This is a genomic window from Neolewinella antarctica (genome assembly GCF_011927835.1).
Classification (GTDB): Bacteria; Bacteroidota; Bacteroidia; order Chitinophagales; family Saprospiraceae; genus Neolewinella; species Neolewinella antarctica.
Map to the genome: position 1 here is coordinate 230,685 of NZ_JAATJH010000005.1, position 57,671 is coordinate 288,355.

General features: G+C 55.9%; 37 protein-coding genes (2 of these 37 cut by a window edge). 17 read left to right on the forward strand and 20 right to left on the reverse strand.

Going from position 1 to position 57,671, the window contains the following annotated elements; genetic code table 11:
* A protein-coding gene (locus GGR27_RS15045; protein WP_168038766.1) for an SDR family oxidoreductase crosses the window boundary here: on the reverse strand, positions 1 to 65 show its 5' portion. 790 nt of this gene lie to the left of the window's left edge; the window shows 65 of its 855 coding nt (coding positions 1-65); the start codon lies at positions 63 to 65; its stop codon lies off the left edge, out of view.
* Between the two features lie 111 nt (positions 66 to 176).
* Between GGR27_RS15045 and GGR27_RS15050 the strand changes: the two genes are divergently transcribed.
* On the forward strand, positions 177 to 944 hold the full coding sequence (locus GGR27_RS15050; RefSeq protein ID WP_168038768.1) for a DUF4058 family protein: 768 nt from the start codon (positions 177 to 179) through the stop codon (positions 942 to 944).
* A gap of 142 nt (positions 945 to 1,086) precedes the next feature.
* Here the strand turns inward: GGR27_RS15050 and GGR27_RS15055 are convergent, their stop codons facing one another.
* On the reverse strand, positions 1,087 to 1,734 hold the full coding sequence (locus GGR27_RS15055) for a gluconate 2-dehydrogenase subunit 3 family protein (RefSeq protein ID WP_168038770.1): 648 nt from the start codon (positions 1,732 to 1,734) through the stop codon (positions 1,087 to 1,089).
* A 203-nt stretch (positions 1,735 to 1,937) separates the two neighbouring features.
* On the reverse strand, positions 1,938 to 3,665 hold the full coding sequence (locus tag GGR27_RS15060) for a GMC oxidoreductase (RefSeq protein WP_168038772.1): 1,728 nt from the start codon (positions 3,663 to 3,665) through the stop codon (positions 1,938 to 1,940).
* 365 nt (positions 3,666 to 4,030) lie between these two features.
* On the opposite strand from GGR27_RS15060, the gene GGR27_RS15065 reads away from it, so the two are divergent.
* From GGR27_RS15065 to GGR27_RS15075, 3 genes are all read left to right on the forward strand, one after another.
* Positions 4,031 to 7,093: a CotH kinase family protein gene (locus tag GGR27_RS15065; protein WP_168038774.1), complete on the forward strand. Its 3,063-nt coding sequence runs from the start codon at positions 4,031 to 4,033 to the stop codon at positions 7,091 to 7,093.
* Positions 7,094 to 7,725: 632 nt separating this feature from the next.
* Positions 7,726 to 10,308 carry a CotH kinase family protein gene (locus GGR27_RS15070; RefSeq protein WP_168038776.1) on the forward strand — a complete coding sequence of 861 codons (2,583 nt, stop codon included), beginning with the start codon at positions 7,726 to 7,728 and terminating at the stop codon, positions 10,306 to 10,308.
* Positions 10,309 to 10,417: 109 nt separating this feature from the next.
* The gene (locus tag GGR27_RS15075) at positions 10,418 to 12,910 is read left to right on the forward strand and encodes a CotH kinase family protein (RefSeq protein WP_168038778.1); all 2,493 of its coding nucleotides are present in this window, start codon (positions 10,418 to 10,420) and stop codon (positions 12,908 to 12,910) included.
* A 35-nt stretch (positions 12,911 to 12,945) separates the two neighbouring features.
* Here the strand turns inward: GGR27_RS15075 and GGR27_RS15080 are convergent, their stop codons facing one another.
* The 5 genes from GGR27_RS15080 to GGR27_RS15100 form a co-directional block, all read right to left on the reverse strand.
* A complete protein-coding gene (locus GGR27_RS15080) occupies positions 12,946 to 13,419 on the reverse strand; it encodes a GNAT family N-acetyltransferase (protein WP_168038780.1) in 474 nt (157 codons plus the stop codon).
* Between the two features lie 12 nt (positions 13,420 to 13,431).
* A complete protein-coding gene (locus tag GGR27_RS15085; RefSeq protein WP_168038782.1) occupies positions 13,432 to 15,870 on the reverse strand; it encodes a zinc-dependent metalloprotease in 2,439 nt (812 codons plus the stop codon).
* A 45-nt stretch (positions 15,871 to 15,915) separates the two neighbouring features.
* Positions 15,916 to 16,866 (reverse strand): class I SAM-dependent methyltransferase, encoded by a 951-nt coding sequence (locus GGR27_RS15090; RefSeq protein WP_168038784.1) that lies wholly within the window; start codon positions 16,864 to 16,866, stop codon positions 15,916 to 15,918.
* Positions 16,867 to 16,976: 110 nt separating this feature from the next.
* Complete coding sequence (locus tag GGR27_RS15095; protein ID WP_168038786.1) at positions 16,977 to 19,838, reverse strand: replicative DNA helicase; 2,862 nt, start codon at positions 19,836 to 19,838, stop codon at positions 16,977 to 16,979.
* A gap of 353 nt (positions 19,839 to 20,191) precedes the next feature.
* On the reverse strand, positions 20,192 to 20,875 hold the full coding sequence (locus tag GGR27_RS15100) for a polysaccharide deacetylase family protein (protein ID WP_168038788.1): 684 nt from the start codon (positions 20,873 to 20,875) through the stop codon (positions 20,192 to 20,194).
* 574 nt (positions 20,876 to 21,449) lie between these two features.
* On the opposite strand from GGR27_RS15100, the gene gltX reads away from it, so the two are divergent.
* A complete protein-coding gene (gltX, locus tag GGR27_RS15105) occupies positions 21,450 to 22,979 on the forward strand; it encodes a glutamate--tRNA ligase (protein WP_168038790.1) in 1,530 nt (509 codons plus the stop codon).
* A gap of 221 nt (positions 22,980 to 23,200) precedes the next feature.
* Here gltX and GGR27_RS15110 read toward each other — a convergent pair whose 3' ends face one another.
* From GGR27_RS15110 to GGR27_RS15145, 8 genes are all read right to left on the reverse strand, one after another.
* Positions 23,201 to 23,911 (reverse strand): SCO family protein, encoded by a 711-nt coding sequence (locus GGR27_RS15110; protein WP_168038792.1) that lies wholly within the window; start codon positions 23,909 to 23,911, stop codon positions 23,201 to 23,203.
* A 293-nt stretch (positions 23,912 to 24,204) separates the two neighbouring features.
* Positions 24,205 to 24,897, reverse strand: a complete 693-nt coding sequence (locus GGR27_RS15115) for an endonuclease III domain-containing protein (RefSeq protein WP_168038794.1) — start codon at positions 24,895 to 24,897, stop codon at positions 24,205 to 24,207.
* Between the two features lie 193 nt (positions 24,898 to 25,090).
* Positions 25,091 to 25,258 (reverse strand): hypothetical protein, encoded by a 168-nt coding sequence (locus tag GGR27_RS15120; protein WP_168038796.1) that lies wholly within the window; start codon positions 25,256 to 25,258, stop codon positions 25,091 to 25,093.
* Positions 25,259 to 25,306: 48 nt separating this feature from the next.
* Positions 25,307 to 26,137 (reverse strand): purine-nucleoside phosphorylase, encoded by an 831-nt coding sequence (locus GGR27_RS15125; protein ID WP_168038798.1) that lies wholly within the window; start codon positions 26,135 to 26,137, stop codon positions 25,307 to 25,309.
* Positions 26,138 to 26,369: 232 nt separating this feature from the next.
* Entirely contained in the window at positions 26,370 to 26,687 is a 318-nt protein-coding gene (locus GGR27_RS15130) for a thioredoxin family protein (RefSeq protein WP_168038800.1), read from the reverse strand.
* A gap of 46 nt (positions 26,688 to 26,733) precedes the next feature.
* Positions 26,734 to 28,656 (reverse strand): PD40 domain-containing protein, encoded by a 1,923-nt coding sequence (locus GGR27_RS15135; protein WP_168038802.1) that lies wholly within the window; start codon positions 28,654 to 28,656, stop codon positions 26,734 to 26,736.
* Between the two features lie 217 nt (positions 28,657 to 28,873).
* Entirely contained in the window at positions 28,874 to 30,190 is a 1,317-nt protein-coding gene (locus GGR27_RS15140; RefSeq protein WP_168038804.1) for a hydroxymethylglutaryl-CoA reductase, read from the reverse strand.
* A gap of 84 nt (positions 30,191 to 30,274) precedes the next feature.
* Positions 30,275 to 31,348 (reverse strand): beta/alpha barrel domain-containing protein, encoded by a 1,074-nt coding sequence (locus GGR27_RS15145; protein ID WP_168038806.1) that lies wholly within the window; start codon positions 31,346 to 31,348, stop codon positions 30,275 to 30,277.
* 569 nt (positions 31,349 to 31,917) lie between these two features.
* Between GGR27_RS15145 and GGR27_RS15150 the strand changes: the two genes are divergently transcribed.
* The 4 genes from GGR27_RS15150 to GGR27_RS15165 all read left to right on the forward strand — a co-directional run bounded on the left by GGR27_RS15150 (position 31,918) and on the right by GGR27_RS15165 (position 38,446).
* A complete protein-coding gene (locus GGR27_RS15150) occupies positions 31,918 to 35,241 on the forward strand; it encodes a glycosyl hydrolase (protein WP_262887745.1) in 3,324 nt (1,107 codons plus the stop codon).
* A 399-nt stretch (positions 35,242 to 35,640) separates the two neighbouring features.
* Complete coding sequence (locus GGR27_RS15155; RefSeq protein ID WP_168038810.1) at positions 35,641 to 36,540, forward strand: NAD-dependent epimerase/dehydratase family protein; 900 nt, start codon at positions 35,641 to 35,643, stop codon at positions 36,538 to 36,540.
* Positions 36,541 to 36,594: 54 nt separating this feature from the next.
* Positions 36,595 to 37,527, forward strand: a complete 933-nt coding sequence (locus GGR27_RS15160) for an alpha/beta hydrolase family protein (protein ID WP_168038812.1) — start codon at positions 36,595 to 36,597, stop codon at positions 37,525 to 37,527.
* A gap of 364 nt (positions 37,528 to 37,891) precedes the next feature.
* Positions 37,892 to 38,446 (forward strand): SPOR domain-containing protein, encoded by a 555-nt coding sequence (locus GGR27_RS15165; RefSeq protein WP_168038814.1) that lies wholly within the window; start codon positions 37,892 to 37,894, stop codon positions 38,444 to 38,446.
* A 186-nt stretch (positions 38,447 to 38,632) separates the two neighbouring features.
* On the opposite strand, the gene GGR27_RS15170 is transcribed toward GGR27_RS15165, so the two are convergent.
* From GGR27_RS15170 to GGR27_RS15180, 3 genes are all read right to left on the reverse strand, one after another.
* A complete protein-coding gene (locus GGR27_RS15170; protein WP_168038816.1) occupies positions 38,633 to 38,926 on the reverse strand; it encodes a rhodanese-like domain-containing protein in 294 nt (97 codons plus the stop codon).
* 47 nt (positions 38,927 to 38,973) lie between these two features.
* A complete protein-coding gene (locus tag GGR27_RS15175; protein WP_168038818.1) occupies positions 38,974 to 41,502 on the reverse strand; it encodes a T9SS type A sorting domain-containing protein in 2,529 nt (842 codons plus the stop codon).
* 255 nt (positions 41,503 to 41,757) lie between these two features.
* Positions 41,758 to 45,633 carry a PASTA domain-containing protein gene (locus tag GGR27_RS15180; protein ID WP_168038820.1) on the reverse strand — a complete coding sequence of 1,292 codons (3,876 nt, stop codon included), beginning with the start codon at positions 45,631 to 45,633 and terminating at the stop codon, positions 41,758 to 41,760.
* 392 nt (positions 45,634 to 46,025) lie between these two features.
* On the opposite strand from GGR27_RS15180, the gene GGR27_RS15185 reads away from it, so the two are divergent.
* The 5 genes from GGR27_RS15185 (at position 46,026) to GGR27_RS15205 (ending at position 51,805) form a co-directional block, all read left to right on the forward strand.
* Positions 46,026 to 47,270 carry an effector binding domain-containing protein gene (locus GGR27_RS15185; RefSeq protein ID WP_168038822.1) on the forward strand — a complete coding sequence of 415 codons (1,245 nt, stop codon included), beginning with the start codon at positions 46,026 to 46,028 and terminating at the stop codon, positions 47,268 to 47,270.
* Between the two features lie 244 nt (positions 47,271 to 47,514).
* Positions 47,515 to 49,110: a T9SS type A sorting domain-containing protein gene (locus tag GGR27_RS20480; RefSeq protein ID WP_168038824.1), complete on the forward strand. Its 1,596-nt coding sequence runs from the start codon at positions 47,515 to 47,517 to the stop codon at positions 49,108 to 49,110.
* 122 nt (positions 49,111 to 49,232) lie between these two features.
* Entirely contained in the window at positions 49,233 to 49,961 is a 729-nt protein-coding gene (locus GGR27_RS15195) for a hypothetical protein (protein WP_168038826.1), read from the forward strand.
* Positions 49,962 to 50,778: 817 nt separating this feature from the next.
* Positions 50,779 to 51,384: a DNA-3-methyladenine glycosylase family protein gene (locus tag GGR27_RS15200; RefSeq protein ID WP_168038828.1), complete on the forward strand. Its 606-nt coding sequence runs from the start codon at positions 50,779 to 50,781 to the stop codon at positions 51,382 to 51,384.
* Between the two features lie 58 nt (positions 51,385 to 51,442).
* Positions 51,443 to 51,805 (forward strand): hypothetical protein, encoded by a 363-nt coding sequence (locus tag GGR27_RS15205; RefSeq protein WP_168038830.1) that lies wholly within the window; start codon positions 51,443 to 51,445, stop codon positions 51,803 to 51,805.
* Between the two features lie 244 nt (positions 51,806 to 52,049).
* On the opposite strand, the gene GGR27_RS15210 is transcribed toward GGR27_RS15205, so the two are convergent.
* Complete coding sequence (locus tag GGR27_RS15210; RefSeq protein ID WP_168038832.1) at positions 52,050 to 53,885, reverse strand: S8 family peptidase; 1,836 nt, start codon at positions 53,883 to 53,885, stop codon at positions 52,050 to 52,052.
* Positions 53,886 to 53,979: 94 nt separating this feature from the next.
* Here GGR27_RS15210 and GGR27_RS15215 point away from each other — a divergent pair, with 94 nt between their 5' ends.
* From GGR27_RS15215 to GGR27_RS15225, 3 genes are all read left to right on the forward strand, one after another.
* Complete coding sequence (locus GGR27_RS15215; RefSeq protein WP_168038834.1) at positions 53,980 to 56,790, forward strand: CHAT domain-containing protein; 2,811 nt, start codon at positions 53,980 to 53,982, stop codon at positions 56,788 to 56,790.
* A 214-nt stretch (positions 56,791 to 57,004) separates the two neighbouring features.
* The gene (locus GGR27_RS15220; protein ID WP_168038836.1) at positions 57,005 to 57,550 is read left to right on the forward strand and encodes an RNA polymerase sigma factor; all 546 of its coding nucleotides are present in this window, start codon (positions 57,005 to 57,007) and stop codon (positions 57,548 to 57,550) included.
* A protein-coding gene (locus GGR27_RS15225) for a HEAT repeat domain-containing protein (RefSeq protein ID WP_168038838.1) crosses the window boundary here: on the forward strand, positions 57,547 to 57,671 show its start. The gene runs 694 nt beyond the window's last position; only the first 125 of its 819 coding nucleotides appear in the window; the start codon lies at positions 57,547 to 57,549; its stop codon lies off the right edge, out of view. The genes GGR27_RS15220 and GGR27_RS15225 overlap by 4 nt, the downstream gene beginning before the upstream one ends.

The window sequence follows — 57,671 nt, forward strand, 5'->3', positions numbered from 1 at the left end:
TGCTCTGCCGTAGCGCGCCCAATGCCGTCATTGGCTCCGGTGATGAGGATAGTTTTGTCCTTCATGGTTCGCAAGCTTGCTAACACTTACGACCGGCATTAGGGTTGAGTTAGCAAACCATTAAGGTTTGGCACGGCGTTTACCTGGCATTATCTTACGGGACAAATCGACCGATCATGAAAAGCCCCTTTCCCGGGATGGACCCGTTTATTGAAAGCTACAAGTGGTCTACTTTCCACGTGAATGCGATCACGCAAATTCAGCGCCAGCTCATTGAGCAACTTCCAGAGCGGTATTTGATCGAAGTAGAAGAGGGCGTTAACGCAAACGACATTATCCTCGGTACGCACAACCGCTACCGTCCGGATGCTTCGATCATCGAACAGGACCGCCTTTCAGCGTCGACCACTATTTACCCGTCTGCAAAATCCGTGACGCCACCCACCATATTTGTGGAAATGGACGACATAAAGCAGCGGACACTCACAATACGGGATAGTTATTCTCGCGAACTCGTCACGGCGATCGAAGTACTCTCTCCTTCAAACAAAAAGGGAGGAGGTCTGGACGACTACCGGTTCAAACGAGCGGAGTTCGTCCGAAATACGATCAATTTAGTTGAGTTGGACCTTCTTCGTGGAGGCGAGCCACCGTACCGAAAAAGCGACTGGCCTAAACGTCCTTATTGTATTCATACCGTACGCGCAATCGAGCGAACAATAAGTGTTTGGTCGGTTGGTCTGGAAGAACGCCTCCCCCGCGTCAGCGTTCCCTTACTACCGGAGGATCGAGACCTGGTGCTCGACCTTCAAACCATGTTTGATGAGATATACCGGTTCAGTAGTTATCCGCGGTCCATTACTTATGCGGTAGATCAGTTGAAACCGAATCCTACGGCAGCGGAGGTAGAAATTATCGAAAAGATTATCGATGCCATAAAGTAGTCTCGCTTAAGTTAATGGCAGATGTACTATTGCTGTACCGAACTCTGCTCTACTTTATAGTCGTTACTAAATTGGCCTCACGCTCAAGACCACACAGAATTAAACATCAGTTTAATTCAGTTTGGTAATACCGCCTACCGCCTCAATTAATCGCCCAAACCTTCCCCCCCGTCAACTCCTGCAAATCACCACAGGGAATATACTCCCCCGGCACGGGCAGGTACGCTAACAAGCCGGAATCCACCGCCACCTCGGGGGTGTTGAAGTAGCTACCGATGATCATCGACTTCAGGTTGAAATAGGCACTACGCGCCGATGGCCCGTCGCTATCCACCACCGTTTCCCGCGGCACGTCTTCGCCCGACATGGTCGTCTCCACGGGTTCCTGCTTGTAGTGGAGGTCCTGATCCTGGAGGTAGATCAAGGCTTTGTCCGATTCCAGCTTAGCGAAGCCACCGGGGTTGTCGGCGTCCATTTCGTCCATGAGCGCCCGCAAGCCCTCGGTAAACTTCTGCTGATCCTCTTTGCCGTAGACTTCTCCGACCATCTTGTCGATCATCTGCGGGACGCCCACCTCGACGGCCCCGGGGTATTCGTCCTTCGGCAACATTGCGTCGGCCACGTTGACGACGTAAGCGTACTGCGCCGCGTTGAGGAAACCGGGTTGGTACCCTTCCTCCAGCATCGCGTCGTCGCGCTTACAACCAGTTAGTAATACACTGGCCAAAGGCGCGCTGATGGCGGCTCCGGCGAAGTAGGTAGTATACTTTAGTATGTCTCTTCTGTTCATGTTTATTTTATTTTGCAGGGGATGGAGCGAGTAAGGAAGAAAGAGTAAGGACGTGGACTCGGTCGCTTCGCTTCCTCGGCTTGATTTGGTAGTTGCTCGCTACGCTCGGATGGGGTTTAAGTAATTGTGACCGGATTTGAAAAGCCATTACGTTCTTACCGGAGCCGTCCTTCCTCTTTATTCTCACCTCTATACTCTACTACTCAAATATTCATCTTCTTCAACTCCCCCACCGCGTGCTCCGCCGCCCGCGCCGTAAAGGCCATGTAAGTTAGGGAAGGGTTAACGCACGCCGCCGAGGTCATGAAGGCACCGTCCGTCATGTAGACGTTGGGAGCCGTCCAGAGCCGGTTGTGTTTGTCGACGACGGAGTTGCGCTTGGAGGAGCCCATCCGCGCCATGCCCATCTCGTGGATGCCGAGGCCGGGGAAGGAGTGGGCGTCATAAGTGCTGACGTTTTTAAAGCCGGCCGCTTCGAGCATTTCCGCCGCGTCGTTTTTCATCCGTTCCACCATCGCGTATTCGTTCTCCTTCCAGCTGGCGTCGAAGCTCAGGGTCGGCAGGCCATCCTTGTCGAGTGCGTCGCGGTTGATCGTCATCCGGTTGTCGGTGTAGGGGAGGGTTTCGGCGAAGGCCGTCATGCCGACGTGCCAGGGGCCGGGCTGCACGAGGGCTTGTTTTAGGCCCGGGCCGATTTTGGTGTCCATCTCGCGGACGGCGCGCATCCAGTTGCTCCGGTCGCCACCGCCCTGGTAACCCCAGCCGCGGACGAAGTCTTTCGACTGGCTCTTCCGGTCGCCCAGGTTCTGGTAGCGGGGGATGTAAAAGCCGTTTGGCTTACGGCCCTTATAGTACTTATCGCCGTACTCATCGAGCGTGCCGTTGGCACCGACGCGGAAGTGGTGGTCCATAATGTTACCACCCAACTCGCCGGAGGCGTCCATCGTCATTTCTTCCTCGTGCTCGGTGTTCATCACGATGTAGGCGGAAGGGATCGCGGAAGCACAGAGGAACACCACCTTGGCGTAGAATTCTAGTTCTTCCCCCGTTTCCGTATCCCGGGCGCGGACGCCTTTGGCCTTCCCAGCGTCCTTGTCCATGATGAGGCTGTAGACGGAAGAATTGGGCCGTAGGGTCAGGTTGCCCGTCGCCTCCGCCACGGGAATGGTCGAACTGACGGAGCTGAAGTAGCCACCGTAAGGACAACCCCGGATGCAGCGGTTGCGGTACTGGCAAGCGCCACGGGTGCCTTTGTGGACGTCTGGATTATAACTCGTCAGGTGGGCGACGCGGCCGGGCGTGACGTTCCAACCTAGGTTCTTCTCGACGCCTTTCTTGAAGTGGTCCTCGGCGCAATTCAGCGGCATGGCGGGCAAAAACTTACCGTCGGGCAACTGAGAAAGGCCGCGCAGCTCACCGGAGATGCCGGCGAAGGTTTCTACGTAGTCGTACCAGGGCGCGATGTCGTCGTAGCCGACGGGCCAGGGCGTGCCGTGGCCGTCGCGGGCGTTGGCCTCGAAGTCCATCTGGCTCCAGCGGTAGGAGTGACGGCCCCACATCAGGGAGCGGCCGCCGACGTGGTAGCCGCGCATCCAGTCAAAGCGGGCCTTCTCGTCGTCGTAGGGGTGCTCGTCGTCCTTGACGAACCACTTTTTGTGGGCCTGCCGCACGGTGTAGCCCGTCCGGTTCTGCTTGAAGTAGTGCTTATCGATTTCTTCCTGGGGTACTTTATTGTGGTGGGGCAGGTCCCAGTCGTCGAGGTTAGCGGTTTCGTAATCGACGCCGTGCTTGACCATCCGGCCTTTTTCGAGGACGAGCGTTTTGAGGCCCTTCTCGGTCAGTTCCTTAGCGGCCCAGCCGCCGGAAATGCCCGTGCCGACGACGATGGCGTCGTAAGTCACCTGGTCCGCTCCCTGAGAGTTAAATTTCATGTTGATAATCGATTTGATTCGCTTGGTGGCGTTTAGTTGGTCCGCCCGGCGGCACCGGATCGGACCGACGGGGAGGCCACGAGATTTAGGACGACAATTTACATAAATTGTTGTCGTGAGTAGCAACGCTCGGGAAAAGCGCGCGCGTTTTCGCCAATTCAAGCTTGTTATGTCACTTCCCGGCACCCGCCCCGCTAGCTACCGAAATGCCCAAAGGATTAACCGCTGAGTTAGAACATCCGTACGTACGCCACTGGGTTTCGGCCCACGCTTTATCTTTTAAAATGCGCGGCCGCCGGAGCCAGCAAGAAGCGTAAGAGCAGGGGGAACTACCCGAATTCCCTATCTTTATTTAGCCTTACCGCATGATTAACCCCATACCCTTGAAACCGCTTTATACTTTGTACACGAAGATTTTCCCACTACTCGTCTGTCTACTCACCCTGCCACTGACCGCCCAGGTCCGCCTGAACGAGGCCGTCAATTCTAACAGTCAGGTTAAGGACGAAGACGGCGATACGCCCGACTGGTTCGAAATTTATAACGCTGGCCCCGCCCTCGATCTCACCGGTTGGACGGTGAGTGACGATGAGGAGGAGCCGGATAAGTGGACAATTCCCAGCCTGACGATCCCCGCGGGTGGGTACCAAGTCATCTGGGCTTCCGGAAAAGACCGCGCCGTTGACTTCAGCTTCCGGAACTTGGTAAAACTAGGCGATGCCTGCCGCTACCTCGTCCCGAGCGGCCCGGTGCCGGAGGACTGGAACGCCCGCACTTTTGATGATGAGACTTGGACCGCGGGAACAACGCCCATCGGCTACGGGGACGGCCCCTACGGGTCGGAAGTCCCCGGCGGCACGAACGCCGCATTTCTCCGCTACGATTTTACCGTGGACGACTTGGCGGGGGTCGAAGAATTACTCCTGGACGTAGATTATGACGATGGCTTCGTCGCCTACCTCAACGGCCAGGAGATCGCGCGGGCAAACATGAATGGAAAGCGGCCCGACCGGGGCGCCACGGCCACCACCAGCTCCGAAGGCCGCATCGCACGGGGAGAGCGTACCGAAAGGTTTGTCTACGCGGATGTGCCGCGCGCGTTACGGCGGGGTAACAACGTGCTCGCTATTCAAGTCCATAACGTGTCCTACACATCTTCCGACCTGACCCTATCTGCTTTCCTGAGCGCCCGGTACGCCGGACAATCTACCGAAGGTGAGGCACCGCCGGAAGTCCTCTCTTTCGGGGCGTACGGTCCCCACGCTAACTTCAAAATTAGCTCCCGCGGGGAAACGCTGTATCTGTTCCGTAACAACGGCACCCTGGTGGACCAACTCAAGGTCGAAGGTATCCCCGCAAACGTGTCCGTGGGTATCCCACCCGGCGGCGGTGGCGCCCGCGCCTACGAACGAACAACACCGGGTGGCCCTAACACTACGACCGGTTACGTCGGCCGGGTAAATTCGGCGGTTACGTTCAACCCGCCGAGTGGCGTCTACGGCCAGACCACGCTTACGCTGAGCGGCGCGCCCGCGCGGGGCACCATACATTATTCATTAGACGCAACGGTGCCTACCGCCGCTTCGCCGGTTTACGACGGCCCAATCCGGATTGATAATAACACCGTAGTGCGCGCACGTATTTTCGAGGGGCAGAAGTTACCTTCCGCCGTTCGGACTGAATCTTACCTGATCGATCGTAGTCACGATATCGACGTCGTCTCTCTCGTTACCGACCCGGATGCGTTCTTCGACGAAAACCACGGCCTTTACGCGTGGGGTAACGGGGCCGATGATAACCCGCCTTATTACGGTGCCAATTATTGGCGGGACGAAGAAGTCCCCGGTCAGTTCAGCTTCTTCCCTACGGACGGGGGCGAAGGGATTACGCAGGACATCGGCATCAAAATCTTTGGCGGTTGGAGCAGGATCAACGCACAACGGTCCCTCTCAATTTTTGCGCGTGATCGCTACGGCGGCGATGACCTCGACTATCCGTTTTTCGAAAACCGTCCCTACGAAGCGTTTACCAGTTTGGTCCTGCGCAACTCCGGGGGCGACTGGATGCGGACGATGATCAGGGACGCTTCAATGACGGAGATCATGGACGGCTCCGGATTAGACGTACAGGCCCACCGCCCGGTAGCAACTTACATCAACGGAGATTACTGGGGCCTGTATAACCTACGGGAGAAAGTTAACGAAGACTTTCTGGCTTCCCGGCACGGTGTCAATCCGGATTCCGTAGACATTCTGGAGCGTTTCGGTACCGTCATCGAAGGGAATAATGAGGATTATTTGGCGATGATGGCATTCGTGCGGGGTAATGATCTGGCGAACGATGCTAACTACCAGCGCGTGGCGGGCGAGATGGACATCGATAATTACATCAAGTATCAAGCAGCTCAGATTTTTTACGGCAATACGGACTGGCCGGCCGGCAACATCAAGTACTGGAAAGCACAGCGGCCGGGGGCAAAGTGGCGGTGGATTCTTTTCGATACTGATTTTGGAATGGACATTTACGACAATAACCCGCCCAGTACCGACGGCATTGCGTTTGCGTTCGCCGCGGACGGCCCGGAGTACCCTAATTCGCCGGCGTCCACGGAGCTCGTACGTGGGCTGCTGGCTAATCGCGAATTTCAAAATCGCTTCATCAACCAGTTTGCCGACGAGTTAAACAGTCGTTTTCTTTACGACAGCATCGATTGCATCGTCACCAAAAATGAGAAGAGAATTGAACGGGAAATGCCACTGTCGTACCGCCGCTGGCAGTACCCGGAGCGACTCGGCGAGTACGTCGACCGAATGCGGTTTTATTACCGGGAGCGCCCCGCGTTCATTAAGCAGCACATCATGGACTACTTCAACCTGGGGGCCGTTCACCAAACGACCGTTCTGTTGGATGACCCCACGGAGGGTTACGTTCAATTGAATAGCCTGACGATCAGGGCGGAAAACTGGGCGGGTGACTACTTTGAAGAAATCCCCATCCGCCTCGAAGCCATCCCAAACGAAGGCTACGAATTTAGCCACTGGACGCTGGGCTCCGAAGCGATGACCGCTGAAATCATCGTCGACGTGCGGCAGCCGGCTACTTTTCGGCCGGTTTTTCGCAGGGAAACTACCGCCGTCGGGCCGGGGGGCGGCATGGACGACTTGCAAACGATCAAGGATCTCGTCTGTTTTCCTAACCCCGCCTCCCGGGTGGCCCACCTGGCTTTTACCGCTAAATGTGGCACCCGCGCCAGCGCCCGCTTATACGACGTGCGTGGATTACTGGTGAGGACTTTTGTGGACGGCTACATTCCCGCTGGCCCACAAAAGTTCAGCGCCGATGTTTCTCAACTTCCAGCTGGCGTTTATCAACTCCGAGTCATGGAGAACGGGGTGAAAAGCGGGACGATTGCCTGGGTTATTCATTGAGGAAAAACACGGAACTATATCCGGTGCTAGCGGGGCACAAACAAAGCAGGTAACAAATTAAGCCACGGCGCGGTCGCGGGTGCCGGGTTAGTGACGTCGGGAAGCAAAGAAGGGCGATCGGTAATAACTATCTTTACTTCGGCACCACCGAGTAAATATCCCGTACCCCTTCAACCCTTTCTCCGATCGTACCTACCAAGACCTGCTTCCTACTTCTCTGTCTAATTACTGCCTCCCTGACCGCCCAGGTCCGCCTGAACGAGGCCGTCAACTCCAACGGCCAACTTCAGGACGAAGACGGTGATACGCCCGATTGGTTCGAGCTCCACAACACCGGCGAACGACAAAACCTAGCGGGCTGGACGCTTTCCGACGACAGTGAGGAGCCCAAGAAATGGACGATCGGTAGCCTAGATCTCCCAACCGACGGCTACCAACTCATTTGGGCGTCGGGCAAGGATCGGAACGATGTTGCCGTCACCCGCACCCTCGTCGGCCCCGGCACGCCCGGATTTTATCTGGTCCCTAATCGCCCCGTCGCCACGGATTGGAACACGGTAGGTTTCGACGATGGTACCTGGACCGCGGGGACCACCAGTCTCGGCTTCGGCGACCCACCCTACGCCACCGTGGTGCCTACCGGGACGCGGTCCGTCTTCCTCCGCCAAACGTTTGACCTGACGGACCCAGCCACCGTACGGGAACTGCTCCTGGACGTGGACTACGACGACGGCTTCGTCGCCTACGTAAACGGCCGGGAAATCGCCCGCGCGAACCTCCGGGAAAGCCGCCCGGGTTACGACGCTACCGCGAGTAGTTCCAGCGAAGGACGGTTAGTCGATGGCGGCCAACCCGTCCGTTATGCCTACCGGGAGCTCAGTGAGTTGCTGCGTACGGGCGAAAACGTGCTGGCCATCCAGGTGCACAATCTATCTTCCCCGGCTACCGATCTGACCATCGCGGCGTTTCTCTCCGCCCGTTTTGCCGGCCCGGTCACGGACGGGACCGCGCCACCCGATCTGCTTGGCCTAGCCAGCGCTGGCCCCCACACGAACTTCAAACTTAACTCGGAGGGTGAAACCCTTTACCTTCACGACGATCGGGGAATTTTCGTAGATAGTTTGACGGTGGCGGGTATTCCGTCCGACGTTGCGGTCGGTATTCCCCCTTCCGGAGGGGAACCACTTCTGTACGAGGTGACGACCCCCGGTGCCCGAAATCCGGAAACGGGCTTCTCCGGTGCAGTGGGCGGCGACGTACTTTTTAGCCAGGCGGGTGGGCTGAGTACCGCCTTTGCACTCACCCTAAGCGGGGCGGGTGAAGGGGAGGAGATTCGCTACACCACCAACGCCACCTTACCGGTGGCTACTTCCGAACGCTACGACGAGCCGATTCAAATTACGCGCAATACCGTGATCCGGGCACGCATTTTCGGGCCGGGCAAGTTGCCTTCCGCCGTGCAAACGCAGACCTATTTGGTCGGTGTTGACCACGACATCGACGTCGTTACCCTCGTGACGGAGCCGGATAATTTTTTTGACGGCAAAACTGGCATCTACGTGCTCGGGGATGATTACGACGGCAAGTTCCCGTATTTTGATTCCAATATCTGGCAGGATAAAGAAGTACCGCTACACTTCAGTTTCATTCCCAAAGATGGTGGCGAAGTATTCTACCAGGACCTGGGCACCAAAGTATTTGGCGGTTACAGCCGCGCACGGTCCCAACGTTCCCTCTCGCTGTTCGCGCGCAGTCGCTACGGCGACGGGGATATGGACTACGCCTTTTTTCCCAACCGAAGCTACGACGAATACGAGAGCCTCGTCCTCCGCAATGGCGGCAACGACTGGCTCCGCTCGATGATCCGGGACGTCACCATGACCGGCCTGATGGACGGCTCCGGATTGGACGTGCAGGCCTTCCGGCCGGTCGCTACTTACCTGAACGGTAGGTACTGGGGTTTCTACAACCTGCGGGAAAAAGTCAACGAAGACTTCCTGGCCGCCCGCCACGGTGTGGACCCGGACGAAGTAGATATCTTGGAGTGGGACGGCGCCGTCGTGGAGGGGAGTAACCTGGACTACCTTGAATTAATCGACTTCGCATCCACTAATGACCTCAGCGAGGAAGCCAACTACCGGCGAGTGACCGATGAGATCGACGTGGATAACTACCTGTTGTACCAGGTCGCCCAGATTTACTACGCTAACCGCGACTGGCCAGGCAACAACGTCAAGTACTGGCGCGCGCAAACGCCCGGGGCCAAATGGCGGTGGATTCTCTTCGATACGGATTTCGGGGCGGCGCTGTTGAACAATACGGAGGCTAACAGCAACATGATCACCTTTACCCTGGCTACCTCCGGGACCGGCCGCGCTAACCCGCTCTGGTCTACGGTGTTGTTCAGAAACTTGATGGCCAACCGGACGTTTCGCGACCGCTTCATCAACCAAATGGCCGACGAAACGAACAGCCGCTTCCGCTACGCAAACGTCAATGAGTTGATCACCAATAACAAAGATTACATTAGTAAAGAAATACCGAAAGCCCTGCGCCGGTGGAACCAACGGAATAATTTTGCGCGCAGCACGAACGATATAAGGACGTTCTTCCGGGAGCGGCCGGGCAACGTGCAGCGACACGTCCGCGACTACTTCAACTTACGCGCTAACCACGCGGTGCGGGTGGTGATCGATGACACCGCGGAAGGTTACGTTGTGCTGAACAGTCTTACGCTGGAAGGGGCGGAATGGACGGGAGACTACTACGAAGGCGTCCCCATCAAGTTGACGGCCGTCGCACGGGCGGGCTACTCGTTCAGCCACTGGGAATTGGGCTCGGACGCCACGACGGCTACCATAACGGTGGACCTAAATTCATCCACTTCCTTCAGACCCATTTTCCGCTCCACGGCAACGTCGGTGGAGGCTACCCGGGGCTTGGCTAGCTTAGTTAATGTGACCGATTTTAGCTACTCACCCAACCCGGCTTCTGCGGTCGCACGCCTGGCTTTTACGACCCTACGCGGCACCCGCGTCCGCGCCCAACTCTTTGACGTACGCGGCGTATTGGTCACTACTTTCGTTGACCAAGAACTAGCGGCGGGTTCGCAAACGTTCAGTGCCGATGTTTCCCAACTTCCCGCCGGCGCGTATCAACTGCGCATCACGGAAAATGAGTCAAGAAGTGGCGTCGTTACTTGGGTACTTCAGTGAGAAGCATTCGCCGTTTCAAGGTGACGTTGAATTTTATTGCGCGGACGCCGGTGCCGGGTCGTTGGGGAAATAGCAAGGAAGAAATCCCGGTGGAAAACGCCCATCCATTATGCCATATTTTAAAAAGTTACCGAACGTGTACACCAGGATAATTTTACTGCTCGTCTGTTTATCCAATCTGGCGCTGAATGCCCAAATTAGGCTGAACGAGGCCGTCAACTCCAACAGCCAATTCGAAGACGAGGACGGTGACACGCCCGACTGGTTCGAGCTCCGTAACCTTGGTAGTGAGCAAAACTTGGCGGGCTGGACGCTCTCCGACGACGCTGATAAACCACAAAAGTGGACGATTACCGGCCTCGTAATCCCCGCCGGCGGCTACCAAATGATCTGGGCGTCGGGAAAGGACCTCGCCCTGCTCGAACTGACGGATTCTGCGCCGCACACCAATTTCAAGCTCAGTGCGGGCGGTGAAACGCTCTACCTCCACGACGACCGGGGCCGCTTCGTCGATAGCCTGGTGGTGGCTGGCGCCCCGGCGAATGTCTCCGTCGGTATCCCACCTTCCGGGGGGGAGCCAGTTCTTTACGGAGTAACCACCCCCGGTGCGCGTAATCCCGAAACGGGTTTTACCGGGGTGGTGGAAGGCGAAGTGAGCTTTAGTCAGGTAAACGGTGTGAGCGAGGCTTTTACGCTTACCCTCGGTGGGGATGACGGGGGGAAGGAAATCCGCTACACGACCGACGCTACCCTCCCGGTAGTAAACTCTCCGCGCTACACCGGGCCCATTCGGGTCGATACTAACGTCGTCGTCCGGGCGCGCCTCTTCGAACCCGGAAAACTGCCCTCCCCGCCGCAGACGCGTACTTATCTAGTTGACGTGGTTCACGACATCGACGTGGTTACTTTGGTGACGGAGCCGGATAATTTTTTCGATGGCAAGGACGGTATTTACGTCCTTGGTGATGGATACGTGGGGGATTTTCCCTTTCAGGGCTCCAACATTTGGCTGGATAAAGAGGTCCCCATCAATTTCACGCTGATTCCGGATGACGGTAGCGAGTTATTCAGCCAGGAGGTAGGGGCCAAAATATTTGGTGGCTACAACCGTGGGCGGTCGCAAAGATCCCTATCCCTCTTCGCCCGCAACCGCTACGGTGACGATGACATGGATTACGCGTTCTTTCCCAACCGAAGCTACCGAGAATACAAAAACCTCGTTCTGCGTAATTCCGGTAACGACTGGATGCGCACGATGCTCCGGGACGCTACGCTGACCGAACTGATGGATGGCTCTGGCCTGGACGTGCAGGCCTTCCGCCCCGTCGCCACTTACCTCAACGGGCACTACTGGGGTCTGTATAACCTCCGCGAAAAGGTCAACGAAGATTTTCTGTCCTCCCGTCACGGGGTCGATCCCGATAAAGTCGACCTGCTGGAAATATGGGGCAGGATAGTTGAAGGGAGTAACGAAAAATACTGGGAGCTGCTCGAATTCATCGATACTAATGACCTGCGAGAAGACGAGAATTATCGGCAGGTGTCCGAATTATTTGACGTAGATAACCTAATTAAGTTCCACCTGGCACAGATATACTTCAACAACCGCGACTGGTACAATAACGTGAAATTCTGGCGGGAGCAGGCACCCGGCGGCAAGTGGCGCTGGATTTTGTATGACACGGACCAGGGGGGCAGCCTCTCCGGCGGTGGTGGCGGGCCGCAAGTGGACGATTTGGGCTCCGCGATGAATGTTGACGGCCCCAACCCGGCCTGGGCAACGATACTGTTGCGCAAGCTGATGGTAAACCAAGTTTTTCGCGAACGTTTCATTAACCAGCTAGCCGACGAAATGAATAGCCGATTCTTGTTCGATAACGTAAATCGGCTCATCACTAAGAACGAGCAGCACATTGCCAACGAGATGATCCAGGCCGCCCGCCGGTGGCAGACCGAAGACAGGGTCAGGGGAAGCACGGAGCGGATGCGAAATTTCTTCAGGTTGCGGCCTGACTACGTGAAGCAGCACGTGCAAAATTACTTCGGTCTCCGCGCCGTCCACGAAGCCAAAATAATAATCGGTGACACGACGGAGGGCTACGTGCAACTAAATAGCCTCACGCTGGAAGAGCGGGAGTGGACGGGAGATTATTACGCGGGCGTCCCCATAAAACTGACGGCCATCGCGCGGCAAGGCTACGTGTTTAGCCACTGGGAGTTGGATGCAGACGCCACGACGGCGTCCATTACGGTAGACCTGGATTCAGATGCCGCCTTCAGACCAGTCTTCCGCTCCGCGGGAACTTCGGTTGGGGCCGCACGAGGGATGTCCGGATTAACGACCGTGCGGGATTTGACGTACTTCCCCAACCCGGCGTCATCGGTGGCCCGCCTTGCTTTTACCACCTTACGTGGCACCCGCGTCCGCGCCCAACTGTGCGACGTACGCGGCGTAGCGGTCAGGACTTTCGTGGATCAGGACCTACCGGCGGGGCGGAATACCTTCGAGGTCGACGTATCCCAACTTCCCGCCGGAACCTATCAACTGCAAATTACCGAAGACGAGGTCCGGAGTGGCGTGATTAGCTGGATAATCCAGTGATAATTACCGATTCACGGACCACACCGAAAAGGCGCTTACACTTCCGGAGTGGTGACGTCTTTCGCGTAACAGCAACTCTCTTCCACCCCGACGAAGGGACCGTAATTGTCAATACGCTCAAAACCAGCGCGCGCGTAAAATGCGACCGCGCCGGGCATCTCGTGACCCGTTTCTAGGATGATTCTCGATTTCCCTAACTCGGCGGCCCAGTGCTCGATCTCCGAGACAATGACGGAGCCCACCCGCCGGCCCCGCTGCGCAGGGGTGACGAACATCCGCTTCAACTCCACCGTGCCCGACCCGAATGCTTTGAAGGAACCACAGCCGATCGCCTCGTCGCCACGGTAGGCAATGACGACCTGCTTAATGTCTTCCAGGCCGTTGAACTGATCGAAGAATACCATTCGCTCGCCGTAAATGCCACGGAGATAGACGTCCAGCTGTTGGATTAGCCCCGGTAAACCAGGGTGAGCGGAATCAGTACGGAGGAGGGAAACGGGAGTTGCCAAACGAGATGTGCGTTAGTGTCCACAACCAATGGGCGAGCCGTCGGGTAAGTTCCCCGCCGGGGGCAATTTCAGCTCGCCGGGGTTGCGCAGGAATAATTTGATCCGATTGTCCAGGTAAGTGCGCTGCATTTCCTCGCCGTTCAGGCTTTTGGAAATGCGCCGCAGTTCGTTCATCGTGGCCGCCCGGACCATCTCCGCCGCCGTCGCGTCCGTCGCCACCCGCATCAGGTGTTCGACGTAGCGCCGTTGGACCATCGCGTTGAGCGCGGCGGCGTAGGGGCGTTCCGTTTTGTCGACGGGGTCGGCGTTGGTGGACGTCCAGATACGCTTCAGGTATTTCGGGAGAGTGGTAAATCCCATTTTGGGGTAAAGCGCGCGTTGCTCCGCCACCCGGTCGAGACGTTGGGGGTGGAGCATGAACATCAAGGTGTTGTCGGCGGCAAGCTCCGCCATGGCGAAGGGGTCTAACCCACCGCCGTTTTTGGTCTTAAAAAGCTCCCGGTCGCGGTCGTAGCCCATTGCCGGGGGCGGGATGGTGCGGTAGATCGTGGCGGGCAGGCGGAGGACGTCCGGGCTCAGGGTTCGCAGCAGCCCCTTAACCGCGCGGCGTTGCTCGTCGTCGTCCACGGGCTTCAGGCCGGCCGTTTCGTAGGCGCTGTTGGTTTCGTACTGGTAGTAGTAACCGGCTACGCTTTTGGCCACGGCTTCCACTTGGTAGCGGTGCATGAGGTAGACTGGGGTCAGTACTTTTTCCAGTTCCGAGATGGGTAGGTCGGGCGCGAGGTTGTCCGGGCCGAAGTTTTTTAGGGCGAAGGCGCGGAGTTCCAGCAGGCGGTCGAGTTCGTCAACGGCGTTGCCACCATTATCCCACAAGTGGGCCTGGGGGTTGCTACTGCCCGCGGGCCGCGCGTCGGCGTCGCTGAGGTAGAGCAGACTCAGCCGGTCATTTTCTTCGAGAATCTCGGCTAACTCCTCTTTTTCGCTAACGCCTTCCGTAAAGTCCTGGTAGCCGTAAAGGACCGTTCGGACGTCCCATTCGCCAATGCCGACGGCGTACGCCTCGCTCAAGTCGACCACGCCATTTTCCAGCGTCACGTAGGGGTGGGGATAATCCATCACCGAGGTCCGTTCGTTGACGGAGGCGGCGAAGTTGTGGGCCAGGCCGATCGTGTGGCCGACTTCGTGGGCGCTCAGTTGGCGCAGGCGGGCCAGGGCCATTTCTTCTAGGCGCGGGTCGGGTGTGCTACCCTCCGCGTAGGCGGGGATGAGCCCTTGCGCGAGCAGAAAATCCTGCCGCACGCGCAGCGAACCGAGGAGTACGTGGCCCTTGATGATCTCTCCCGTCCGTGGGTCGACGACGCTACTGCCGTAGCTCCAGCCCCGCGAACTGCGGTGTACCCAGTTGATGACGTTGTAGCGTACGTCGAGCGGGTCGGCGTCTTCCGGCAGCACTTCGACGCGGAAGGCGTTGCGGTAGCCGGCTTCTTCAAAAGCTTCGTTCCACCAGCGCGCGCCTTCGAGGAGGGCGGTTTTCACGGGTTCCGGCGCGCCCCGGTCGAGGTAATAAATAATGGGTTCGACGGGGTCACTCATCTCTAGCGTCGGGTCTTTCTTTTCCAGCCGGTGGCGGGTGATGAAGCGCTTGTGGAGGGGTTGGTCGATGGGCGTGGCGTAGTCGGCGTACATCATCGGGAAGTAGCCGCTGCGGGGGTCAAAGACGCGGGCTTGGTAGCCGTCGTCGGGTAGCTCCACGAAGCTGTGGTGCATTCGTAAACTAAAGCTGCCGGAAGTAGGCGTAACGCTGCGGAGTTGGCTGCCGGTCGCTTCGCCGGTGAAGGTGAGGGTCGCTTCGAATTCGCTATTTTGGGGGAAGTTTTTTGTCTTTGCCCGGTAGACGGCGCTGCGGTCGGCGTCGAGCTTAAAGGTGCCCTGTTTGCCTTTCTTCAGCCGGTCGATCACCCCGTGCGCGTCGCTGAGGAGCATTGGCGTCAGGTCGATCAGTGCCCGCCCGTCGCTCATCGCGGCGGCCTTGAAGCCGAAGAGTACGGACTGCGCGAAGGCGTCACGTACGCTGGCTACTTCATCCGGATTATCACTCACGGCGCGGTAGTCAAGATTGCGCTGGACGAGGAGAACTTTGGGGCCGACGCGCCGGAACTGCACGACGCGGCTGTCGCCAAGTTGGTTGCGGTCGAGGCCGATGTCGTTACTTCCCAGGCCGGCGGCGAGGCTGTTGACGTAGAGGAAATCCTCGTCGAAGTTTTTTACTTCCAGGTAGACTTTCCCTTCCTCATCGCTCCAGTAGAAGTCGAAATACCCTTCCATCTTCTCCAGGCTATCCGTGACTTCAGCGATGGATTTCATCTTCTTAGCGTCGGCCTTTTGGGCGCTGACGCCGGTGCAGAGGAAGATGGCTAGAAAGCCGAGTAACAGGGTACGGGGTAGGATCATTGCGCCAAGATAAGGAGCACGAAGTACACCGCAGGCAGTGCGGGGTTACGCTCCGATCAAAAGCCAGCACCGGTGCAAATTCCGCTTTCGGTAATCCGGTGGTAGCGTTTGCTTGGTAATCTCCTTGATGGAGGCCGCACCGCGCACCCGCGCTTCGTCTAGCTTAAACTTCCGGTAATTCGTGATGAAGTAGAGTTGTCCACCGGGTTTGAGCAGGTTCAGCGACCGGTTGAGGAGTTCGACGTGGTCGCGCTGGGTGTCGAGCGTGTCGCGCATCATCTTGGAATTCGAAAAGGTCGGCGGGTCGAGGATGATGACGTCGTAATTCGCGATGTCGTGCTTCTTGAGCCAGGGCACGGCGTCGGCACGGATGAACCGGTGGTTACCGGGCTCGATTTCGTTAAGGGCTAAGTTGCGCTCGCCCCACTCCAGGTAGGTGTTCGAGAGGTCTAAGCTATCCACCCGCTTGGCACCCGCGGCTGCGGCGTATACGGTGAACGAACAGGTGTAAGAAAATAGGTTAAGTACTACCGCGTCCTCGATTTCCTGCACCCGTTTGGCCACCATCATCCGTGTTTGCCGGTGGTCGGGGAAGAAGCCCGTGTCGAGGTAATCCGTCAGGTTGACGATAAAGCCAAGACCGTTCTCCACGACGGTAAACTCCCGCTGCGCTACGGACAGCTTTTCGTACTGGCTCGTACCCGATTGGCGTTGGCGAAGTTTAAAAAACACCTGGTCGCGCCCAACGTCGAGCACGTCCATGATCACGTCCCGGTAGGCCAGTTTCCGGTCCTGAAAATCATCCTCCGTCCATGTTTCCCCCCGCCGTTCGTACACCGCGACGTAAAGTTGATCCGCGTACCGGTCAATGGTGATGGGGAACTCGTCCAAGTCCGCATCGTAGATCCGGTAGGCTTCCAACTCCTGTCGGCGGGCCCACTTGTCGTAGTGGCGGGCCATTTTCTTTAGGCGGTTGGCGAAGGGGGTGTAGGGCATTTTTGGTCTGGGGTCTGGGGTCTAGGGTCTAGGGTCTGTAGTTCGCGGTATTGAATCTCAGAATCCGATGGTCCAGGACTATCATACTACCAGACTACCGAACTACCGTACTAAAAGGGTATGTCCTCATCCGTATTCATACGCGAAGGTATCGTCGTCGAGCCGTAGGGTTGTCCGCCGCTTTCGGATTGGATGGCGGTGTCGGGTAACAGGTCAAAATCCGGGTCGTCGAGGTCGGTGAAGCGGGCGAAGTCGCTGATGAAGCGCATGCGGAGGTCTTTGGCTTCGCCGTGGCGGTTTTTCCCGATGATGACGTTGGCAATGCCGGCGTTGGAGTTGCCCATTTCGTCTTCGTGGATGCCGTAGTATTCGGGGCGGTGGAGGAACATTACTATGTCGGCATCTTGTTCGATCGAGTTGTGGACGACGATGCCATTAGCAACGAAGTTGTGCGGGCCGGGAACGGTGAGGTCGTACACTTCTTCGTAAGCATCTTGACTAATAGAAACTATGGAGTCCCAGTAAATATCGCTTTGCGCTAACTTTTCTAACTCATTTGAACCCACGATGTCGGCTATTTTCTGCGCACGTTCTCTACCAATATTTGCTTTGTAGAGTGCAGTCCCACAGTAATTAGTGCCTAAGTTAGCCTGCATCTGTCGGGTAGTGATGCCACTTTGCTCCATTTGCGGGACGACGATAGAGCGCCACACGGATTTTGGGATAACGTCACGATTTGTGTTAGCGACTTTAGTGCTAAAGTGACTGATAATCTCTTCTAGCGCCTTCGTTTTATAATCGCCAACCGTTCCTACTTCCTGGCAGAATCGTAGCATATCGGTACGCCCCGTGATGAGGACGTGAAACTGATCACGTCCTTTCTCTTGTTGCGGTACGTTTTTTACCCGGGCATTTATGGATAAGCGGTTCAGTAAAGATTGCACATCGTACGCTAACCGACTGCTGCTACTGGCATAATATATTTTGGGATAACGGCTTCCTGGCGTCCCGCTATTGATGCAACCGTCGGTAGACCAAAGATGCCGTAAAAAGATACCTACGGCGTCTTCCTTTTGTTGAAAGACTTGGGTGGGAATAAATTTCTCGTGTGATCGCAATCCAAACACTCCAAGCGTAGTAAGCCATTCTGATATTACATTTCGGACTCCGTGGGTATGTTTTCTAGTAGAAGTGAAGTAAACTTGGTACCAGCCATTTCTGGACTGATCCTTTCCCTCGAATTTCATCCTCGGAGCGAGTTCTTTACCAAAAATTTGACTGGCTAAGTCCATTGTTAGTTCACCCAGATCCTTTTCTCTAGTCGTGTACTGTATGGTGTGCTTGGGGAGCGTGCAGCCGTCACCGATCAAATGACCGAGTAGGGCTAAATTGTCGTTGGACATTACTTGGGGGGCACTCCGAGCAGAACTTATTTTCCGGGGAAGGGCTAAGTGGTCTTTCACCGCTAGCTCATCCAGCCTTTTCCAGCCGTCCACCGTCAAAAATTTGTGATTCGCCGTGGCACGAATGGTCCGGCCGAGCGCGGTTTGAAGTTTATACGTCTGCTTCGTGCCGGTAGAAAAGGCTCGGCTTACGGTAGCCGGTTGCATTTTCAGGTGTTCATCAGTTGACCAAACTTTGAATCCTCCATCTGGATATTTATTAACTAATTCACTTAATCGAATCCGCTTTCCAGTGTCCGCAATCGTGACCAGTGTTTCTCCCGTGAGACAACCGGATTCACGAAGGTCACTCAACTGCGGACGCTTATCCCCACCCCGGCTCTCGACCGCTCGGCTAAGCTGGGAAAGCGCAATGACCGGTACGCTCAATTCTTTCGCCAAACCCTTTAACGCCCGGCTAATCCCGGAAACTTCCTGTTCCCGGTTCATGCCCTTGTTGCTCTCCCCCGCACCGGACATGAGCTGAAGGTAGTCGATAATGACCATCGAAATATCTTTTTCCTGCTTCAGGCGGCGGCACTTGGCGCGGAGCTCGAAAACGTTGATGCCGGGGGTGTCGTCGATGTAGATCGGCGCTTCGCCGACGCGGTCCATAGCGGCCGTGAGGCGAATCCATTCGTCGTCGTCGAACTTACCGTTTCGCATCTTTTGGCCGTTGACTTCGGCGTCCTGGGAAAAAATTCGGCCGGCCAACTGCGTAGCGCTCATCTCCAGGGAGAAGACCGCTACGCCACGTTTGTAGTCCACGGCGGCGTTGCGGGCCATACTGAGGACGAAAGATGTCTTACCCATCGCGGGGCGGGCGGCGATGATGATGAGGTCGGAAGGCTGTAGACCGGAGGTGAGGCGGTCTAGCTCGGTGAATCCGGTGGGGACGCCCGTGAGGCCATCTTCCTTTTCGCGGAGCATGACTAGTTGCTCCATCAGTTGGTTGGCCAGGGAGCCCATGTCGGCCACCTGCTTACCCATGTTCTTTTCGGTGATCTCAAAGACGTTGCGGCCGGCTTTGTCGAGCAGATCGAGCACGTCGGTGCCGTCGTCGTAGGCTTCCTTGATCACTTCGTTGCTCGTCCGGATGAGCTCGCGCTGGATGTATTTTTCCGTGACGATCCGCGCGTGGAACTCGATGTTGGCCGAGCTGAGGACTTTGTTGGTGAGCTGGGCGAGGTAAGCCGCGCCGCCGGCTACTTCCGCTTCGCCGTTTTTCTTCAGGTCTTCGCGGACCATCAGCACGTCGATCGGCTGGCTGCGCTCGAAAAGACGGCGCATGCTGCGGTAAATGGCCTGGTGGGAGGGCTTGTAAAAGGACTCCGGCGAGATGATATCGACCACCTTGATCATCGCTTCCCGCTCGATCAGGAGCGCGGACAGGATGGCTTCTTCCAATTCCGTAGCCTGCGGCGGAAGCTTACTGTACTCGGGTAGGTTCGCCTCCTGTAATTGGTTGCGGTTGCTCCATTTTGTACCGCTGCCACTCTCCCGCCGTTCGTACGTTTTTTCCTTTGCCATATCCCCGCAAAGTTACGCCGTCCACCTGTTGGAAATGGTTAATTATTCAAACAGAATGTGGAAAACTTTGTGGAAAGTCGTGTGGAGAACTATTCTTAGTTGGTGAATTGGTGCCGGTGGCTCACCTAATTATTGGTGTGTATCACTAATTCCAAATCAAGGAGACCAACAATTTTTGCTTTTCCCGGTAGTTGCCAAAAATAGTTTGACGGAGATGGGCGCGGTCGCAGGTGCCGAGTTAATGGGCGGGGCACCTCACGCACCAACTATGCATCCCGCGACCGCGCAAAAATTGCTTTACTCGACTAAGTGAAATCATGGAAATACCAGCTAGCCACTTAAAATATCACCGTCTAGTTAGCCGTACGAAGCTGGGTACCGGTTGTATCCTGTGCTGACTCGTTCTGAGCCAGCAACTCCGGCGTCAGGGCCGCGAAGCTGTAGCCCAGCGCAGCGTAGTGGGCCAGGACGCGGGGCAGTGTTTCGCGCACGTTCCGTTCCGCCTTGAGGCTATCGTGAAACACGACGATGCTGCCTGGCCCAGCATTTTTTACCACGTTCCCGTAGCAATCTTCGGCCGTCATCTCGGGGTCGAAGTCGCCGGAGAGCACGTCCCACATCACCACCTCGTAGTGCCGCTGGAGGAACTGCGCCTGGGAAGGCTTGATTCTGCCGTAGGGTGGGCGGAAAAGGGAAGATTTTACCTGCAGGGCACAGTGGCGTACGTCGTGAAAATAAGGCATGTTGTCCGACTCCCAGCCGTCGAGGTGATGCATCGTGTGGTTACCCACGGTGTGGCCGGCGGCCAGGGTCGCCTTGATGAGCTCGGGGTAGCGGCGGACGTTGTTGCCGACGCAAAAGAAAGTGGCCTTGGCGTCGAAAGCCGCGAGCTGCTCGATGATCCACGGGGTGATTTGCGGGATGGGTCCGTCGTCAAAGGTCAGGTAGATGGTGGGGTCCGAATCGTCAGAAGGGCCTATCCAGTGAAAGTTTGGCAGCAGTCTTTGAACGAGGCGGGGAGTTTTTACGAGGTACATGTGCAAATATATTCGTGGGTGGGTAGGCGGTTAGTAGGGAGGTGAAGGTGTGTTAATTGGTGTTTTCGAGTAGGGTGTAAGGAGTGTGTATATGCGGACAGTACACAAGGTGATTAACGAAGAAAGAGCACTTAAATTGAATATATCTCTAAAACAGGGTTGCCGGGTCCGGGTTAAGTAATGATTAACAGTTAATGGCGTTGCCGTCGGCTACGTTACTTATATCTGCTACCTTTGCCAAATTTTAGAGCATGTTGGGACTTTAGCTTCCGGCCTTGTTTTGGCCACTTTTGCGGTGGTCTTCGTTAGTAAAATCCTCATTCCCCGATAGCTATCGGGGCGGCTAAACTCCGGTTTTGCTGCCTTAACCATCACAAAACTGCCTCACCACGCAGTAGCAGCGTAGCTAAAACCGGCCAGGAACCCAAAGTCCCAACATGCTCTTACCTAAGGAGGCCGGGGGAAGCACGATTAGTTGCGCTGCTTTATGGGTATTTTTAAAACGAAAAAATAGTCTTTTTCGCTGCTTACCAAACAAAATTCTTACCTCGCCTCCGATCTTAATCATTAAGCCATGAATCCCGTCCGCGTTCGCTTCGCTCCTTCCCCCACCGGCCCCCTCCACATCGGTGGTCTCCGGACTGCGCTGTATAACTATCTTTTTGCCCGCGCCAACCAGGGCACTTTCGTGCTGCGTATTGAAGACACCGACCAGAAACGCTACGTCCCGGGCGCGGAAGACTACATCACCGACGCCCTGGCCTGGAGCGGCTTCAGCCCCGACGAAGGGCCAAAGGCCGGCGGCAAGTACGGCCCCTACCGCCAGAGTGAGCGACGCGAATTATACGCCAGCCACGTACAGTACTTACTCAACGAGGGCAAAGCCTACTACGCCTTCGATACGGAGGACGAGCTGGATAACCGCCGCGACTCGGAAAAGGAAGCGGGGAACCACAACTTCCGCTACGACGCCAGCACGCGCGGCGGTATGCGCAATTCCCTTTCCCTCACCCCGGACGAAGTCAAACTTCTCCTCGAAAGTAAATCTCCGTACGTCGTCCGCTTCCGCATCGACGCCGGTGAAACGGTCACCTTTCAGGATGTTGTCCGCAATGAAGTTACTTTCCAGACGGACGAGATCGGCGACCAAGTCCTCCTGAAGGCCGACGGCCTGCCGACTTACCACCTGGCCAACGTAGTCGACGACCACCTCATGAAAATCAGCCACGTCATCCGGGGTGAGGAATGGTTACCGAGCACGGCGCTGCACGTGCTGCTTTACCGCGCTTCCGGCTGGGAGATGCCCGTTTTCGTTCACCTGCCCCTGCTGCTGAATCCGAACGGAAAGGGCAAGTTGAGTAAGCGTAAGGGAGCGGATTTGGGCTTCCCCGTCTTCCCCCTCCGTTGGAACGACGCGGCCAAGCGGGAAACCTTCGACGGCTTCCGCGAAACCGGGTTCCTCCCCGAAGCCATGGTCAACTTCATCGCCTTCCTCGGCTGGAACCCGGGCACGGAAGAAGAAATTTTCAGCCTCGAAGAACTGGCCGAGGCCTTCACGCTCGAGCGCATCAATAACTCCGGCGCCCGCTTCGACATCGATAAGGCCAAATGGTACAATCAGCAGTACCTGATGGCCGCGCCGAATTCGAAGTTAGCCCCGTTGGTGCAAACTGAATTTGCGCAAGCCGGTCGGGAAATACCCCTTGAAAAAGCCACCGCCATCGCCGGATTATTAAAGGAGCGCGTCCACCTGATCCCGGAGTTTTATACCCAGGGTACCTACTTCGTTGAGCCGGTGACGGACTACGAAGAGAAAACGATCCGCAAAAAATGGAAGCCCGAGTTGCGCCAGAAATTCGACATGCTGGCCGACCACCTGAACCAGTCTAGCTACTGGACGGCCAAGCACATTAAGCAAGATGTCGTCGATTTCATGGGCGCTAATGAGCTCGGTTTCGGCCAGGTGCTACCGATCATTCGCGTGGCGATTTCCGGGACGGTCCAGGGGCCGGATGCTTTCGGGATGCTGGAGGTCGTGGGGCAGGAGGAGTCGGTGCGGCGGTTGCGGGCGGGGTACGATGTTTTTGACGGGATGGTTGGGTAGGGAGTGCGTCGTTGTTCTGGCTAACTTCACCTAAAAGACTTAACCACAGAGGACACGGAGGCCACAAAGAGTAGCACTTTATGATCTCCGTGTCTTCTGTGGTGAGAAATAAAGTGCTGCGTAAGGTTAATTAGATGATTGCAGAGATGATCCCTAGCCGGGGAAACTGCAATGAGGAAAACCTGAGGCCCACATCTTCCGGCCACGAGACCGTAGCGTCATTATTTACTGGGCTGATCCAGCAGCAGCCGAATGTCGTCCATCAAAAAATCCACCTCAGCCGGGTCCAGGCCACTGGCGTAGGAGCGGACGAAGCCGTCGCGGTCGACGAGGACGATGTAGCCGGAATGGTCAAAGCCTCCGGGCGCATTAGCATTTTCTTCCGCGATGCTGAGGTATTCCGCATCGAGGTCGTATATCTCAAATTTGTCGCCGTGGACGAAGCGCCAGCGGTCCATATCCGTGATGCCGAGTTTGGTGGCGTAGTCTTTCATGCGCTCCGGCGTGTCGCGCTTGGGGTCGACGGTGAAAGACACCAGGGCAAAGTCGGGATCATCCGCAAACTCTTCTTCGATGCGCAACATCTGGCCCTTCACTTTCGGGCAAATAGTGGGGCAGGCGGTGAAGAAGAAATCGACGATGTGGACTTTACCGCGCAGGTCGGTGTTACTGATTGGCCGGTCGAGCTGGTCTACGAACGTCCAGTCACGGACCGGTTCCGGGCGGAGGGTGCCGTCGGCGTCGCGGGGCTGGTTGCCGGGGTAGGTGAGGGAATCTTTTAGGTAGTTGCCGTCGGCGTCCTGGGCGTGGCGCTTGTAGAAGAAGGGTTGGCCGTCGTCTTCTACGCTGGCGTTGGCGTGGGTATCGTCACCGCAGGCGGTTAGGGTGATGGTTAGTGCTAGGGCTAGGAGGTAGGCTGTTTTTTTGTACATATTGACTGTGTTTTTTGGCGGTTAATGACCCTCTCCCTCTTGTCCCTCCCCACGGGGGAGGGATGATTCATTGTCGAAGGGCTATTGATTTGACTGCGTAGTAGAGAATCGACTTGTACTTCAATATTGATAGTCAAATCAACAGATTCTCGTTCCAATTCGCCTCTTATGGAGGGGTGTTTCACCCCCTCTCTCTTCGGCCCCCCGCAGGAAGCACCGAAGCTAAAGGGGCGGCGGGGTGAGGGGATTATCACTAACAAATAACCACCCAACAAAACTCAAGTTGTCACCCCTCAGTCCTTTTTCTTAGCCAGATAATAATCACACCGCTCCGCCACCACGCACTTGCTGCACTTTGGGTAGGAATAAGTGCACACGCGCTGGCCGTGCTTAAAGAGTAGTTTGTGGAAATTGAGTAGTTCATCCGCATCCTGCGGGAGCATGTCCAGGAGCGCTTTGTGCGACTTTGCCTGGGTAATTTTCGGTGGCAGAATGCCGAAGCGCGTACTCACCCGGTGGACGTGCGTATCGACGGGCAGGGCGGGGCGGCGGAGGGAAAATAGGAGGACGAAAGTAGCTGTCTTGAAGCCTACACCGGGAAGTTTCATCAGTAATTTCTGGGCTTCGTCGACGGGCATTTCTTTCAGGAAATCCATCTTCATCTCCCCGTATTCCTCCTTAATAATGTTGAGCAATTCCTTGATCCGTGGCGCTTTCACCTCCGGCCAGCGGCTAGTTTGGATGCACTCTTCGATGCCCGCTACGGGGGCCGCGGCGACGCCTTCCCAGTCGCCGTAGGTGGCCAAAAGTTTGTCGTAAGCGGCTTTCTCGTCGGCGTAATTCGTGCGCTGACTGAGGGTGGTGGCGATGATTTGGTCGACGGCCGATTTGGTGCTGTACCGGGTCTGGCGGCCGTATTCCGCCTGGAGGGTTTCGATCAAATAATCGAGGTTGGCGGGTGCGGTTTGTTGGGTGGTGGGCTGCATTATGCGCTTTATTACAGAGCGCGGGGGCGGGGTGGGTTTGTTCGGTTCGCCTGCTTGGATGTAGCCGACACGGTAGTCAACTCTCACGTTTCCGTGCGTATTGTAAAGCAACAAAAACTGGTTGAGGGTAACGTTTTTATTCACTAGAGCCAGCATCGTCGGACGCCACGAAGAAATCCACCAGTGACTGGTACTACATAAAATAGACCTTGAAGTACCGGTAGATTTTATCCCAATTCCGAAAAAGGATCAGCACGGCAAAAACCAGCGCCCCAATGAGCAAGATGCGGATGACCCGGGAGCGCTCGGCGCTTTTCTCGCGGCGGGTCTGGTACTTGTGGCGGGTGGACTGTTTTGGCAAAAGGAAATTGGTCTGGGGTCTGGGGTCTTTGGTCCGTAGTCTTTGGGGTTACTTGGCCGCTATTTTTTGGACCAGGTCCTTGATGAAGCCCTTTAATTTTGGCTCCACGGCTTGCACCGTATCGATCACGTCCTGTACCGTTGTGGGCTGTATTTCAACGATGGGGTAGCACTTGTTGGAAACGACGCTCATCACGAATACCGGTAGGCCGCAGTGGCGGGCGACGAGTACTTCCGGGACGGTACTCATCCCGATGCAATCCGCGCCGAGGATGTTGGCCATCTTGTATTCCGCGGGCGTCTCCAAATTGGGGCCGGCTAGTGCGAGGTAAACGCCTTCGTGGCCCTTGATGTCGTGGGTAGCCGCGGCGGTGATGGCCCAGGCGTTGAGTTCGCGGTCGTAAGCGCGGAGCATGTCGGGGAAGCGCGGGCCGAGGCGGGGGTCGTTGGGGCCACGCAGGGGGTTCTCGGGCTGCATGTTGATGTGGTCGCGCAGAAAGATCACGTCGCCGGCGTCCATATCTGCGTTAACGGAGCCGCTAGCGTTAGAGATAATCAGGTGCTCGATGCCCAGGGCGTGCATCACGCGGACGGGGAAGGTCAGTTGCTGCATGCTGAAGCCTTCGTAGTAGTGCAGCCGGCCGGACATGGCCACGACGGGAACACCGTGCAGGGTACCCAGAATCAACTTTCCCTGGTGAGAAACAACCGTCGAAGCACAGAAGTAGGGGAGCAAACCATAGACGAACTCGCGCTCGACGACAATGTCTTCGCTCAACGTGCCCAGGCCGGTGCCGAGAATGATGCCGAGTTGGGGTTTTAGGTCACTGCGCTGGCGAATGAAGGCTAGGCATTCCTGGATTTGGTTGTGTAAGGTCATTTTGGTCTGTGGTCTAAAGTCTAAGGTCTGGAGTCTATGGTCTCTAGTCTGTGGTCGGCTAAAGATCGGAAATTTGGGGGAGTCCCGGGTGTTACAATTTAATTGCTGAACTCGAGCGTTCTCGGTAGTGGGTTTTCAACACAAAAAGCACAAAAGGAATTAACTATCGGAGCCAACTTTCCAAGTTTTCTGGTACTCTTACCTCCTTTTTTCTTACTTCTTTACTCTTCTTTCATCCTTCCACCAACTTCCCAATCTCCCCCTTCAAAACCCCAATGCTCTGCACCCCAGAGGCCCGAAATTTAATGTCACCATTCTGAAAAATGATCGTCGTCGGCATCGACTTGATGGCCAGCTTGTCAACGATCTTTTGGTTGCGGTCCACGTCGATCTTAACGAGGCGCATGCTGTCGCCGAGGTCCGTTTTTAGTTGTTGCAAGATGGGGCTGTAGGCGTGGCAGGGGCCGCACCAGGTGGCGAAGAAATCGACCAGGACGGGCGTTTCGGAGTTGATCAGTTCTTTAAAGGACAGTTGTTTTTCGTCGGCCATGGGGCGGGTTTTGGGAGAAAACGGGCGGGGGCGGTCACCGGTTGCATCAGCGTACACGGCCGTAGCGTTTGCCGTAGTCGTAACGGACTACGAACGCGTCGGGGAAGCCCGCTCGTTGTACGTCCGGAAGTACGGCGCGGGCGGCCTCCAGGGTGGGGTAATAGCCAAGAGTGATGCGCCTCAGGTCACGGTCGGGGACGGCTTCGCTGCTGAGTTCGGCAATGCTTTTCAGGGCGGCGTAACGATCCTCGTTGGGGTCAAAGGTTTTCGCCGCGCTCACCTGGATGCGGAAAGCAGTAGGGGCCGCGGCCGCGGGTGCCAGGTCCGGATCGGAAGAGCCGGGGGGATTGGGCGAACCACCATTGCTCCTCCCCCCACTACCCGGCACCGGCGGCCGCGCCCCGGTCCCCCGCAGATAAATTGGCCGGCCGTAAATGGAAGACCCCGTCGCGTCCGTCTGCACACGGTAATCCGCCGACTCGTACCCCGCCCGCCGGAGGACGACGCGGTAGCTCTTCCCCGCCTCCAGGGGTAACGAATACGTCGACTCCGGGAACGTCTGCCGCGCCACCTCCCGCTCCTGCCGCCCCGGCAAAATCTCGTACAGCGCCACCTCCACCCCCGTTACCACGGCCCGCGTCGCCTCGTCGTAAACGCTCGCCCGCAGGCCCGGTGCGCTGCCGCTCAGCCCGATTTGATAAAGATCGTCGTCCGTCGTCGTTGGCTTCTCCGATCGCCACGCTCGGTTGCTGGAAAACAGCGAAAAACCCGCCGCGTCCGGCACGGTGAAGCCCCGGTCGTCCGCCGGTGAGTTGACGGGGCGCAACGAATTCACCGCCCGGTCGTAAAGTCCGTTAGTCCGTTGTGCGCGGAAGACGTCGTACCCGCCCAGCCCCGGGTGTCCGTTGCTCGAAAAATAAAGCACCTGGTTAGGCCGGTCGAACGCCGGGGTAATCTCGTCGCCCGCCGTGTTGATGGCTGGACCGAGCAGTACCGGGTCCTCGAAAGTTACGCGGTCCACCGCGTCCGCTTGCGTCGCGCGGTACACGTCCATGCCACCCCGCCCGCCGGGCCGGTTGCTAGCGAAATAGAGAATTTGGCGATTGTCTTCCAGCGTCACCGTCGTGGGGTAAGCGTTGTTGCTGCCCGCTGAATTAACGTTGTCACTCAGGCGCTCCGGCGTCGTCCAGGCGCCCGAAAGTCGGCGCCCCGTCCGGTAGATTTCGCAACGATTTGCCTCGTCCGCCCCCGCCCCGCTACAGATTGTAAAGAAGTAGAACCGCCCGTCGTCGCTGAAGGAACCAGTACCGAACTGCCCGCCGGAGATGATCGGGAACCCACCCGGGGCGGTAGCCCGTTGCCATTCCGCCGCCACCTGCCGGCTGGTGAGTAGTCGACTCTGCTCCCCACGCTGGCTGGCGAAAAGAAGCTGGTCGGGCGTCATGCGCGATGCCCCCGTTTCGTCGCCCCGGGAGTTTACGCCGAGCCCCAAGTTGGCTACCGTACTGGTTTCCGCGCTGCCCCGGTCGAGCGCGAGCCCGGCCAACTCACCATCCACGATTTCTCCCATTATGGCCCGGTCGGAGCCGTTGTACCCCGCCCGAAAGTTACCCAGCACTCGCTCGGCCTCCTCCGTCTGCCCCGATTGCTTCAGCGCCCGCCCGTACCGCAAACCCAGTAGCGGCCAGCTTTCAATGTTTGCGGGCACGAGCGCGTAGGCCGCCGCCGCCGCTCGGTAATCACGGGTGCGCGCGTACAACTCGCCGGCCCGGAAGATCACGTCGCTGTTCTTGGGGCGAAGCGCGTAGGCCCGCTGGTAAGCGGCGGCGGCGGCGAAGTAATCTCGGTCGGCTTCGGCGGTTTCGGCTTCGACAATCAGGGTGTTGTAGGTAGGGTCGGTGCCGTTCGTGACCGTGGAGATTTGGCAGGTCTGGAGAAGCAAGAAAGCTAGGAAGGGAAGGAAGCGCATGGGCTTTTGGGCTGTTTGGCTGGTCGGGCTACTGGTTACAACACGTTTCTCCGTAATTCGGTGAGTGGGGTAGACCAAGAAACAAAACTAAGCTAATACCTACGAGAGTAGCCGAGCGATCACACTCCAACGCTTATGGTGTCTCCCCTCTCCTTTTTCGGAGACACGTTTTTGGGGTGAAGGGGACCCAAAATAAGTTGGGGAGAGGGCTCCTTCCCTACCGCCCCAGAAACCCCCTAACCCCAGCGTAACTAATCGTCTTCCCCGCAAAATGCGCCGCCGTAGCCCCCCGCTCCTCCTCACTCGCGTGAAAACTCGTCAGAATATTCTGCAGGTGCATCCGCATGTGCCCCTGTTGAATTCCGGTCGTGACGAGGCTACGCACGGCGGCAAAATTCTGCGCTAACCCGGCGGCGGCGACTACGCCCATCAGTTCTTCGGCGGAAGGTTGGCCGAGCGCGTCGAGGGAAAGTTTGGCGAGGGGATGAAGCTTCGTTAGCCCACCCACCGTGCCGAGGGCGAGGGGCAGCGTGAGTTCGAAAGTGAAGCGGTCGTGCTCCACGCGGCAGCGGCTCAGGGAGCGGTACGTACCGTCCTGCGCGGCGAAGGCGTGGGCGGCGGCTTCCACGGCGCGGAAGTCATTACCGGTAGCGATTACCACGGCGTCCACCCCGTTCATGATGCCCTTGTTGTGGGTCACGGCGCGGTAAGTATCTTGGCGGGCAATCTCGACGGCGTAGCGGAACCGGCGGGCGAATTCGTGGGGGTCGACCCCGTTCTTGGGCAGCGCCATTTCCGAGATCGGGCAGCTCACCCAGGCGCGCACCACGCAGTTCGGCGTGTGGTTACTGAGGATGGCCATGATGACTTCCAGGTCCCGTTCTTCTTCGGTTAGGCTGCCGCTTTCGGCGGCCCACGTTTGCAGTTCGGCGCCGTAGGCTTCCAGGACGGTATTGATGAAATTCGCGCCCATGCTGTCGGCCGTCCCGAATTTTATGAGCAGTTGGTAACAGTCGTCGGCCACCTCGGGGAGGTGCTTCCAGGTCACGCCACGCACGCCGCCGCCCCGGGCCTCCATGCGTTGGGTCAAGTCTTTCGTTTGGGCGCGGACGCGGGTGCAAAGTTCATCCAGGAGCGCAGCCCGCCGCGCCGGCCGGCCGGACCACCGGAAGTGTACCTGCCCCAGCTTTTCCGCCGCGATGACTTCCGCGTGAAAACCCCCGCGCGTCATCCAGTACTTTGCCGCCGCGCTCGCCGCCGCCACGACGCTCGATTCTTCCGTCACCATCGGTACGGCGTACGTCTTACCGTTGATGACGAAGTTCGGCGCCACTCCGTACGGCAGCGGAAAGTTGGTGATGGTGTTCTCGCTGAAGCCATCGAACACTTGCTGGATGGAATCGTCCGGCAAATCGAACTGCTTGAGAATGAGCCGTGCGCTGGGGTCGAGGAATTGCTCCGTTAGCCAGGCCCGGCGCTGTGCTTTGTCCAGTTTGCTAAAACCGTTGATTTGTTGCTGCTGGGGTTTTATCACGGTGAATTATCTGCTTAGTGAGGGTCTGCGTGAGTGACTCGGCTGAAATGGTAGGTGTACAAGGAGGTAGCCGCTCGCTGGTTGTCAAACGACCTTGAATTCTCCGGGGGAGCTACGGACGCGAAGGTAGGCATGCGCGAGCTCCAGACCACGTATCTGCGTGGCGACGTAGCGTTGTAAAAGTGCATAATCTTCCCGCGCAAACTTGAGGAACGCCGAAGCCTGCCCGTAGATCGCCGGCATGGTCGACCGCTCCGTCAGGTAATAACCATCCAAGAAAGTTCGTACGCCACCGCTCACGATCAGGTGTTGCGTCTCCATCGTCCACTTGGGGGAGCTTACCGCTCCAACCCGTACCTGGCCGTTTACCATCTCCACCATTTCTTCGGCCGTGTGCCCGACGTTTACCAGCGGCTCGTAGGCGGCGCGGCGTATGTCGTCCCCCCGGAAAAGCTCTAGTTTGCTGAAGTTCGTCCCGCCCCCGGCAGCCGTGTCGAGGGCCAGCAACGGTAGGTCGAGCAACGCGTGTATGCTACGCGGGCCCATCCCCTGGCCTACTTCTTTTACGATAACGGGTAAGCCCGGCAGCGCCGCCAACGTAGCCTTGATGACGTCGATCGGTGCGGATCGGTACATGTCCCCTTCGGGCTGCATCGCCTCCTGCAGTGGGTTAACGTGGATGATCAGCCCGTCCACTCGCAGCAGGTCCACCATCTGCTGGATTTCTTGCATCCTTCCTTCGTCCAGCAAATCCTCGATCTGCGCCACGCCGAGGTTGGCGTAGAGCGGTACGTCCGGTCCGGTGAGCGGCCGCACGTCGAAGTCCTTCAGTCGGTCGTTGTCGTAGAGTAGCGGTCGGCAGGAGCCCAGGCCCATCCCCAGTCCGAATTCCGCGCAGGCCCGCGCTAGGTTGTGGTTGATCACGAGCGCTTTTTCCGTCCCGCCCGTCATGCTGCTGACCCAGATGGGCGCGGCAAGTTGTTTGTCCCCAAAAGGAGTGGGGGGCAGGGACCCCGGGGCCGGGTGCGCGGCGAGCAGGGGCTCATAATCGAAGCGGGGGTCGAGTTGGAAGCCTTCCACTTGCGAGCGGAACGCTAGTTCGATGTGGTCTTCCTTGCGGGCGGGGGCGGTGGGGTCGTTCTTGGGGGCGGCGGGCATGTTCGGTGGTGGTGGTGGTTCTGAGGGGGTAAAGGTACTGGATTTAGGGTGTGCCGGAAGTTAGACGTGGTGAGGTACTTCAGAACGGGGGCATGCTCGACTAACTGGTACGACCCCGCTACTGCTAGGTCGGGTCTTTAATTACTCCAACGTGCTCTTAAGTCCCGACAAATTTCTTCATCGGATATTAGCACTCAACCGTGAAAGAAATCATTCGCTCGCTGTAAATGTCTAGCAGTGGGAGATGGGTAATTAATTTTTGAGTTGAAGGCAGAGGTTATCATTTGAGCGACCCTAAGTGGCGATTCACACGCTCTCCTCGTGGAGATAGATGGTGAGATAAAACCGATCCGATTGGGAACGGGTAAACGAACTTACGCAAGAGATTTAACCACATAATACACAGAGATCACAAAGGGTGACTCTTCTTTGTGTTCTCCGTGTCCTTTGTGGTAGGAAAAGAATGTACTACGTAAGGTCAGCGGGTAAATTAAATCCCTAAGAGGTAAAACATTCAATTAGGAACCTTAGGGCTGGTGGCGTACACAAATCTAAAACGTACTTAAAGCATGAATAGGACAATCATTTATCTACTACTGGTGCTTCTAGTATCGGCGTGCGGCCAACACCACTCGAATCTAGACCTGGAAGCTGGGTTCAAAGATCCTCCCGCCGCCTCCAAACCCAAAACATGGATGCACGCCATCAGCGGTAACATGAGTAAAAAAGGCTTAACGAAAGACCTGGAAGCTATTGCCGAAGTAGGTATCGGTGGTGTGCTGTTGTTCAACGTATCGGAAGGTATCCCTGCCGGGAAGGTTACGTACAACTCTCCCGAGCACCACGCCATGCTGAAACATGCAGCACGGGAGTGCGATCGTTTGGGGTTAACCTTTGGGTTTCACAACTGCGACGGTTGGTCGTCGAGCGGTGGCCCGTGGATCACCCCCGAAAACAGCATGAAGATGGTGGTGTGGAGCGAAACGGTTGTTGACGGAGGACACATCGATACCCCTTTGGCGCAGCCTACCACCAGGAGAGATTTTTACGGGGATATCGCGGTGCTGGCGTACCCGTCCTTACCCTCCGAGCTCGTTGACTACGAAGCTAAGCCAGTGGTAACCTCATCCGATAAAAATCTGGACGTAGCCAAAATTATGGATGCCGACCCCACCAGCGAGACTACCATCGCAGGAGAAAACCCCTGGATCCAATTCGATTACGGAAAACAGCACACCGTACGGTCATTTTTTATGAACGTCGAGGACCGGTGGGCCAGTGCAGAGCTCTGGACGTCGGATGACGGCACAAACTTCACGCTGGTCAAAGATCTTTATAAGCAGAAGACAGTCCATCAGCAACTTGATTTTTCTGATAGCTTTGAACCCGTTACTGCGCGCTACTTCAGGATCAAACTAACCCGGGTAAATACAATTCGAGAAATTTCCTTAAAGTCCGTAGCTACCATCGGCAAACTTTTGGCCCGCACGGGTATAAACCGTATTGACGACTACAAACTAACGCCCATTGGTAACCCTAGAGCAGAGATGATCGTCAAACCAGACGAAATCATCGACTTGACTGATAAAATGGATGACTCGGGTAATTTGACCGCTACCCTGCCCGCTGGCAAGTTCACCATCTTACGTTTCGGCTACACCACTAATGGGCTACAGAACACACCCGCTTCCCCGGAAGGGCAGGGATTGGAGTGTGACAAGTTTAGCAAAAAGGCATTAAAAGTACATTTTGACGCTTTCATCACTAAAGCTATTGATAACCTAGCTGACACCGAATCGATGCAGTACATCGAGATTGATAGTTATGAGAAGGGTATGCAAAATTGGACTGATAGTTTAGACGCTATTTTTCGGGAAAAGAAGGGGTACGATCTCACTCAATTTTTACCCCTTTTTGCCGGACGCTTCGTAGAAAGTGCAGAAACTTCGGATGCTGTATTAGGCGATTTTAGGCAGGTAACCTGCGACCTGACCACGGAAAATTACTACGGATATTTCACCGAGCTTTGTCACGAGAGAGGTCTGCAGACCTATTTCGAACCTTACGGAGACGGCTTAATTAACGAACTGGACGTGGCTGCAAAAGCCGATATTAATATGGGTGAATTCTGGCTGGAGCGTGACGTCAGAATGATGAATGCGGCAGTTTCGGGTAGCAGGATTTATGGCAAAAACCTCATCTCGGCCGAAGCTTTTACTTCCATACCTAAATTAAACTGGAAGGGACACCCCGCCGCGGTGAAACTTAAGGGCGATTCCGCCTGGACCGACGGGGTTAATCAATTCATGCTGCATCGCTTCGCGCACCAGGCGAATACGCACGTGACGCCGGGAATGACGCTTGGTTTCTGGGGTTTTCATTTCGACCGCACCAACACCTGGTGGCACAATGCCGGTGCCGAATGGTTCAAGTACATGGCGCGTGGCTCGTACTTGTTGCGCCAGGGCAACCCGGTCTCTGATGTGTTGGTTTTTATCGGAGAGGATGCTCCAAACGCTCCTTTTTACCGCGATGAGTTTGATCCTCACATCCCGATAGAAACCAATTTTGACTGCATCAATGCCGATGCATTAATCAATCGCATTCAAATAAAAGGTGATCGGTTGGCCTTACCCGAAGGGCTGGAATATCAAGTGTTGGTTTTGAAAAATTGTGAGAAACTGTCCCTAGAATCACTAACGAAAATTCATGAAATAGCCCTTGCGGGGATTCCAATTGCTGGATTAACGAGCATCGAACCCCAGGGATATAACGTGAGTGATGAACTAAGAGAACAATTTGCCCTCCTACTGGCTGAAATAAAAAGCCAGACAAAAATTTATGACCACTACGATTGGTCTACCATCTTCCACGAAAATAACATAGCAACCGACCTCGACTTCATTGGTAGAGAAGATATGGGCTACACACACCGAACGATGGCCGATAAGGATATCTATTTCTTTTATAACCGGGAGAAAGAGGCAGCACTTTTTGAATGTGCGTTTCGGGTCGATGGTAAAATTCCTGAATTATGGAACTCCGTAAATGGCGAGATTACCAAGCTAGGCCAATTTAAACATCAAGACGGTCGAACAACCGCCTGGATTACGCTCGAAGCAGAAGAATCCGTATTTGTTGTCTTTCGCGAATCATCGAAAGGAGTTCCGTCGGTAAGTCTGGGGCAAAACAAAGACTTACGGGTAGAATATACGTTAGACGATGATAATCAACTGGTTCTTAATGCGTCCCGAAATGGTACCTACGCAGCTTCGATGACCAATGGTGAAAATAGGAAAACGGTAATCGACCAGATCGATAACCCCGTAACGATAGCCGGTTCGTGGGAGGTAGCGTTCCCGAAGGTAAATGGTGACAAAGCTAAGTTCGTATTTGATGAATTAATCGACTGGAAGGACAACGCCGACGATGCCATTAGGTATTATTCGGGCACGGCAATTTACCGAAACTCATTTCTTTTTAATCAACCCAAGCTTTCAGAAAATCAACACTGGATACTTGACTTAGGCGAAGTAAACGTAATAGCGCGTGTAAAGCTGAATGGAGTTGATCTAGGCGTTCTTTGGCTACCGCCCTTTAAAGTGGATGTTTCTGATGCGCTTATCGAAGGGGAGAACAAATTAGAAATCCACGTTACCAACCAGTGGACCAACCACTTAATCGGCGACGAACAGTTTGCCCAAACGGATGGGTACAAGATCACGAACGAAAAAATGCCCGACTGGTACGTAAATAATGAGCCGCCGCCGTCAGGTGAACGTACCACCTTCACAACGTACCCATTTTACAAAAAGGATAGCCCACTTATCTCGGCGGGATTGCTGGGGCCAGTAACGCTTAATGAACGACAGAAATTTATGCTCAAAGAGTAGTCAAAGCGCTAGCTAAGTAGTTGGACAATATTATTATATCATTTTGACGAGCGTAGCGAGCTGACTCGTCTCCCCTCTACCTTCGGAGAGGGGCCGGGGGAGAGGGTTATAAGGTGTACGTTTAATATTGTCCAAGTACTTATCTTGCGTTTTTGTGCAACGGAACCCAAGCCGAACGTTTCGCAAAGTTCCTGGGTATTCTAACGTACTCTAAACAACCATTAGTGTAGATTAACGAAATGAGGAGGAGGAGAGATAAACGTCGCAAACACATAAAGTCCCAACCTGCTCTGAGTGCTGTTTTGTGTCTTTACCCTTCTTTTGTGCTTTATGTGTTAAAAACAACTTTGCCCCTTCGAACACAAGACGGACTACCCTAAGTCAACCAAAAAATACAGCATGACCAAGAAAAGAATATTTTTTACCGGCGGATCGGGAAAAGCCGGCAAGTATGCAGTGGCTTATTTGCTCGATCGTGGCCACCGGGTGATGAACGTAGACCTGGTCCCCCTGAACCATCCGCAAGTCGATAACCTAATCGTGGACATCACCGATTCCGGGCAAGTATTCAACGCCATGAGCTCCTACGCCGGTTTCGACGAACTGGAGCCCGGCAACGGGGTACCCGCCTTCGACGCCGTAGTCCACTTTGCCGCCATCCCGAGAATTTTACTCAAGCCCGACAACGAGACCTTCCGGGTCAACACCATGGGGACGTATAACGTCATCGAAGCGGCCGTCAAACTGGGCGTCAAAAAGATCATCATCGCTTCTTCGGAAACTACCTACGGAATTTGTTTTTCCGATGGCAAGATAAACCCCAAAACGCTACCCCTGGAAGAGGATTATGACGTAGACCCCATGGATAGTTACGGTTTATCAAAAGTCGTCAACGAAAAGACGGCCCGCAGCTTTCAACGACGGTCGGGCGTCGATATCTACGCGCTCCGCATCGGCAACGTGATCGAGCCCCACGAGTACGCCGAGCTTTTCCCGAATTACCTGAAGAACCCCGCCGTCCGCCGCCGTAACGCATTTTGTTACATCGACGCGCGCGACTTGGGGCAAATCGTTGATCTGTGTCTGCGTAAGGACGGTCTCGGCTACCAAGTTTTCAACGCTGGCAATGACCACAACGGCGCGGTCGCCCCGACAAAGGAACTGGCCGAACGCTTCTTCCCCGGGGTGCCGTTCACGCGGGAGATGGGGGAGCACGAAGCGCTCTATTCAAATTTAAAAATCCGGGAAGTGCTGGGTTTCGAAGAGCAACATAATTGGCGGAAGTACGTAACCGTTTAACCACTCCGGTGGTGCGCTACCGACCGCCGCAGTAAAATAGATATCCACCGTAATTTGAAACGTACCCTAGCACTCTTAATCTCTCTGCACTTTGTCGTAGCCTGCAGTCCCGAAAAATCGCCCCCGCCGGCTACCGATAAAACTAAAGCAGCGACCACTACGCTAATTACGCCCGATTACGAATTACTACGGCCAACGGACGAACCGGCTGCCGCCCTCCTGATTCTTTTCGGTGGCTACCCCGAGCGAGCCGCCGACATCAAGCGAGAATTCAAGATCGCCGAACCGGCAACCGCGCAACAAGTAGCCGTGCTCTTTATGAACTATAGCCAGAGACTATGGCTGGAAGAAAGCGAGAAAAAGGAGTTGGGCAGTCGTTTGCAAAGCGCTATTCTGAAGCACGGCCTACCAACGGACAATATCTACGTAGGTGGCTTTTCGAGCGGTGGCAACGTGGCATTGCTGCTCAGTGACTTTCTCGTCGGGCGCGACGAATTTGGCTTCAAACCGAAAGGTGTCTTTGTTGTGGATTCTCCCGTAGACCTGGCGGAGCTCTACGCCACGGCAGCGCTGAACGTGGCGAGAAACTTTTCGCCACCGTCCGTCCGGGAAGGTGAGTTCCTACTTGAGAAAATGAGTAAAGAAATTGGTGATCCGACCCGGAGCCTTGACCGGTACGAGACGTACTCGCCGGTTACCTTCGGCACGAATAATACCGACCGAATAGCAAACCTACGCGAGATCAAAATTCGACTCTACACCGAGCCCGACACTGTTTGGTGGCAAAAGCACCGGCAACAAGCCTATGTGGAAACTAATGGTTACCGGCTAAAGAGACTGTACGGTAAGATGCGTGAGCTTGGCTTCGAAAAAGTCACGTACGTCACTTCAGAGAACCGCGGCTACCGCTCCGGTGGCGAACGCCACCCACACAGCTGGTCCATCGTCGATCCCGAAGAATTAGTCTCTTGGATGCTAGCCAACTGATACAACTTTTGCATCGCCGGACGGAGTTGTAACCCACGGCACGAATAAAATAGCTGGCCCGTAGAATAGTCGCGAAGAATCCAAACAGCCCCGGCTCCTACGACTCTTTCTCCTTGCTCCTGCGACCGCGCCAGCTAGTCCCGTACTCAGTCGGGACGGCCGCGCCCAAACAAAAAAAAGGAGGCACCCAATGGGTGCCTCCAAAAAAACGGTCTTTCCAAAAAGCAAACACTTGAACAATTCTTGTGTATTTGAAGCAACGCTACGTAAGCTGCGTACGTTCTAAATACTATGCAATAATAGTCTTCAGCAAGCAATTATTGCGCTTTATCCCTAGAAATCTCAACCTTTAACACATATTCTCATGCGGAACACGCCGATTATCATACCCATTATTCTCGCTGTTTGCCTGGGTACGCTGGCCTATCTGCTCTACGCCGCTCTCTCCGACGGTGCCGACCCCACCCTGCCCCGCGCCGCCGTAACTACCAGTAAAACCGCGGTACCCAGGGAGTACGACGTTCAGGAAAAAGCCGCCAGTGATCGCTATTACGAGCCTGCCCTGGAGGAAGAAGAAGCAAAACCCAACACCTACGCTGAGTCAAGTGAACCTCTCTACGCCCCCGATGAGGACATCGCCAACGACTACGCCGGTAACCAAGTCGCCCGCGAGCTCGAAGCCGACCTGCACGGTGAATACTCCATCCTCGCCGGCAGCTTTCGCCAACTGATTAACGCCCAGGGCCAGGTCAAAAAATTAAAGGCTGCTGGGTTTACCGAAAGTGACGTCATCAAATCCCACGGCGGAGCCTACGCCCTCGCCCTGGTCGGTCGCCGCGCCAACGAACGGGAAGCGGATGAACTCATCACTCAACTCAAGAGTAAAGGATTCGAAGCGATTATGGTGAAGCGGAATTAATTGAGGCGGTAGGAGGGTAGGAGGGTAGGAGGTAGGCGAGTAGGTGGGTGCTTCGAATATCTTGCGGACGATTTATATGTTAGTTTTTACTAACATATCCAATCACCCCCCCAATAACGTTTAGTATACCGCCTACCGCCTACCGCCTACCGCCTACCGCCTAATAAACTACCGCCTACCCCCCCCCTACGCCAAATAAGCCATCATCCCCCCCGCCAGATTCCGAACGTTCGTAAATCCACTCTGGGTCAATAACTGCGCCGCCATCGCCGAGCGTTTGCCACTCCGGCAGTAAACGATCACTTCGTCATCCTTGTGCGGGGCCAGTTTATCGAGGCTTCCCATTAACTCGCCGAGCGGTACGTGGATGCCGCCGACGTTAAATTCGCTGCGTTCGTAATCTTCGCGCACGTCGAGCAAAACGTAATCTTTCGTGGCTTCGGTTTCTCGTTCTTTCAGTTCCTGAATCGTTGCGTCCATAGTTATCCGTAATTTTGGAAGGGTAACAAGGCCCACCGCTAATTTGATTAGTTACGAATCACTTTATGGAAGCTACGACGTAATCCGTCACTAACCTCCAGTACGTACGCCCCGGCGGGTAGCGCGCTCAGATCGAGGTCGTTCAGCCCCGTTTGCGTTTGTTGTAGCGCCCCGGCTAGGTTAAATAGCCGTACATGGTAGGTAGCTGTTGGTAGTTGGAGCGGCCGTCCCGACCGAGTGCGGGACTCGCTATTGCTTCGCAGGTGTAGAGTGCCGGACGTAGGATTGGGAAACACGTCCACCAGGGCCGAAACCGTTGCTACGCCTTCCGTACTCGTTTGGAAGCCCTCGAAGCCACCCAGCAGGGGGCGTAACATCAGCGACCCCTTCGTCGTGCCCAGTAAAGCCCGCCAGCCGCTGCCGTAGTCCGCAAACTGGAATTCCTGGCTATTTGTGTTCCGGTCGTAGCCAATCGTGATCTCCCGGGCCGCCGGCAGTTGCTCCCAGCCTACAAAAAAGTTACCCGTGGGCAACTGGAGCGGTTCGTCGAAGAGGTAAGTCGTAAAACCCTCAAGACTATCCTGAATAATATCTTCCGGGACGACGATGTCAAAATCCTGCTCGTAAAGGCGGTCCGTGGGCAAGGAATCCCCCGCCGCGTAAACTACCAACCGCAGTTTTTGGTCGCCGAAGCCACCGAGGTCACGGGGGATGCGAACTTGGATGCCTCGTAATTCATCCTCCACGTAGGACGGGAAGCGCACTACGGTGCGCGTCTGCACGCGGCTGAAGATGGTCGCTTCCGCCGAGCCGTCGTCGTAAGCCATGTAATTGTCCAGCACCGTCGTCGTACTCGCCGTATTGTTGACCCTGACGGATACGCTGAGCTCGCCGTTTTCCCCATTCGGCTCGAGCCGGTACTGGGTGCTGATTTCCACCCGTTGGCTATCTTGCGCTAACCCATTCAAGTAAGTCGCCACCGTGCTCAACCCCGCCCAGCCCGGCGCTAAGTCAGCGGAAACGTAAGACATTGGTGCTACCGTGACGGGCAGACCAAATACTTCGGGCGGAGCTGCGTCCGCCGCCACGATGGTACCGGCGGCGCGGTCGGAAATAAGGATATCGCTCGATTTGACGCTCCCCAGCGAAAGCTGCTGTCCGGCCGCGTTGTGCACGTCGATGCGTAAATCTTCCCGGATTAAATCTTCCCCCGCCGCCTGGTAGTGCCGCAGCGGCAGGCTGGTTAGCGGTGCGAGAATGGAGCCGGGTTCCTTGACGAGCGCGAGGTCCCGCGTTCCCGCGGCCACCGCCGCCCGGTCGAGTTTGACGTAATCTAAGTGCCAATTATCCACGGCACCGGACTGGTTACTCTTGTTGAGAAAGCGAAAGACGAATCCGCCGTACAGAAATTCTCCGGCCACCGGAATGGCGTACCGTTGAAAAGCCAGTACACTATCCGTCGGTACGTTATTACGGAGACCTTCCACCGCGAAGACGGTCTGAAAATTACCGTTCGGGCGTAGGAATTGAACCACAAAACTGTCCTGGCGCTCCGGGCGGTTGCCGAGCCCACGGGGTTGTAAGTAGAAGCTGAGGGTGGAGCCTTCCTGGCCCACCATGTTCAGCGGGGTAGAGGTCAGGTAATCGCGTGGAAACGTCCGCCGGCCACCACCCGTGGCGGGGTAGGAGAATCCGTCGGCGTCCACCGCGTCGAAGGTTGCTACGCCGATCGAGGGCGGCAACTGCGCGAAGGTGCGGTTCACGAGCACGTCCCGGTCCTGCCAGCGCGCTACCGCGGGGCGGAACCCTCCTCCGCTGAAATCATCAAAAAAAGGTAGCGCCGTTGCGTTGCGGGCGATGGTGACTTCCGTCCGGTAAGTATCGCACAGACCGAATTCACTACAGACCGTGACGCAGATCGCGTCCACGCCGGCGTAAGCGGAGACGTCGTACGTCACGTCGTTGCCGGCCGTCGGGGAGGAGTCGAAGGCAAAGTCCCGGTCTCTGCCCCGGTAGTCGGGCGCGCAGGCTTCGACCGAGCGGCACGTGGCCTTACGCGTCAGGCTGTTGTCCGGCGTCGCCAACGTTAGCCGCTCCCCCACCTCGCCGGTTTGCCCCGGTAAGTTGACCGTCCGCCCCTCCCTTTGCACGAGTACCCGCACGGTTAGTGGCGTTCCGCAATCGGTTCCGTTGCTAGTGCAGGCCCGAAAAACGAGGTTATCCAGTACCTCTTCCTCATCCGCGTTGGCCGTGTAGATGAGCGTATCCCGCCGTAACACGACGTTTCCACCCGTCGCGGCGCAATCCGTGCAGGAATAAGTAACTCCCCCAATCAACCCAGACGTATCCGGCCGAATCAACCGCCGCACGGTTTGCCCCGGCCTCACGACGGTGAAGCCGCTTAGGTCCACCGCGTCACAGTCCACCTTTTCGCTAGCGGTACTCCCTTTGCCCTGAGCGGCGAGTCGCTGCAGGTTTTCGTAGCCACTCAACGGCTGGATGGTAACCTGCCCGGACAAGGAAATACTCGCCAACATTGAAAGTAGCGTGGCGGTGAGAAGTACTCTTAAGATCATGTTGCTTGCTTAGAAAGTTGTAACGTGGGGTGGGGAGCTTTGGTGTACGCCGGTTAGGTCCCGTACTATATTCGCTGCTAATGGTTTTGCTCAAGCAAAGCCCGGAGTTCCCTTCTCTTTTCACTTCAGTGCACGAAACACACCACTAGCCCAACTGCCGGACGCACGTTGAAGCATTGCTCGTAGACGAGCGAAGCGAGCATAGCCACAAATCAAATATCAAATATCGGGATTCGCATATCGCATATCAGTTTACTAATCACACCCTCCCGGCCGTGTATCCGACAAATAAACGTCAAATTTGGATCCTACCGGCACCATCGCTCCGCCCGACGGCTCCGTCCGCACGACGTACGCATTGCTGCGGTTCGCCACGTCGCCGTAGGTTTTACCGACCAATAGGTCCGAGCCGTCGAGTAAAAATTCAAGCTCACCGAACGTGCGGCAGCGCATTTTTGGGACGGAGACTTCCCCGGTTTCCCGCACGGTAACGACGAACTCGAGTTCGCCACCTTTAGGCACTTCGACCCGGCCGCCGCGCAGTTCTTCCTCCGTGATTTTCCGGTCGCCGTAGTAGAGGTAAAGGATCGTATTTTCTTCCTGTTTACCGTCGTAGACTTGTTCGCGGATCTTCGAGCGGATCTCGCCCATGCGCTGCAGGCGGGTCGTGTACTGCGTATAATCGTACTCGCCCGTCAGTGGTGGGAGCTTGATCATCGGGGCCTCGTCGGTGAGGATGGTGAGGTAGATGCTCCGGTTTTTCTTGACGCCCGCGCCGGCTTTGGGGTGTTGGCGCGTGACCGTGCCCGGTGGGCGGTTGGGGTCGAAAGCGCCTTTTTCGAATTTGAGCGTCAGGCCCAGGTCATCGGCGCGTTCCGCTGCTTCGGCGCGGCTCATGTCCACGAAATTGGGCAGGTCGGTGCTGCTGCCGTGGCTGGTGTAGAGGTTGAGGCTGATCCGGAGTAAGAAGAAGCAGATGACCAGAAATAACAGGGCCATCGCGAAGTTTTTCCAGAAGTAGCCGGATTTGAGTAAGGCTAAGGTGCTGGCCACAAAACCCGTTTTTTCCGGTTCGCTACTGCTTGCTCTGATTGGCGGCACGGTACTTTCTTCACCCTCCTTAATGAGTGCGTTGTAATCACTAACCGCAGTTTTTTCTTCAGTAAGTGGCGCGGTCGCGGGTGCCGGGTTCTTTGGGGAAGCAAGGGAAGCTTGACTTGGTACGGAGCTCAGAGCTGCTTCCGTGGGGAGCGCAATTGCTGCTCGGTCCCGCCGCGCCTTCCCGTAAGCAAGAATACGGTCGATAAAGGCCGCCGGTTGGTAACCCGCCAGCGCCGCCTGGTGAAAAATGGCGGTGGCCGGCGTCATGCCCGGCAGACTGTTAACTTCGATAGGGATGGTGTCAGCCGTGCCGTCCGCGTAAATACGGACGAAGGCGTCGATCCGGCAGTAGCCTTCTACGGCCACCGCGCGCGCCGCTTTTTCGAGATCGGCTTTGACCTGGCCGGCAATGAAATCGTAGCTGTAACCGTCCGTCGCCAAACGGGCGGGGGTGAGGTTTTGACCCTCTCCGGCGAGGAACTTTTCTTCGAGACTAAGGATTTCGCCCCCGGCCAGCGTTTCGCTGGGTTCGAAGATCTGGTAACGGACTTCCCCGTCCTCCCCGAGGTGCGTGAGCATCCCGCCGGTGATCTCCATGAATTTATCCGCCCCTTCCGCTGTGATGACTTTTTCGAAAAGGATCGTGTTTTTACCGCTTGGCCACTCGTCTTTCTCCGATACTTTCAACTCTTTGCGCGCCGCCCGCTCGTTCAGGCTGGTGGGGCGGAAGGTGAGGTGGCAGTAAGCGGTCAATTCTTGCCGGTCTTTGATGAGTAAAACGGCCGAACTGCACCCATCGTCCACCGGCTTGGCAACGTGGGGGTAGCCGAACCGTTCCTCTACTTGCTGGTAGAAAGCATCTTCATCGGCGTAGAAATCTTTGCCGCTGGCCAACCATTGTTCCGTTACCTCCAGGCCGGCTCTGGCGAGGGTGTGGAGGGTTTTGTACTTGTCGATGGTGGTCCGGCTGCTGGCGATGCCGGAGCCGTTGTAGTAGATACCGAGGGGTTCGAGGAGAGCTTGTACCTGACCATCTTCCCCGGGCCGGCCGTGGAGGGCAATAAAGGCGCCGTCGATGTGCTTGGGTAGTTCCTTCCAGGTAACCTCCTTTGGTAAGAAGACGACGTTGGGAGCAGCGTAAGTGTGCGTGATCTCCTTACAAGCTTCCCGAATCTCCTGCACCACCGCGTGCTCGGTCGTTTTACCGAGTTTGGCGCGGATGTCGTCGGCGTTGTCCTTTAGTAAGAGGTTGATGGGGAGTTGGTGGAGGCGGTACTTATCCTCACCGTCGGGCTCTAAAAAAAGCGGCGTCGGCAAATAGCCCTCGCTCGAAGCCAGTTTTTCGTAGATATTCCGTCCGGACTCCACGCTAATGTGCCGCTCGAAGCTGGGTCCACCGAGGATGACCCCGATCCTTTCTTTCTGGGTGGTACTTGCCCTGGCGGCTTCCATGGCTTCGTCCAGGCCGGTGCCTAACTCATCGGCTACGTCCATCCCTTCACCCTGCATCCCGCGACCTCGCCCCCGTTCCCTGAGCGATTGGCGAATGATATAAGTGAGAAACTGGCTAGGATTCAAGCCAATTTCGGCCGCCTGGTGGAAGAAGAAACTGCTCGGCATCATGCCCGAAGTCGTGTTCGGGTCGTTGAGGAAGATCTCGCCGCTGGCCGTGTGGAAGCCGTCGATGCGGGCGTAAACGTGGAAGCCGAGTTCTTCGAAAAGGCGCTCGCATTCGGCGCGGATGGCCTGGATACGGTCCGTCGGTAGCTCGATCGGCGTGACCTTGCGGCTGCGGCCGGGCATGTATTTGGCGCGGTAATCGAAGAGCTCGCTGCTGGGTTTGACGATTTCCGTGGGGGGCAGTGCGACGGCTGCGCCCGCCGGGGTGCGGAGGACGATGGTGGAGAATTCTTTACCGTCGATGAAGGCTTCTACGATTACGCTTTGTTCGGTTTGGTGGCCGGAAAAGATAATTAGTGGGTAGGCGGTAGGCGGTAGGGCGTGCGGGATTGGTGAATCTTGATTGGCGAATCTTGATTGGCGATTTGCGGCTATGCTCGCTTCGCTCGTAGTTTCGTCTTCGGCTCCAAATTCCGTGGTGTCCGGAGGTGTCTCGCGTCCTTCTTCTTTACTCTTTCCTCTTACCTCCACCTTAGCCTCCAGAAAATCATAAAGCTCATCCGGCGTGTACAAGGTAATGGTGCGTTCGCCGTGCTGGGCGTCCATGGGGAAGGCTACACCGTCGCGTAGATCGCTGAGGTTGCGGACGTATTCGAGGCGTTCGTATTCGTTGCGTTCGGCGTATTCGTGCACGGGGAGGAGCTCGCGGAAGAAGGCGGCGTTGACGGCGCGTTCGAAGCCTTCCAGGCCCTCGCTTTCTTTGAGAATGGCTACGCCGATGGAGCTACCCTGGCGGGCGGGGCGGATGACCATTGGCCAGCCGATTTCGCGCTCGGATTCATAGAAGTGATCCTGGACGCGCTGGTCGTCAAAGTCGCCTTTTTTGATGACGAGCAGGGCCGGGGAGGCGAAGCCTTTGGCGGACATAAGCTCCTTCTGGATGGCCTTATCCATACCGATTTCACTTGCCTCGACGCCGGAGCCGGTGTAGGGCACGCCGGCGTATTCTAGCTCGCGTTGTAGTTGGCCGTCTTCGCCGTATTCGCCGTGGAGGGCTAGGAAAGCTACGTCGATCAGCTCCGGTAAATCATGGCGGCGGATGCGGCTGCCGACTTTGCGGGCCATGGCTTCGAGGCTCAGTTCGTCGAGCGGGCCGAGGCTTTCCTGGTAGACTTGGAACCCGTGCGCGGACGCGGGAGCCAGGTCGATGGGAGGGAAGAAATCTCGGATGGTGCCCCGGTAGAGATATTGCCAGTCGAGGAGGTGCCACTTGCGGAAAGAGTCCACGAAGATGGGCACGGGCTCGAAGAGGGCCTGGTCGAGGTTGTCGTAGACCGTCCGGCCGCCGGCGAAAGAGATTTCGCGTTCGCGGCTGGGGCCGCCGAAGAAGATGCCTACTTTGATGCGCATGGCTGGAACTTAGTGCGCAGTTACGCATCTGATGAACTTTTTAAGTAGATCGCTTCTCAACTTACTTAAAAAGATACATCCGATGAGAACTGCTTGGATTGGCTGAAAGAGATAGTTGGGTTCTCATTGGATGCACCTTTTCAAACTCGATCGCAAAGCGATTGAATTTGAAAAGTTCATCAGATGCGTAACCTAACAAGCCGAGGGTGCAATTTAAACAGCCACGAAGGTAACGTGTGGGGGTGGGATTGGATTATGGTGGTTTAGTAAGCGTTTGGGTTTGGGTAGTATTCGCGGCTTCGGTGCGTACAAAGGGACGATCCGTTATCACGAATCATCTTTTTAAAGGGCCAGTAGCTAGTTTAGCTACTGGACACGACCACCTACTCACCATGCCAAACCGCCTAACCAGGCTAACCACCCTCCTCACCCAACTCCAGTCCTCCCGCCTGGTCACCGCCCGCCAACTGGCCGACCGGCACGGCGTCAGCCTGCGCACCGTCTACCGGGACGTTCGCGCCCTCGAAGCAGCCGGCGTACCGATCGTGACCGTGGAAGGAAAAGGCTATTCAATCCTCGCCGGCTACCGCTTACCGCCGATCATGTTTACGGAGGCGGAAGCCGGAGCACTCATCACGGCGGAGCACCTGATCGGTAAGAACTCGGATGCTTCGCTCGTCCGAGCTTACCAGTCAGCCATTACCAAAATCAAGGCCGTGCTGCCTAGCGCCGGTAAAGAACGGTCGGAAGTGCTTTCCTCCCGCCTGCTCTCCCGCGACGATCCGGCGGAGCGGCCAACCAGCAATTTGCTGATGGTAATTCAAGAATGTATTCTCCACCACCGCTTGTCCGCTATCGCTTACACTTCCGTAAAAGGGGAAGCGTCAAACAGAGAAGTAGAACCCTTTGGCCTCTACACCACCGAGGGCAACTGGATACTGATCGCTTTCTGCCGCCTGCGCAAAGCCTTCCGCACGTTTCGGCTGGATCGGATTGGGCGGTTTCGAGCCCTGTCCACCACGTTTACGCCGTACACCTTCACGTTGGCGGAGTACCTGGTAGAAGCCCGGAAAAATTATTCCCGTACCCTTGCCACGGGGTTGTCACAGCGCCCCGCCAACTTTGTCGGGTCACCAAATAAGACAACCATGACTAAGCAACAAAAAGATTCTTTCCAGCTGATCGGTATCTCCGTAAGAACCTCCAACACGGACCCACAACAAACGGCGAAAGACATCGGTGGCCTCTGGCAACGCCTGCTGGAGGAGCAGCTAGTTGATCAGATCCCCAACAAAGTCGATACGACCGTTTATTCGGTGTACACGGACTACGAGTCCGACCACCGGGGCGCCTACACAACCGTGCTGGGTTGTCGGGTAAGTTCACTCGCTGACGTGCCGGAAGGGATGACGGCCATCGAGGTGGCGGGCGGCGCATTTCAGGTATTTACTTCCCGGGGCAATCTCCAGCATGGTGTAGTGTACCAAACCTGGGAGGATATTTGGGCTACGGAACTGGACCGCAGCTACCGGGCGGATTATGAGGTTTACGGGGCCAAGGCTTCGAATCTGACGGATGCGGAGGTAGAGATTTTCGTTGGGATTCTTGAGGACAGTAACGAAGTACCCAATGGATAACGTACTCATTCGTAGCGCCTCTTGAACTGACGATAATTCACCAATGATTGATGAACCCACGTAATGCACAGCAAAGTTTGACGAATAGATAAGTACTAAAATTTTGTCAATACTTTCTATATTAGCTGAGTATGACGCTTTCCAGAATTACCTGAGCCCACACAAACACCTCGCCTTGAAATACTTTTCCGCGCTATTACTAGCCATTATGTTATGTGCACTGCCGTCAATCTCAATGGCGTCCGTGTCCAATTGTACGCTCGATGACGGGGTAGTTACGCTGCCGCCATCCAACATTCCCATCAAGGCGGATTCAGTCGGCCCCAGTCTCTTCACGCCGGGTAATCAGTGGAACTTATTCAGTATGTCCGGCGGGGTCAATTCTCCCGCCTTCGGCTACACCACCCGTTACCGGCTAGAGCAGCTTACGCAACCGGATAGCATTGCTTTTTACCGGATCGTTACCAGTCGCGATTCCGTGGGAGAAGATAATTTTCTGGATTCAGGAGACCGCCTTGAAGATCGGACTGGAAAGGTATACTTTCAACCAGCGGGATCGACGCAAGACTACCTACTGTATGACTTTACGGCGATGGTGGGGGATACGCTCGAATTTATCCCAGTTAGGTCTGATTTTTCTGATGGACTTCCCTATAAGTTGCTGCTCACGGATACTGACACCATCGAGCTGGCTAATGGGGAACGTCGGAAGCGTTGGGAAGTGAGCTGCCTGGGTGAGGATTTAGCGGTCGATGATAACTTCGGCCCTTGGTACTACATTGAAGGAATTGGGTACCAATCAGGTCTTTTCAACCGGATAAATGCACCCTGTGAGATTATCATCGAGGGCTGGGGTGAGTTACTGAACTGCTTCTCCGCAAACGGAGAAACGCTCTACCGGGGAAGCAGCCTGAGGAATGAGTGTTTCTTCAACATCGAAGAACCCGACGAACAGCCGTCGAGCTTTTCCCCTTATTCCGTCTGGAATCAATTCGTTCCTACGGGAGAAGTAAACGAGGGCTACCCCGGCTACACCCTGCGCTATTTGATGTCCCCCGAAAACACGAGCGGCTTCGGTAATTATACTTACGAGCTAGAAACCACCGAAGAAGAAGGTGCTGATATATCTAGCTTCACCAAGAATGAAATCAGGATTAATGATTACAAAGGAGTCACTTTTTATCAACCCTTTAAAGATGGTCCGGAGTACTTGCTTTACGACTTTACCGCTGAGGTAGGTGATACGCTAAATTACCGAGCGGTTCGCTACGATAACGGCCAGGATAAATTCGCTAGCTATCAACTGATCGTCACCGCTACGGATAGTGTCACCCTCACGGATGGTACCCGGCGCAGGCGTTGGTTTACCGCCTGCTTAAATTCAACGGATGATGCCGGTCAGCCAGCGCCGTTCATGACTTACGTAGAACAAATGGGATCGACAAAAGGACTTTTGTACCCACTCGAAGTTCCGGGTTGTCCGACGGAAATAGAGACGGAGCGGCTACTCTGCTACTATTATAATCAGGTGCCACAGTACGAAAATTTGTCCGACCTCCTGCCCAGCTGCTTCGTAAAAAGAACCGTCGCTACGGGAGGTGACCAACTCGCTAGACCTCGGCAAATGACAGTCTATCCGAATCCAACTAATGGAAACGTAACGGTAACCGGTGTAGAATTAGCCTCCGCCAGGCTATTTGACGCAGCCGGAGAGCTTGTACACTCGTACGGCCGGGGGAATGAAATCAACACTGGAGACGTGCCACCCGGGCTATACTTTTTGCGTGGCCTGGACGAACGGGGGAATACCTTCATGATGCGGCTAGTGGTTAGTCGGTGATGACGCGTACTGGCAACCTGGCGCACGAGACAAAATTGATGCGAATTCAATATTTTTCGTTCAAATGGAATACTAAATGTCTTGGCGGGAAAAGTAGCTTATCTTGTGTGTAAACACGAAACATGCTCCCGCCACTGGGCCATCCGCTTTACTTTGGCTTCGCAATCCTGACGGGTCTGACGCTGGTAGGCTTTTACGCGGCCACCGGTAAGCGGCTCTGGGTGCTGATCGCTGGGGCGTGCTGGCTACTCGCAACGGCCGGCCTGGCGGCTACGGGGTTCTTCACGGTAACGGATACCGTGCCGCCGCGGGTGGCGTTGGTCGTGCTGCCGGTGCTGGTGGGCGGTTTATACGTAGGGTTTAGCGAGCGAGCGCGGTCGTTTCGGGCGGGGGTGGATGTAGAAATTCTGCACTATCTCCATACCGTACGGATTGCCGTGGAGGTGTATTTTTTGCACGGGCTCTACGCGTCCGGCGTGGTGGCGAAAGCGCTGACGTACGAAGGCCTGAATTACGATGTTATTCCGGGTTTGTTGCTACCGGTAATCGGTTTGCTGGTATTTAGGTGGCGGAAGCTGTCGGTCGGCTGGGCGGTGGCGGCTAACGTCGCTGGCATTCTCGTACTCGCCTGGACGGTGGTGGTGGCGGTGCTCTCGGCACCGACTTCGTACCAATTGCTTTCGTTGGACCAACCCACCGTCGCTATTTTCTATTTCCCCTGGATCTGGTTGCCGGCGCTGGTGGCGCCGTTGATGTTCTGGGCACATTTTTTGGTGCTGGGGCGGCTACGCGATGACCCTGCTTTCTCCTGGACATCCCCGGCACCCGCGACCGCGCCAAAGAATCGTTAGGCGCGGACGCTGGTGCGGAGGATAATTTACCGGAGCAATGTCTTCGGGTGTGGACATAAAAAATAAAAAGCACCCATAGTGTAACGCATGGTGTGTGTACCGTCATGAAGGGGCATAACACGCACGCTACTATGAACAACAAACTTCCACAGCCAGACACGCAAGTTGCTGTTTCGACCCGCCGTAGTTTAGTGTTTAGCCGACGCACCTACTGAATTTTAGTTTATTAAGGGACTCCGTCACGTCATTGATTCCGACTGGATACCTGCGAGCGGCGCAACAAAGCAATAACGACCCAAAGGGTACGCATGATTACCGTTTTAAAGCTAACATCTTGAACGTATTTATTTAGTTTTCGTAGTATTTTAGTTTAGCCTAGCATTAGAGAGGGATTGTTAGGTTTTTAGTACCCCAGAGAGGGAAACACACTGTCATTTTCGGGTGAGCGCTTCGGTGCTCGCCCTTTTTTATTGTTGGATCCTTTTTAATAATTAAGTGACCTTACGCAACCGGACTATGCCATATAAGCACAAAAACACACAAGAGTAAATAAACGGCGCTTCGGCGCACCCGTACACCGATTTTTGTGCTTTTGTGTTCACGCGGCGAAATAATCTGCGTGACATCAGTTAATAATTAATCTTTTTCGATGCCGGTTTCTGGTTACTGAGCGTGGTGAATAACATCAGACCCGTGAGGTGTACTCGTGGCCCTACCTTCCTCGTGGCACATAAACCATAATTCGGTGCGGAAATATGCGAACGCGTAACGGTTGAAGTAGCGCAAACTAAGCTACTGCGCAACCTGTTTCCCCGTCATGTCCGAAATAGCCATCGCCCACCTCCGCCAGCAGAAACTTCTGGCCCCGCTAATTAAAAAGCATACCCCAAAAATTCGCCCCGACCACGACGGCGACGTCTACTTCGGCTTAATCCGCTCGATCACCTACCAGCAACTCTCCGGCAAAGCCGCCGGCACCATCTTCGGCCGCTTCCTCGATCTTTTCCCCGACGGCTATCCCCACCCCGACTGCCTGTTGGAGATGGATGATCGAGACCTACGCGCCGCCGGGATGAGTCGCAACAAAGCCGCCTACCTCAAGAACGTCGCTCAGTACTGGCTCGATCATAGATTAATTAATACGGATTGGAATAACTACACCGACCAGGAAATCCTGAAAATGCTCACGTCCATCAAGGGTGTCGGTCAGTGGACCGTCGAGATGGTGCTCATGTTCGTCCTCCACCGGGAGGATTTGTTACCCCTGGGTGATCTGGTGGTGAAGCGGAATGTGATCCAGCTTTTTGGGGTGGATACGGAAAAGTTTCGGGGCAAGAAATTGGTTGCGGAGTTGTTCCGGCTGACGGAAGGGTGGCGGCCGTTTCGGAGTTACGCTAGTCGGTTGCTGTGGGAGGTGGGGTGAATGGGAAATGGCGGTTCTAATGATTTGATGCCAGGATTTATATTAATAACTTCATTTGATGGATACTTCCGTGGGACGAATATTTTATCGGGTCGCTACGCAGCAAACGGACGGTATCGATGTGGCGATTGCGCTGCTGTCGATCGGTTCTGTGATTATGGTGAGGCGTACGCGGAGACCGATTGGATGCTGGCCGTACGTGGTGCTTGTTCTGTTGCTAGGTATTGTTTTGCCCCTCTGGTCATCGGGCCGAGAAGTAGATCGAAATATTGCGATAAATGGCCCAGCGATGGATGGTTTCGAGTTGTTGTATTCCTTCATAATCATTGAAGTTTACTGGGTTTGGTTAGCCCTGCTGTTGATACTAATGAACGGAGGCTTGTTGCTGAAGATTAAGCCAAAAAATAACAAACCACGGTAAAGGCATGATTACCCTTTACCGTGGTCGATAGACTATTAATTCGGTCAGAATCTAGTATTATGGATAGCCATTAAGTAAACTAAGGAACGTCAATTTAATAACTGTCCTGATTGAAGCGCAGACATCGTAGTGCTGATTGAGTATGTTGAAATCCAGCATAGCCATAGCTACGGTGGTTTTCAAAATAGGAAGAGCAGCGCTGCGAGATCAAGCTGCAAATCGGACAGTTATTGAATTGGCGTTCCTAAGGCTGAGCTCCCTTCGGGCAGGTAACGGGTTGAATTAAAACCAGATAGTTCGGTAGTCGAGGCTGTCTGGGGTCATTGTGCAAAAAGAAATCAGTTGCCACCTCTTCTAAATCTAACTGATCGGCTGGCAGACCGATCCGATTGGGCTTGTTGACCAAGTGGCTAACAAAAAGAGGCGCGGAGATGGAAGTTCCGAATCGGAAATAATAACGACTCCCAAACTCAACGGGCACCCACGCCGCCTGAAAGGCGTACGCATCGACGTTTTCCTTGCCGTGGCCCGACCAAAGAGTCCGCCGATGATTCGCGTTTACGGAAAGGTCAGGTAACGTATGCGAGCCAACGGCGTATAATCCCTTGTGGTCTTTAGAGAAAGCAGCGGGCCACTGCGGGGTGCTATCAATATCGCTTCCCTGATTGCCGGCGCTCGTAACGATGGTGATGCCTTCACCCAGCGCGTACTTAATGGCACAAGCGAGGGCAGCGGGGGCTTTCTCGCTGGTGATGCCCCAACTTAGGTTAAGCACGTCCGTACCGTGCTTGACCGCGGCGTAAATTGACTCGATTGCATTTGAGTAGTTCGCCTCACCGTCGGGGGAAAATATCTTATGGTGAACGATCGTAAGCCTACGGTCACCCGTATAATTGAGTGCCAGCGCGGCAGCTACCGCCGTGCCGTGCTCGATTTCTTCCTGCGGCTGGTTGTCCCGGTCCGTAAAATCGTACCCTAATTTACCCGCCGGAAGGTAAGGGCTCCGGTCGGTTTGGTTCTCGAACATACGCCAGTTGAGCCGGCCGCTTCCGTCTTCCGAAACGCCCGTGTCGATGATGGTGACGATCAACTCATCCCCGTTCCCGTTGCGGGGCGCAATGTCGTCAATACAGAGTATTTTCTTACCGATCTCATCGCTACCGGGGTTTGTTGCAACCGGGTTCCGGTCCTGGTTATCTTCTCCGTCAACTCGTCCGATTGCCCGGAGGGGGGTGCCGAGCGGATCGATGAGGAGTGGGGAGAGCGTAAAGGGGAAGTCCATCTCCATCGAGCCATTGATCGTGTCGTTGCGGACTTCAATCTCCTTGCCCTCCGGGTCCGTTGTGTTGAGATTGATGTCAGGGCTAACGCAGGCGTTTATCCAGTAAGGGTTTCCATCTTCGCGGTCGAATCTTTCATTAACGATCAGGCCCATTTCTCTGGCCCAGTTCTCCAGGTCCATACCGTCGACGCACGTGCTGAGTACGTAACATTTAGGCGTTTTGCCGTCGCAGCGTAAGGGGCGGCCTAGCTTATCGGTCTCCACCGTCTGAGAGGGCTGGCCGTCATAGGCTACGAAGCCGATGTAGTCCTCGTTGGAAACGGGCCCCCGGTGACCATCGCGTTGATAATGGATTTCTAATAGTAGGTAATCATCCGCGTTCCGTTGGTCGAAGGAGAATTCGAAGCTGGCAAACTTTGCCTTGGTGTAGACTACGGTGTCTAACTGCAATAAGTCGGTGCCCCGAACCGCGAAGGCCCTGATGTGGTAGCCGTACGGATAGTCATTGTACACGTGCACGACCGATTTACCACTAGCGGGAATTGGTAGCCGGAACTGCCGTTTCGGAAGCTTTTGGAGGCCGTACCGCTCTTCTTTCTCCCCTCCGTAATGTTCATCCGGGATATCGAAAATAGGTTCTCGGTCCTCATTCATCTCATCGAGGAAGGTCAGCTTTACCTCGCAATCTTCGTCGCCCCCGGGCGGCTTAGGCGGGTCGGAAATAAGGTCGCAGGCAAAGAATAAGAAAACGCATAAAGCGGCCGCCACGGCCTGAAAAGTAAAGTTCCTGGAAATCATAGTGTATGTTGGTTTGACGGTATAAGATAAGTAGTATCTTGCTTTCTATGCACGCATCGCCTTATTCGTTACTTACGGGCGCTAATTATGTCCTATGAAAGCTTCTTTCAGTCTGCTGGCTTTTCTTCTTGCCTTCGGCGGGTGTGCGGGGGGCGTATTTGGTCAGGAAGACGGGCTGGCTGAGCGACAAACATTAGTTGACTTGGGTAACGCCTTATACAATGACTACAAGGAGAAGGAAGCACTACTGCTCTATCAGCAAGTAACCCACAATGAATTCGGCGAGCTCATTACCGATAGCCTGACCGGTCTGGCTTTTCATAAGATGGGGGCGTGCTACGAGTATATCCATCAGAAGGAGTTGTCCGCCCAGTATTACCGGCGGGCCATCGCGTTCCGGGACTCCGTGCTGTGTAAAGGCCATCCCGAGACCACGAAGTCAATGTCTAATTTAGGTTCGGCCTACCTCAAATGGGGGCAAATCGACTCGGCGAATTACTTCCTCCACACCGTCATCGACCGGTACCGAAGCAACCCACGGGCGGATACCTTGGTCTGGATTAAAAGCCTTATCAACCTTGGTAGTATCGCCGTGCAACTTCAGGACCGCCAACTGCTGCTCGACGTAGCTACGCGAGCTAGTGAGTTACTGGCGGCCACCACAGAATCCCTGCCGGCCAAGAAAGCCCTCGCCTTTCACTATAACCTGGCCCTTCATGCGAGCAAGCTCCGCCTCAGTCAACTGGCGCGCCAGCAAGCCGACCGGGCGCTGTCCATCAGTGTTCAGATGGAGGGCACCCCCTACCTGTCCGCCATCCACAACGTATACCATATCGCCGACTACTACGCGGGTGATCGGGACGGGGCTATTCGCCACCTACGCCGCGCCATCGACCTGTACGAAAAGAACGATCGGGAGGAGCTTCGTATCTACTTGTACAACATGGCACTGTTACACCTGGAAGGCGCGGATTATGCGGAAGCGAAGGTCTTTGCCCAGCGCGCGCTGGGCTATGCCCAGGCGGAACTTGCGACGAAAGCGAATATCTTGAGCACCCTCGCCACCGCCACCGCTGGTCTTGGCGATAATAAGGAGGCAGCCCTTCTCTACAGCCGTGGACTGGCCGCTATCGTTGAAGACGAAGATTACGCCGCAGGCACGCTGTTTCGGCCGCGCCTGGCGGGGCGGACACCCGAGCAGCTCCGTCAACTGTCGGTTCACCTGGAAGACCGCGCCGTCTTTTTGGCTCGGAGTGGCCACGCGGCTTCGGCGCTGCTGGACTACCAGGACGCAATTGAAGCAAGCAACCGCTTACGCACCAACGTATCGAGTGATGCCAGCCGGCGCTACCTCAGTCAGGACGTCCGGGGCCTCTACAACGCGGCGGTTCGGTTAAACGTACAGTTGTACCTGGAGTCGGACGCGAGGCCGTACGCCTGGCAAGCGCTTCTACTCTCCGACCAAGCCCGCGCCTACACCCTCAACGCCACCCTCCAGGCCGATAACCAGACCCTCCCCGCCCGCGAAGCCGAGCTCAACCGCCGCATCGGCCGCCTCGAAGCCACCGCCATTGATGATCCCAAGCTAAAAAGCGAACTCGTCACCGCCCGCCTAGAACGCGACCGGCTCCGAAGGCGCTCCGCAAAGACACAAGTCCGCGACACCACTGAACTGACGCAGATGGACATCATCGCCTACCTTCAAAAGCACCAGACGACCCTCTTCCAGTACCACGTCACGGCGGACACCAGCCTGGCCTTCCGCGTCACGCCAGCGGGCGAGATCAGCGTGCATTACCTGCCGGGCGCGGCGCGGTTGTCGGCTTCGGCTAAGGGGTTTCGGGAGGTGATTCGGCATTCGGTCTACCGCCGCCAGTCCTTACGCGACCTGGCCGAGCAGAGCCAGTTGGACAATACATTCATTACTTCAGGTAGCCAATTGGCGCGGTCGCTGGTGCCGGGGGAGTGGGGAGCGCAAAGTCCGTCTGGAGACAAGCTCCTCCTGATACCGGACGGTGCCCTCAGCTTTTTTCCCTTCGCCGCACTGCCTATGTCCGAAGAAGAAGGTGCCGTAGCGTATAACTCCGTCCGCTATTTGGGTACCGAGAGAACAATCCGCAACGCCTACTCCCTCACCACCCTGCTGGCGAACGACGAACGAAAAATAGAACGACGTACTATCGTCGCGATGGGACCGACCTTCACCGGCGCACTTGGCCAACTATCGGAAAATGCACGGGAGGTGAACACCATCACCGCCTCCGTCACCGACGCCAACCCAATCACCGGCCCCAAGGCCTCCCGCGAAGCCTTCCTCACCGAATCCCCCACCGCCGGCGTGCTCCACCTCTCCACCCACGGCTTCAGCGACGCGGCCAACCCCAACCAATCCTGGATCGCCTTCAGCCAGTCCGGCAGCGAGCTGGACCCCGAGCAACTACTCTATTACCCCGAAATCGCCACCCTCCCGATCAGCGCCGAAATGGTCGTCCTCTCCGCCTGCGAAACCAGCCTCGGCAAGTCCATCCCCGGCGAAACCTCCTTGAGCATCGCCAGCGCCTTCACCGCCGCTGGCGCCCGCAGCACCGTTAACACCCTCTGGCGCGTCGACGACCGGGCTACGGCGGACCTGATGATTGCTTTTTACGCCGAACTAAAGCAAGGGAAGGACCGTGCCGAAGCCCTCCGAAACGCCCAACGACAACTGATCGACGGCGGAGAATTCGCCCACCCCTACTACTGGGCCGGCGTCACGCTGACCGGGGCAGACGGGCCGGTGGAACTTTCGGACGGGGGAATCAATCGGTGGCTAGCGCTGCTCGGTGGTGGGATATTGGTGGGGTTGGTGCTTGGTTTTCGGAATTTCTTTGCACCCGCGACAGCGCCAGAAGGGAATAAAGAGTAAAGAGGTAAGAGTTAAGGACGGCTACTCACTCGCTGCGCTCGTTCGATTAGGCATGGCTCCGAGAGCGACAATAATTTGATTTACGGAATACGGGGAAACGTCCAACCGAGTAAACGCAGCGCCGAGTGCCACGTCCTTACTCTTACCTCTTACTTCTTTCCCCCCCGTGTAACCATCCCCCAAAAGCCCAGTACCCCTTCCCGAAGACCCACAAATGCAAACCGACGAGGACATCATGGCGGCCGTCCGCGACGGACAACTGGAAAAGCTCGCCGAGCTCTACCGACGGTACCGCCGCCCCGTCTACGGTTACCTCGTCAACCGCGGTAACGCCCCGGCAACGGCCGAGGACCTGCTGCAAACAACCTTCGAACGGGTGATCAAGTACCGGACTTCCTACCGGCTGGAGAGATCCTTTAAATCGTGGGTCTTCACCATCGCCCGTAACGCCATGAACGACCGGCGGAAGGTGGACGGGCGGATGCCGCTGGCTACGAACGTCGATCCCTTAAGTCTTCATCAAGTGAGTCCTTCCGCCGAACAAAACTGGGCGGATCGGGAGACCGAGCAGCAGTCCAAAGCCGCCCTCGCCGCCCTGCCGGATACTTACCGTGAAGTGGTGGAACTGGCCTGGAAACGCCAACTAAAATACGCCGAGATCGCCACGATCATCGGCACCACCGAAGCCAACGTTAAAGTGCGGATGCACCGCGCCGTCAAACAACTGCGGCTGAACTACGCAAAACTCGAAAAGCAATGAATACCGTGACCGAAACAGAGCTGATCGATTACTTGAGCGGGGAGCTGAATACGGTCCGGCGGACCGAAATCACTGACCTACTGGCCAACAACACAACATTAGCCGCTGAGTTGGCGGAGCT

What these genes read in the sequence shown, in the direction of transcription:
- GGR27_RS15090 (WP_168038784.1), bottom strand. Translation starts at nt 16,866, where the DNA reads ATGCCCTACACCCCCTTCGCCAACCGCCTAAAGAAAATGGCCCGCCAC.
- GGR27_RS15200 (WP_168038828.1), top strand. Translation starts at nt 50,779, where the DNA reads ATGTCCGAAATAGCCATCGCCCACCTCCGCCAGCAGAAACTTCTGGCC.
- GGR27_RS15180 (WP_168038820.1), bottom strand. Translation starts at nt 45,633, where the DNA reads ATGCGCATCAAAGTAGGCATCTTCTTCGGCGGCCCCAGCCGCGAACGC.
- GGR27_RS15125 (WP_168038798.1), bottom strand. Translation starts at nt 26,137, where the DNA reads ATGACCTTACACAACCAAATCCAGGAATGCCTAGCCTTCATTCGCCAG.
- GGR27_RS15210 (WP_168038832.1), bottom strand. Translation starts at nt 53,885, where the DNA reads ATGATTTCCAGGAACTTTACTTTTCAGGCCGTGGCGGCCGCTTTATGC.
- GGR27_RS15095 (WP_168038786.1), bottom strand. Translation starts at nt 19,838, where the DNA reads ATGGCAAAGGAAAAAACGTACGAACGGCGGGAGAGTGGCAGCGGTACA.
- GGR27_RS15085 (WP_168038782.1), bottom strand. Translation starts at nt 15,870, where the DNA reads ATGATCCTACCCCGTACCCTGTTACTCGGCTTTCTAGCCATCTTCCTC.
- GGR27_RS15060 (WP_168038772.1), bottom strand. Translation starts at nt 3,665, where the DNA reads ATGAAATTTAACTCTCAGGGAGCGGACCAGGTGACTTACGACGCCATC.
- GGR27_RS15195 (WP_168038826.1), top strand. Translation starts at nt 49,233, where the DNA reads ATGCTCCCGCCACTGGGCCATCCGCTTTACTTTGGCTTCGCAATCCTG.
- GGR27_RS15135 (WP_168038802.1), bottom strand. Translation starts at nt 28,656, where the DNA reads ATGCGCTTCCTTCCCTTCCTAGCTTTCTTGCTTCTCCAGACCTGCCAA.
- GGR27_RS15175 (WP_168038818.1), bottom strand. Translation starts at nt 41,502, where the DNA reads ATGATCTTAAGAGTACTTCTCACCGCCACGCTACTTTCAATGTTGGCG.
- GGR27_RS15115 (WP_168038794.1), bottom strand. Translation starts at nt 24,897, where the DNA reads ATGCAGCCCACCACCCAACAAACCGCACCCGCCAACCTCGATTATTTG.
- GGR27_RS15065 (WP_168038774.1), top strand. Translation starts at nt 4,031, where the DNA reads ATGATTAACCCCATACCCTTGAAACCGCTTTATACTTTGTACACGAAG.
- GGR27_RS15215 (WP_168038834.1), top strand. Translation starts at nt 53,980, where the DNA reads ATGAAAGCTTCTTTCAGTCTGCTGGCTTTTCTTCTTGCCTTCGGCGGG.
- GGR27_RS15050 (WP_168038768.1), top strand. Translation starts at nt 177, where the DNA reads ATGAAAAGCCCCTTTCCCGGGATGGACCCGTTTATTGAAAGCTACAAG.
- GGR27_RS15170 (WP_168038816.1), bottom strand. Translation starts at nt 38,926, where the DNA reads ATGGACGCAACGATTCAGGAACTGAAAGAACGAGAAACCGAAGCCACG.
- GGR27_RS15100 (WP_168038788.1), bottom strand. Translation starts at nt 20,875, where the DNA reads ATGTACCTCGTAAAAACTCCCCGCCTCGTTCAAAGACTGCTGCCAAAC.
- GGR27_RS15110 (WP_168038792.1), bottom strand. Translation starts at nt 23,911, where the DNA reads ATGTACAAAAAAACAGCCTACCTCCTAGCCCTAGCACTAACCATCACC.
- GGR27_RS15055 (WP_168038770.1), bottom strand. Translation starts at nt 1,734, where the DNA reads ATGAACAGAAGAGACATACTAAAGTATACTACCTACTTCGCCGGAGCC.
- GGR27_RS15165 (WP_168038814.1), top strand. Translation starts at nt 37,892, where the DNA reads ATGCGGAACACGCCGATTATCATACCCATTATTCTCGCTGTTTGCCTG.
- GGR27_RS15155 (WP_168038810.1), top strand. Translation starts at nt 35,641, where the DNA reads ATGACCAAGAAAAGAATATTTTTTACCGGCGGATCGGGAAAAGCCGGC.
- GGR27_RS15145 (WP_168038806.1), bottom strand. Translation starts at nt 31,348, where the DNA reads ATGCCCGCCGCCCCCAAGAACGACCCCACCGCCCCCGCCCGCAAGGAA.
- GGR27_RS15150 (WP_262887745.1), top strand. Translation starts at nt 31,918, where the DNA reads ATGAATAGGACAATCATTTATCTACTACTGGTGCTTCTAGTATCGGCG.
- GGR27_RS15185 (WP_168038822.1), top strand. Translation starts at nt 46,026, where the DNA reads ATGCCAAACCGCCTAACCAGGCTAACCACCCTCCTCACCCAACTCCAG.
- gltX (WP_168038790.1), top strand. Translation starts at nt 21,450, where the DNA reads ATGAATCCCGTCCGCGTTCGCTTCGCTCCTTCCCCCACCGGCCCCCTC.
- GGR27_RS15220 (WP_168038836.1), top strand. Translation starts at nt 57,005, where the DNA reads ATGCAAACCGACGAGGACATCATGGCGGCCGTCCGCGACGGACAACTG.
- GGR27_RS15075 (WP_168038778.1), top strand. Translation starts at nt 10,418, where the DNA reads ATGCCATATTTTAAAAAGTTACCGAACGTGTACACCAGGATAATTTTA.
- GGR27_RS15130 (WP_168038800.1), bottom strand. Translation starts at nt 26,687, where the DNA reads ATGGCCGACGAAAAACAACTGTCCTTTAAAGAACTGATCAACTCCGAA.
- GGR27_RS15205 (WP_168038830.1), top strand. Translation starts at nt 51,443, where the DNA reads ATGGATACTTCCGTGGGACGAATATTTTATCGGGTCGCTACGCAGCAA.